We start from the raw sequence: 56687 nt of genomic DNA, 5'->3' as shown, positions 1-56687 counted from the left end.
GGGGATAGCGGCGGGATGGGCATCCGATGCGTTCTGCTATTGACGAGGGGGAGAGGGGGAGCAAATGAGGACGGGGCCGGGTTGCGGGATTCGTCGCAGCCGCGTAATAACTCGGACGCGGAGGCGTCGAATCCTGCGCTGTCGGGGCTCGCTGCCGGGGTCTCGTCGCATCGCCGAGCGCTTGCGGGGCGAGCGCGGCCAGGCAACGGTGGAAGCCGCCTTCGCTCTGCCGGTGCTGTTTCTGCTCGCCCTTCTCCTCCTGCAGCCGGGGATTCTCCTGTACGACCGCATGGTCATGGAGGCGGCGGCAGCCGAGGGGTGTCGGCTGCTTGCCACGCGATCCGATGCGATGGGCGATGCTGAGACGCTTTGCGAGGAGTACGTCTTGCGTCGGCTGGGGTCGGTTCCCTCGGCGGCTTGCTTCCATGTTCATGAGGGCGGTTGTACGTGGCGCGTCGAGATGTCGGGTGACGAGCGTTCCGACCGGGTGGCGGTGAGGGTCTCTACTGAGGTGCGCCCGCTTCCCCTGCTTGACGGCGGAGCGGCGTTGCTGGGGTTGGCGAACGAGCGCGGCAACATCGTGATGTCAGTGGAGCGGTCGATGCCGACGCAGCCGGCGTGGACGGCGGGGGCACAGGTCGGGCGCGACCCGGCCCGCTGGATAGGAGCGTGGATCGATGAGGACGGGTGAGGAGCATCGGCAGGTGACGCGAGGAATTGCCAGGGACGTGTGGGGTCGGCTCATCTGCGATGAGGAGGGGCTTACCACGGCGGGCATGGCCGTGGCGCTGCTGCTGGTTTTGGCGCTCGTGTTCAGCAGCGCTCAGGTCTACCGAGTGAATGCCGCCGCGGCCGATATTCAAGAGGTTGCCGACGCGGCAGCGCTGGCTGCCGAGAACCCTGTGGCGGAGTTTATGGTGGCGGTGCGTCTGTGCGACGCGGTGGTGTTGTCGCTCTCATTGCTGGGGGCGGTGACCTATGGCGCAGGGGTGGTGGCGCTGTGCGTTCCGCCGACCGCGAGCGTGGGCGCACGCTTGGTGGAGCTGGGTTCGAAGATTCTGGACGCGCGCAGCGCCTTCGCCGAGCGCGCAGCGCGGGGGCTCAATCGGCTCCAGGCCGCCTTGCCCTTTCTGGCAGCCGCCAACGCTGCGGCTGTGGGGGCCGCCAACCAGGGCGGCGCTTCGGGTGGCGGTTACCTGACAGCAGCCATGCTCGTCCCCTCCAAGGGAGTCGACATCACGGTGGGGGTCGATGCGGCGGCTGGCGTGCTGCGCGAGTCCATGGAGGGGAATTCCGGCGCCCTCGAGCGCGCGGCTGCCGCGGCGGAGCAGGCGGCACGCGAAGCGCAGGAGGCTAAGGAGCGGGCCTTCGAGCGAGATTGCGGCGCTCACCCTGGCTACTGCCTCTACGAGCGTGCGAACCACCTGGCTGCCTTAGACGAATCGCTCAACCCGCTCTATCGCAGCGTCGATGCCTGGTCGTTTGCGGTGCCGCTCAAGCGGGCTCGCGCCTACTACGTGCAGCGCTTGGCCCAGGAACGCCCTGCGACAGACGATGTGGAGGAGCAGGCTCGGTCGGCTCTGCGCAAGCTGTTCTACCGGTTCGCTGCCGATGAGCTTGCGCGTGGCTATGTGATTGAGACGGATGACTCGTTCGATGCCTTCTTTCCGCGGCTGCCGCGCAACACTGACGAGATGAGGCAAACGGCGCTCTATCGCATGGTCGCGTTTCCCATCACGGAGGGGGAGCAGCGCGCCATGCACGCCTGGAGTGGCTGCCCGGGCGCGGCGGAGGCAGTGGGGATGGGCTCTGCTGCCGACTGGGAGGCGGGCGAGTTCTCGCTTTGCCCTGCGTGCGAATTCACGTCGTCAAGCTTGGGAAGCGTGGCGTCGGCGTCTACGGCCATCGAGAACGGGTTCGAGTACCACTATGCGGCCATAGCCCAGGCGGCTGACGAGTATCGGTCCGCCAAGGAGAGGCTCGCGCCAGAGTTGGAAGCGGCCAAGGGCGCGGCGGGAGACCTCATCGGAAAATGCGCTGAAGCGGCTCGGTCGGCAGGCGCCTATCGCATCAAGGCGGCTCCTCCGGGGTACCGGGGCGCAGTGTCGTTGGTGGTGAGCACGGGCTCCGTGGCGGCAGACAAAGGCTTTGAGTCGTTGTTCGTCGTCGGCGGCATGACGCTGGGCTCGCGGGCAGCCGTCTCGGGCTCAACGTTGCTCGAAGATCCCTCGCCCGAGGGGCAAACGGTCATCACGGCGCTGCTGGACAGCTTCGGTCAGGATGCTGGCGCGGCGGTGGGGGCGGCGCGCATCGTGCTCGATGCCTGGTCGGGGTTGCTACGTGTCTACGGGAAGGGGCAGGAGGCACTTACGGGCGCTGTAGAGGCGACGGCCTCCTCCGTTCCGCTGGTCAGTGCCAGCGGGTTGGGCTCGTGGGCGGCTGGCGCTTTGCAGGGCGCCTTCTCGTCGGCGGGCTTGCAGCCGGCTCGGCTGAACGCCTTAAGGCCGGTGCTCGTGAACAGCGTGCATGTGGTCGCTGAGGGAGAGGGGAGGTTTTCTGCCACATATCGTTCGGTGAGGGAGCAAGCTCTCCGGTTCTCGTCTCCGGCCGCTGATCTGTTCTCGTCGGTGGCTCTGGAGCTAGAGGCTGAGGCGCTTGATGCCGTGGCGGCTGGCGAGCGCGGGATCGAGGTGGCGCGAATCGAGCTGCCGGTCGGAGGTGTGTCCATTCCCGTGATTGTGGCGCTGCCGCCCTCCCTTGGCGAGGGTGCTCGCAGCCTGGTGGAACGTTGCTTCGATGCGGTGGGATCCTTGTACGGCGAGGCGACGGAGGTGATCAGGCCATGGCAGTGAGAGCGGGCATCGCCTTGCTTTGCAGCCGGGTGCAGGCTGACGACCGGGGCCAGATGACCGTGGAGCTGCTAGTCGTGCTGCCGGTGGTGCTCATCGTGGCGGTTGTTGCCGTGAATGCGCTCACGTTCTTCGGAGACTGCGCAGCCTTCGATCGGGTGGCGCGTAACGCGGTGCGTCTCTGTGCGGCGTCGCCGGCGTACGGGCAGGACGCGGGGCGGGGCGCCGAGGAGGTTCGGGCGGTGATCGAGGAGGCGCTCGTGCGCGACAACCTGGCGGTGGGAGTGGAGGTGTCGGGCGGTGTGCTCGGGCATGTCACCTACACGGCCACGCTGGCCTATGCCCCGACCTTGTTCGGGCTGGGGCTGCGTGACGAGGTGCTCGGCGTGCGGCTTCCGCGTCTGGAGCATCGGGTGTCGCTGACGGTGGATCCGTACAAGCCGGGAATGCTGTTCTGAGGAGGGCGAATGGGCGAGAAGAGGCAGCGGAGGCGGGCGCTTGCGGCTGCGGCGCTCGTGGCAGGGATGCTGGGGATGGTGGCGGTACCGGGGCTGTTGCAACGGCTGGAGGAGGGGCCCGCGCCCGAGGTGGCGGGGCCAGCACGTGCGTCCCCTCTGGTGAGAGCTGCGCTTGGTGGCGAGACAGCGTGGGAGGAGGTGCTTCCCGGCTATCGTGCGGGGCCGTCGGCTCCGGCATGGTTCGTCGAGGAGCTGTTTGCTCCCGAGGGTGCTCGGGAGTCATACGCCAGCGAAGATGGGCAGGTGCTGGGCTTCGTCTTCCCCGGCGTTGCGGCCGATAGGGCCGAGATGCTGGCGAAAGCGCTGGTCGACCGAGGCTGGCTGGGGGTTCCCAGCGGCGTGGAGGGCTGCGCGACGTTCGTGAAAGGAGAGGGGCTATGTCGATGGGCAATGGTGTCGTGCACCGATGCAGCAGGATGGACAAGCGTCGTGGTGCGCGTGCGGATGGTGGAATAACGGGCAGGGCGCGAGGCGTCCCAGCGGAGGGGCGGGCGCCACGGCGTCGCGAGCGCTCGCATCGGAGTCTCGCTCGGACGAGGGGCGCGATGCGGTGCCAGGAAGGTTGGCTGAGGCGGCGCGCGCCGGGCCGCATGGTACCGCTGGTTGATCCCGACGACCTGCGTGGCGCCGTTGCCCGTGGCGGCGTGTCGAGATGTGCGACAGTTGGGGAGCGCTCTTTCGAGGGGCGCATGGGAGGGGGCTTGGGATCGCTCTGCCTGGCGACGAGTCTGGCATCGCGCCTGCGTGGGCTTCTTTTCCGCCGCCCTCAGGCGGGGGTGATGCTGCTCGCGCCCTGTCGCGATGTCCACACTTTTGGCATGGGACATGCCGTCGATGTCGCGTTCGTGGATGCTACGGGGCTTGTGGTCGAGGCCCATCGCGCAGTCGCTCCCGGGCGGCGTCTGCGCTGCCGGAGGGCCCGGGCCGTGCTTGAGCGGTTTGCGGGCGAGGGCCCGTGGTTGAGCGCGGGCGACAAGGTTGAGATGGCCGTCATGGGAACGGCGCTGCGATGAGAGGGGGAGCCATGAAGGTGTGCCCGGTGTGCAAGACTACGCTCTTCGAGGATATGGAGGTGTGCTACGGCTGCCTCTATCGCTTTGGGAGCGAGCCGGCGCTGGAGAAGGCGGCAAGCAATTTGGAGGAGGCTGCGCCGCTGCGCGAGGGTGACATGAGGCGCTGGGCGGTAAGGCTTGAGGTTCGCAGCCTCTCTGATCCCGACCAGGTTTGGGCGGCTGAGCTGATACCGCCCTACGAGGACTGTGCATCGATGGGAGCCGAGGCATCGGCGCTGCGCGGTGGCGGGGCGGGTTCTCCTGGCGTCGCGCGGGCGGTGCGGGAGAAGGCTGCGGTGTCGGCGCCTAGGAGGTGAGCTCGGCGAAGAGCTGCTGCGCCTCGGCCTGGAGGCGGTTGTTGATGGCGATGTAGGTGTCGAGGATGCGACCGCCCTCCTCGGTGAGCTCGCTTCCGTGGGCACCGTCTCGGTTCAGCAGCTGGACGTCGAGGGCGGCTTCGGTGTCCTTGATGATGCGCCATGCCTTGCTGTAGGCCATGCCCATGTGCTTCGCGGCGGCGTTGAGCGAGCCGTGGGTGCGCACTCCCAGGCAGAGGTCGGCAACGCCGCGGCCGAAGACGGAGGTGCTCTCGGAAAGGGGGTTTCTTACGGAGAGTCGAACGCTCGTCTCGAGCTTGTCAAGTTGGTCCATGGCGAGTCCCTTCGGTCTGGTGGGTCGTGATGCCCTGTTGGCTGCGCAACACGTTGGCTTGCGTGTGGGCGCGAGCTGGCTATCGACGAGCCCGGGGGCGCTCATGAGTGGCTCCCCGGGCTATTTTCGCACGGAAGGCGTCTTAGCGGCTGAGGAAATCCTCCGCGGCCGACTCGATGGAGGCGACGTCGCCGTCGATCACCTCGGCGAATCGCACGGGCATCTCGTCGAGGGAGGAGAGCCCGGCGGGGATGGCTCGCCCGCCCGTCTCCCGCGAGATGAGCTCGTTGAGCTGGCAGCCAGTGAGGGCCGCCACGTCTGCGGGCAGCGGGGCGCCGGCCGGCAGATCGTGGAGGGCGCGGTACACGTTGTCGCCGAACTTCGCCCAGTGGGCCGTGCTGGCTATGAGCACCGGGTTCTCGCCGCGAACGTTCTGGGCCACGCGGTAGGCGACGGCCGTGTGCGGGTCGAGCAGGTAGCCGTGCTCATCGAGAACCTCTCGGATGACGGCGAGGCACTCGTCGTTTCCTACGGAGTCTGCCACGAAGTCAGCACGCACCTTGGCGAAGGTGTCGGCGTCTACGCGGAAGCGGCGGCTCTCCGACAAATCGCGCATCCAGCCGGCAATGGCCTGGGTGTCGCGACCGGTGAGCTCGAAGAGCTGGCGCTCCAGGTTCGAGGAGACGAGGATGTCCATCGAGGGGGAGGGGGTGGTCACGAAGTCGCGGTCGGAGATGTCGTAGGTGCCGGTGTTGATGAAGTCGGCGAGGACGCGGTTCTCGTTGCTGGCGCACATGAGCGTGCCGAAGGGAACCCCCATGGCCTTCGCGTACCAGGCGGCCAGGATGTTGCCGAAGTTGCCCGTGGGCACGCAGACGTCCACGGGTGCGCCGGCCTCCACCTTGCCCTGGGCTACTAGCTCAGCATAGCTGGAGACGTAGTAGACGATCTGGGGCATGAGACGCCCCCAGTTGATGGAGTTGGCGCTTGAGAGGGCCACGCTGTGCTCGCGGAGAAGCTTCTGGGCGAAGGCATCATCCGAGAAGGCCTTCTTGACACCGGTTTGGCAGTCATCGAAGTTGCCGCGCACGCCCCATACTTGGACGTTGTCGCCAGTGGTGGTGACCATCTGCTTGCGCTGGATGTCGCTCACGCCGGTGTCGGGGAAGAGCACGCCGATGCGCACGCCCTCGGCGTTCTTGAAGCCCTCAAGTGCTGCCTTCCCCGTATCGCCGGAGGTGGCGACCAGGATGAGGAACTCGTGGTCGAGCTGTCCGGACTCGCGCAGGGCGCTTGCGCTGGCGGAGAAGAACTGCGGCAGGCACTGGAGCGCCATGTCCTTGAAGGCGCTGGTGGGCCCATGCCACAGCTCGAGGACGTGCGTATCGTCATCCAGCGAGGTGATGGGGCAGATGGCGTCGTCATCGAAGTTGTCGCCGTAGGAGCGGGCCATCAGACGGTCGATCTCATCGTCGGGAAGGTCGATGGCGAAGGCCTTGTAGATGGCCGCTGCGCGCTGGGCGTAGGGCAGCTTGGCGAGGGCCGTGATCTCCTCAAGGGTGAGCGTGGGGATGCGCTCGGGCACATAGAGGCCGCCACCTTGGGCCAGGCCGTTTACGACGGCCTCGGTGAAGGGAACGGGGGCCTCGCAGCAGCCGCGCGTGTCGACGTAGAGGTTCTGGCCGGCTTCGCCGGATGAGGCGTTTGTCATGGGGTCTCTTCCTTCTCTGGGACGGACGCGGACAAGTATACTATGCTGCGATTCGGGCCGGCTTGCCGCCGCCCCAGGTTTTCATGCAACGCGCAATCGCCCTGCGTGGGCGGCGCGTCGTCTGGTCGCGAGGCGAGGAGGGCCCATGGCGCAGCGCACGTTCTCGGTCTTTGGGGATTCCATTTCTACTTTCGAGGGGGTGACGAGCCCGGCCAACCGCATCTACTATGCGGGTGACCTGCGACGGTCGACCGGCGTGCTCGAGCCGGAGGACACCTGGTGGGCCCGGGTGATCGCACATTTCGACGGCAGGCTGGTGTCGAACGCGGCGTTTTCCGGCTCGATGGTGGATGGCGCGGGATTCCCCGCCGGGCACACGCCTGAGCGCATCGCGGAGATTGCGGGGCCTGACGGCGAGGAGCCCGATGACGTGCTGGTGTTCATCGGCATCAACGACTATGGGTGGGCCGGTCCTTGGGCCCAGGCTGCGGCGCGCAGCGCGGCCATGCCGCAGTGTCCCGAGGCGCTGGCCGTCCCCGAGGGCGAGCCCGGGCCTGCGACTGAGGAGTCGCTGCCGTCATTCGCTCGCGCCTATGATGCCATGCTTGCTCGGATGCGGAAGGCCTGCCCCCATGCGCGCATCTGGTGCCTGACGCTGCTGCCTGGGCGTGAGCTCGGGGCGGGGCGCGCCTCCTTCGCGTACCGGCTGCGTGGGATCGACCTCGATGACTACAACGACGTCATCCGCGCATCGGCAGTTGCCAATGGCTGCCTGGTGGCCGATGTGCGCGCTGCGGGCTTCGACTACGAGGCGAGCGACGGCACCCATCCCACCGGGCGAGGCATGGAGCAGCTCGCCGCCCTTGCCGTGGCGGCAATGGAGGCGGTCGAAGCTGCCGCGGGGCGGGTGGACGCGGAACAGGCCGCCCTGGCTGAGGCGTTCGCGGGCCTTTCCGCAGACCTGCTTCCGGAGGAGATGCGATCGGATCGGCGCTGCGAGAAGGAGAGCTGTTTCGGCTGCGAGTTCGCCCGGGGGACGGGCGCCGTCTGGTCTTGCGTCTGCGATTTGCCCTAGGCGTGCCGCCGCTGGGGGCTCTTCAGCCTTTCGGGCCGGGAGGTTCCTAATTCTGAGCGAAAAAGTTATCCATGGTTCCATTTGGTAAGAGTTTGCTGTATGATACTTTTTGTTTCAGTAAGCTAACACTGATAGGAGTCTGCATGGAAGGCGTGATGACGATGACCGGCGCTGGCTTCGCTGGCGCTGCAGACGGCAGGGTGACCGTCGTCTCCGCTGCCGTTCCGGCGACGATGGACCCGACGACCGCGGCGGGCGCGCTGCCCCAGATGCCGCTCACGTTTCTGCGAAGCGGGGACGCGGCGCGCGTGGCGAAGGTGCGCGGACGCGGCGAGGTGCATCATCATCTGGAGAACCTCGGCTTCGTCGAGGGCGCCGTCGTGCGCGTGGTGAGCGAGCAGGCCGGCAACTACATCGTCGAGGTCAAGGGCGCTCAAGTGGCGCTCGACCGTTCGGTGGCGTCGAAGATCATCACCGCCGCTGCTTAGGGCCGAGCTGCCGGCTGCATTCCGCGCAGTGCCTGGGTCGCATCATGGCGCGTACGAATGTTTCACGTGAAACATTCGCGTGGCATGGGAGTTCGCGAGGCATGGGGCGGGGCGATGCGACTGCGGGGCCGAGCGCGGTGTGGCTGCGGGGGCGAGCTCTAAGCGGTTGCGAGGGCGAACGCGATGCGGCTGCGAGGGCGAACGCGATAGGGTGGGCGTCTTGCGAGCGGTTCGCGAGCGGTTCGCGATGATCTTGCGAGGATCCCGGGAAAGCCCTCGGGGGGCTTCGGAGAGACTTTGGCGGGACTTTGCCGGAGTCTCGGCGGGGATTGCGTCGGAATCTTGCTGGGATTCCGCCGGTATTTCGCGGGAATCGCTTCCGTTGCGGCGTACGAGTGTTTCACGTGAAACATTCCGACGGCGGGCGACGTGTCTTCGGGCAGATGCCTATCAGTGTTAGCGCCACGAGTTTGAAGGGAAGGAAAGGAATGAGCGAGATGGAAGGGACGCGGACGCTGCGCGACGTGCCGGTGGGGCAGTCGGCAGTGGTTCGTCGCCTGACGGGTGAGGGTGCGGTGAAGCGCCGCATCATGGACATGGGCATCACGAAGGGCACCGACGTCTTCGTGCGCAAGGTGGCGCCGCTCGGCGATCCCATCGAGGTGACCGTGCGCGGCTTCGAGCTGTCGCTGCGCAAGGACGAGGCCCAGCAGGTGCTGGTCTCCTAGGGCCCCCAGGTCGCGCCCTCGCGTCACGCCAGATCGGCCGCACCTCCTGGGGTCGTGTCGAGCGGCGGCGTCTGAGGTGTCGCGCTTCCCGCGCCGGCTTGCGTCCAGCGCCCTGCGCTTGGGCTTGGCTCGCGCCCTTCGCTTTGAGTCCGGGCCCCGTGCTTTGTGCCCCGAGCTTCGTGCTCCGAGCTTCGTGTCTTGGGCCGCGTACCCCGAGCCCCGCGCTCTGAGCCATCGCTCTGCGCTTCGCATCCTGCGGCTTGCGCTTGCTCGCTCGCGTGGCGCCGATCATCCGGGCCGCCCTACTGGCTCCGCTGGCGAGGATCTTTCGCAAGCGGCTGGTTCATCGCGAGTGAAAAGCCAGTTCGAGAGCGGAGTTTTGCACTTTTGGCGATGGGGGGCTCCGAGGCGGCCAAGCGGCTGGGGGCCAAGCGGTCAAGCGGTCAAGTGGCCAAGCGGCTGGGGGGGTCAAGTGGCCAAGCGGCTGGGCGGTCACGGTCGCGTTCGCGCAGGGGCGCGATTTTTTTGGCATTGCAGTTAGTAGTGGTTAACTTGAGTTGACGCTAATGAGAGAAACACGAGAGAAACACGAGAGAGACGGAAGGCAGATCATGGGAATCAACATTGCGCTTGCCGGCAATCCCAACTGCGGCAAGACGACCATGTTCAACGAGCTCACGGGGGCCAACCAGTACGTTGGCAACTGGCCCGGCGTGACCGTTGAGAAGAAGGAGGGCAAGTACACCCGCGACAAGGACGTGACCGTCACGGACCTGCCGGGAGTGTACTCGCTTTCCCCCTACACCCCCGAGGAGATCGTCACGCGTGACTACCTGCTGAGCGGGCAGCCCGACGTGGTGGTCAACCTGGTGGACGCCACCAACCTGGAACGCAACCTGTACCTGACCACGCAGATCCTGGACCTGGGCCTGCCGGTGGTCGTCGCGCTCAACATGATGGATCTGGTGCGCAAGAACGGTGATGAGATCAATGTGGAGGGGCTCTCGCAGCGTCTGGGCTGTCCCGTCGTCGAGACCACCGCGCTCAAGGGCCGGGGCGTCGAGGAGCTTATCGCGAAGGCGGTCGAGGCGGCCAAGGCGGGCCAGCCTGCCACTCCCGAGCTGCGCTTCTCCGGCGATGCCGAGGCGGCGCTCGCGCAGGTGTCCGAAATCCTGGGCTCTCGTGTGAAGCCGGCCCAGGCTCGCTGGTTCGCCATCAAGCTGCTGGAGGGCGAGGAGCTGACCATCGACGCGCTCAGCTTGCCGGCGGATGACCTGGCGCGCATCGACGCCATCCGCGAGGCGCTTGAGGAGGCCGAGGACGACGACGCCGAGTCCATCGTCACCAACGAGCGCTACGACAACATCGGCGACGTGTGTGCTGCGTGCGTCAAGAAGTCGCCCAAGGCCATGACCACCACCCAGAAGATCGACCGCGTGGTCACCAACCGCATCCTGGGCATCCCCATCTTCGTCGTCATCATGTTCCTTGTGTACTACATCTCGGTGTCCACGGTGGGCACGCTCGTGACCGACTGGGCCAACGACGGCCTGTTCGGCGACGGCTGGCTCTACACCAACACCGAGTCCTACGAGGCCGACGCCGAGGAGTACGAGGGCTACCAGGCGCAGATCGACGCCTGCCTGGAGGCGGCCGAGGAGGACGGCCTGGACGTGGAGGGCTTCACCGCCGCCCTCGAGGCCGAGGAGCCCAACGCCGAGGACGAGGAAGTCATCGAGAACTTCATGTACGCCGCGGCCAGCGCGGGCGTCGAGGGCGAGATGGAGGTCGAGGACGAGGAGACCGGCGAGGTCGCCATCGAGGCCATCGACTCCGCCGCCTTCGCCAAGGCCCTCGAGGCCGAGGAGCCCGATCCGGCCGACTACGGCTTCTACCACGTGGGCGTGCCCGTGGTGGTGGGCGGCTGGCTCGAGGCCATCGACGCCGCGCCGTGGATCCAGTCCCTCATCCTGGACGGCATCATCGCCGGCGTGGGCGCCGTCATCGGCTTCATCCCGCAGCTGATCGTGCTGTTCATCCTGCTCGGCATCCTGGAGGGCTGCGGCTACATGGCCCGCGTCGCCTTCATCATGGATCGCATCTTCCGCCGCTTCGGCCTGTCCGGCAAGTCCTTCATCCCGATGCTCATCGCCTCCGGCTGCGGCGTGCCCGCGGTCATGGCCACCAAGACCATCGAGAACGAGAAGGACCGCCGCATGACCATCATGACCACCACGATGATCCCCTGCGGCGCCAAGCTGCCCATCATCGCGCTGGTCTTCGGCGCCCTGGCCGGCGGCGACTACGAGGCCACCTGGTGGGTCGCGCCGCTGTTCTACTTCCTGGGCCTGGCCGCCATCATCCTGTCCTGCATCATCCTGAAGAAGTTCAAGGCCTTCGCGGGCGAGGTGGCCCCCTTCATCATGGAGCTGCCCCAGTACCACATCCCCACGGCCAAGAACGTGCTGCTGTCCATGTGGGAGCGCGTGCGCAGCTACGTGGTGAAGGCCGGAACCATCATCTTCCTGTCTTCGATGGTCATCTGGTTTTTGCTCAACTTCGGCTTCTACGAGGGGCAGTTCGGCCTGCTTGACCCCGACATGGACGACTACATCCAGTACAGCCTGATGGCTGGCTTGGGCAACCTGCTGGCGTGGGTCTTCGCGCCGCTGGGCTTCGGCACCTGGGAGTCCACCGTCACCTCCATCACGGGCCTGGTGGCCAAGGAGAACGTCGTGGCCACCGTGGGCGTCATCACCAGCCTCGGCGAGGCGGGCGAGACCGATCCGTCCCTGTGGGCCTCCTTTGCCGCCATGCTGGGCGGCGGCAGCGCGGCCATCATGGCCTTCTGCGCCTTCAACCTGCTGTGTGCTCCCTGCTTCGCGGCCATCGGCACCATCCGCCGCCAGATGATGTCCGCCAAGTGGACCTGGGCGACCATCGGCTACCTGTGCGGGTTCGCCTGGTGCGTGGGCCTCATGATCTACCAGCTGGGCGGCCTGGCCCTGGGTGAGGTGGACTTCAGCCTGTGGACTGTGGTGGCCCTGGCCGTGCTGGCGGGCATGCTGTTCCTGCTGCTGCGCCCCGCGCCGCGTCCCAAGCAGGACAAGGTGGCTGCCGGCACGGCCGCCCAGAACGCCTAGAGCCCGACGTCTGAAGGAGAACGACGATGCTTGAGATGGCCTTCACCCCCTCGACGGTGCTGCTGCTGGCGGTCATCGCCGCCCTCGCTGCCCTGGCGGTACGGCGCCTGACCCATCGTGGCCTCTGCGACTGCCACGATAAGGAGGGAGGCTGTGCCGGATGCGCGGGCTGCGCCGGCGGCAGCTGTCCCTCGGGCGGCTGTCCTTCCCAGGGAGCGTCGTCCCTCGGGCTGTCGGACAAGCCAGCCCTGGCGGCCTCGATCCCGGCCCGTTGCGACGGCGGTTTGGTCGAACGCTGAGCCTTCCGCCTGGCAGCGACGGGCTGTGGTACCATAGCCCGTACCTAAGGAAGGGAGGGGTGCGGTGGAGAAGATGTCCATGTCCCACGAGGACTATCTCGAAGCCATGGTCATGCTGGGGGCCTCGCCGGAGAAGCCCATCCGGTCCGTCGACGTGGCTACCAAGATGGGCGTCTCGAAGGCGTCGGTCAACAAGGCCATGTCGGTTCTGAAGGAGAAGGGCTACGCGGAGCAGCCCTACTACGGCGACATCACCCTGACGAAGCCGGGCTACGATTACGGCTTGTCGGTGCTGGATCGTCATAACCTGCTGTTCCAGTTCCTGCACAAGGCCCTCGGCATCCCCGAGGAGCGAGCTGACCACGAGGCCTGTCTCATGGAGCACGCCATCAGCGACGAGTCGTTCGAGAAGTGGTCGACCTACATCAAGGGGCTCAACCTGTAGGGTCGTCGTCTGAGAAGACGCGAGGCGCCCGGTTCCGCGAAGGCGGGGCCGGGCGTCTTTGCGTTGGGAACAGGTTGCTTTAGGCCATCGAAATGTTGGCCTATGGCGTCGAAGCCGCTCGTTTTCGACCCCTTTTCTGCTCGATAAGGTGTGAGCGGAAGGAGGGGAACGGTCGATCGTCTCTTCCCCGAGGCTGTCTCGGCCTTCTGATCCTCCTTCTGGCCAATCGAGGATAAGGAGGAGCGAATATGGAAATTAGCGAGGCGTGCGTTCGTGTTCCCCACGACAAGCCCTATCGCTATCAGGTGGGAGACCTGACTGTCACGCGGGGAAGCGCCTGGTCGGGCCCTGGATGCCACGACGGCTGCGGGGTGCTCATGTTCACCGACAAGGATGGCAAGCTCGTCCGCGTCGAAGGCGACCCCGATAATCCGTACAACCAGGGACGTCTCTGCTGTCGTTGCCTGGCGCTGACTGAGGCTGTGAACCATGAGGATCGTCTGCGTTATCCTCTCAAGCGAGACCCTCAGTTCCGCGGAGATGCCTCTAAGTGGGAGCGCATCACGTGGGAAGAGGCCTTCGACACCATTGAGGAGAGATTCAAGTACTACCGGGATAACTTCGGCGCGGAGTCGGTCTCGTTCTGGAAGGGCACCGGCCGCGATATCGCCACGTACATCTCGCGCCTGGCCTGGTCGTTCGGAAGTCCTAACCTTACGTCGGGCATCAACGGCATCGCTTGCTATCTCCCCCGTGTGTTTGGCTGCCAATCCACTTGCGGTAATTTCTACGTGGGCGACTACTCCCAGCAATTTGCCGATCGCTACGACAATCCGGCCTGGAAGGTGCCGGAGATTATTCTGATCTGGGGAAACAACCCCATCGCCTCCAACTCTGATGGTTTGTATGGCCCTTGGATCACCGACTGCATGCATCGCGGGAGCGAGTTGGTGGTTATCGATCCGCGCTTGACCTGGCTTGCCTCGCGTGCCAAGTACTGGCTGCAGATTCGCCCTGGCACCGACGCAGCCCTGGCCATGGGCATGGCCAACGTCATCATCAAGGAGGGCCTCTACGATCATGAGTTCGTGGAGCGCTGGTGCTATGGGTTCGACGAGTTTGCCGAGAGGGTGAGCGAGTGGACTCCGGCACGGGTGGCCGAGGTGTGCTGGGTGGACGAGGAGGAGTTCGTCGAAGCCTCTCGCGCCATCGCTGCCGCTGATGGCATGGCGCTGCAATGGGGCGTTGCCATCGACCAGACTAAGGAGGCTCTGCCGGGCAGCCAGGCTATGTTCTCCATCGCGGCCATCACGGGCAATCTGGAGAAGCCGGGTGGCATGATCGTTCCGCCGGAGCTCCTGCAGTACATTGGTGGCTGGGGTAGCGAATTCCTCTCGCCGGAGCAGAAGGAGAAGATGCTCGGCCTTAAGGAGTACCCCTTCTATCGATCGGGTGTCACTAATGCTTCCGACCAGCTGATTCTCCGTGCCTGTGAGACTGGTGAGCCCTATGTCCAGAAGGCGGCTTGGATCCAGACCTCGGATCTGCTGACGGGTACGGGTCCCGATCCGGTGCGTGCGGAGAAGGCGTTGCTGCTCAATGAGTTCAACGTGGGCGTCGACCTGTTCATGACGGTTACGATGAACAAGCTGTGTGACATTGTTCTGCCCGCGGCTACGTATCCGGAGCGCAATGGCATTCGCGTGGGCGATGGCGTGCAGCACGGAGAGACCATCAACAAGGCTGTTGACGGCGGCGAGGTCAAATCGGATATGGAGATCAACCTCGAGCTGGGCAAGCGGTTCAATCCTGAGGCGTGGCCTTGGGAGACGGTGGAAGACATGTACTCCTACATCTTGGAGCCCACCGGCCTTACTTTCGAGCAGATGCAGGAGGAGGCTCCCGTCTATCTGCCTTACGAGTATTACAAGTACGAAAAGGGGCTGCTGCGACCGGATGGCCAGCCAGGCTTCAACACCCCTACGGGTCGTGTGGAGCTCTGGTCGACGTTCTACGCCAATCTGGGGATGGATCCCATGCCCGCTTATCACGAGCCGGCGCCTAGCCCCTATTCCACGCCGGACAAATACGAGGATTATCCCCTGATCATCATCACCGGCTGCCGTGACTTCAATACGTTCCATAGCGAGAACCGACGCCAAGAGCACCTGCGCGCCATCGCTCCCGAGCCTACGCTTGAGATCCATCCTGATACCGCCGCCGCCTATGGCGTGAACGATGGTGAGTGGGTATGGGTGGAGGGCCTTTATGGCCGCGCCAAGCGCATGATCAAGACTACGCCGGCCGTCGATCCTCGCGTGGTGGCTACTACTCATGGTTGGTCGCATCCCGAGGCTGGCTTGGAGAACAACTTCGACGTCGACGATCTCAACATCAACCGCCTGCTCGACTGGGATTCCGTGGGCGAATGCGGCGTAGGGTCGAACTACAAGTCAAGCCTGTGCCGCATCTACAAGGTAACTGACGAGAGCTAGGGGGAGATGGATATGACAAAGGCGTTCCTCATCAATTACGACGACTGCTTTGGCTGCCATGCCTGCGAGGTGGCATGCCAGATGCTTCATGACCTGCCGGTGGGCCAGTACGGCATCAAGGTGGAGTGCGTGGGCCCTTGGGAGTACGGCACGAAGAAGTGGCAATACGACTTCGTGCCTGTGTATACCGCTCAGTGCACCCAGTGTCCCGAACGCACGTCGGCCGGCCTCCTTCCCTCATGCGTGCAGCATTGCGAGGCGCAATGCCTGAGGTACGGCGACGTGGATGATCTGGCTGCCGAGTTGGATGGCCAGCAGAAGCTCATTCTTCAAGTGCCTCCGAAGCCCTGCAGCGGCGCTATTGCGTAGAAAGGAAGGAAAATGAACGAGAAAAAGGAGACAAGGGGTCTTGTCTGGCTCGTTGTCGGCGTTGTGCTGATTGCATTGGCGGCGCTGGTGGTGGATATCCCTGGACTCTCTCACGAAGGCACGCTTTCGTTGGCTATTCTGCTCGTCGGAATCATCTATTGGGCTACGGGCTGTCTGCCGGTGCCGGTGACAGCCATGGCCATGGTGGCCGTTATTCCCCTGTTCGGCATAATGTCGTTCAACGATACCTGGGCTGCTACCATGTCGAGCCTCATTCTCTTTCTGGTGGGTACGTTTGGGTTCACCGTATTCATCAAGCACTCTTCGGTGGCGCAGCGCCTCATTGCCGTCATCCTGCGGTGGTCGGGCACCAATCCGAAGAAACTCATCCTCGGGTTCATGATTGTTTCCGCAGCTATATCCACTGTTATGAGCAATATCGCGCTGGCGGCGGTCATGATGGCGCTGGTTCATTCGCTGCTGCAGGAGAGCGGCTGCGACGAGGGCGAGTCGCGTCTGGGCAAGGCGATGGCCGTCGCAGTGCCTTGGGCCGTGGTCATCGGCTCCATGCTCACTCCCTGCGGTGGCCCCATCAACCTGATGGTTATCGGCATGGTTCAGACGACCTTTGGCATAGAGATTACTTTTGCCCAGTGGGTGATGGTGGCCGCCATTCCCGTTGTGGTGCTGCTTATTGGCACTTGGCTTGCTGCGGTGATGGTGTTTAGGCCCGAGCCTCTGTCCCAGGAGGCTGTGGATTCCGGCATCCGGAGCGCTGGCGAGCTGCCGCCTATGCCGTTCCGCGAGCGTGCCAACGTAGCCATCATCCTCATCACGCTTGTTCTGTGGATCGCCGGTTCTTGGGTCGCCATGCTCAATACCACTTCGGTGGCCCTGCTGGCTCTGTCTGCCATGTTCATTCCGCGGCTGCGCGTCATCAAATTCGACGATTTCGTTAAAGAGAGTCCTTGGGGGCTGCTTCTCATGCTGATGGCCGTGAACGCCATCGTTGCGGCGCTTACCAGCACCGGCACGGTCGACTGGCTCATCAACGTTGTCTTCGGCGATGTGGCTGCGATGCCCTGGCTGCTGACGCTACTTGTTTGCTCGATCGTGACCATGGCTATCCACAACGTCATTCCTGGCGGCCCGGCCGTCGCCGGCCTGGTGACGGTGCCCTTTGTGGGCTTCATGGTGGCCTCGGGCGGCAGCGTGGTCTCCATGGCCATGACGGTTGCCTGGTGGTCTGCCATCGCCTACCTCTTGCCTCTCGATGCAGTGAACCTGGTGTCCTACCAGGGCTACAAGTACCTGAAATTTGGCGACATGGCCAAGTGTGGGTGGGTTCCTACCGTTCTGCAGGTGGCGCTCAACTGCACTGTGATGCCCCTCATGTGTTCAGTTCTGGGGCTTGTGTAAGACGTTTGCCTCGGGGCGAAGGCCCGGAAGAGAGCCTTCGCCCCATCCAGATGAGGTGGCTCGGGGCATGAAGTGAGGGGGCGCGGGGTCAATGGAGGCGCGTGCGGTTCGCGGAAATCTCTTGGGTACGCTTAGAAAGGCGGCGCCTTTCGTCGTGGCGGCTGTCTTGCTGGCGTCGGCGCTTATGGGCCCAGAGGTGCCTGGACTTGGCCATGAGGGCAAGGCCACCGTGGCCATTCTTCTGGTTGCGGTGGTGCTCTGGGTGAGCGAGGCTCTTCCTCTGGCAATTACGGCGCTGCTCATGCTCGTGGCCATGCCGCTTTGTGGCGTATGCTCCTACGAGGATGCGTTTGCCAACTCCATCGGTAGCACGGTTTTCTTTCTGCTTGGCCCTTTCGCGTTTACTGTTGCCCTTGATGCGACTTCGATACCGACGCGCATAGCTGGGGCTGTGTTGGCCTGGTCGGGGACAAGCTCGCGCAAGATGCTTTTCGGACTGATGGCGGCTGTGGCGGCGCTCTCTACTGTCATGTCCGACGTGGCGGCTTGCGGGGTGTTTATCTCTGTGGGCAAGCGCTTGCTGGAATTGAATGGCGAGAAGGCTGGCTCCTCCTCTTTGGGTAAGGCTCTCATGATGGGCATCCCCTGGGCCTCCTATGCCGGGGGTTGCGCGGTGATGACGGGGAATGGATGCAACGTTTTGGCGGTGGATCTTTTCAGGGATCTCTTCGGTGTGGAGGTGACGTTTGCTCAGTGGTTTATCTTGGGAGCTCCGGTGGCTGTTGCCATGCTGGTGGTGGCCTGGGCGGCTTTAACGACGGTTTTCCGAACGGAGCCCCTTAAGGAGGAAGCCCTGGAACTCATCGTTTCCGAGGCTCGTGCATGCGGCCCTTTGATGCGAGCCGAGAAGGCTACGCTTATCGTGATCGGGGCTGCTCTGATCGGATGGGTGGTTAGCTCGTGGGTGCCTTTCGTCAATACGGCTCTTGTGGCTGTCTTGGCTCTGGCCGCCCTGTCGTTGCCGGGTTGCTGCGTGCTGGATTTTCGCACCTTGCTGTCTCGTATGAATTGGGGCGTCATCCTCATGATTATGAGCGTGATGTCGGTGGCTCATTTCATTGTGGTGACAGGGGCTGGCCAATGGTTCGTTGATGGAGTGGTGGCTCTGGTTCCTGCGGGGCTGCATACGGCAACTGGAATGTTGCTGGCTGCTTCGGTGGCGGGCTGCCTCATCCATGGCGTAGTGCCCGTGGGGCCGGCTGTAGCGGCCGTCTTGGCTTTTCCTCTGGGCTCCCTGGCGGGAGATTACGGAATTAGCGTAGCTGCCATGGTCATGGTCGTGGCTTGGCAGGCGTCGATATCGTATCTGTTGCCTTTGGACTGCGTACCTGTGCTCACCTATGGCTACGGCTATTACACCATGGCCGATATGGTGAGGGTGGGGTGGATACCGTCCGTTGTGCTTGTGGCGCTGTCGGTGACGCTTCTGCCGGCCCTATGCGCGTTTCTCGGGATGCCTTAGGCAGTGCGGGCTAGAGCAGGCGGCAGAGCCCATTGGCGGCAAGCGGTCGAAAGTGCGCATTCAAGGTTGTGAGCAGTGAGAGCACGAATGGCTCATCGAATACCTCCGGATGCGCAGCGATGCCCATCTCCACTCCGTAAGGCGTTCGCAGATCCCGCGCTTCGAGGGATTCATCGCTGGCAGCTTGGGAGAAAGGGGGCACGAGGATGCCGCCGCGTCCTTCGCGGATGATCTGGAGACGGGTTCCGATGTCTTCTATGCAGGTGTCTGCGGGAGATCCGAGATAGTGTTCAAGAGCCACCCTTTGCTCTCCGCTTGAGGAAACAACTGGCAGCTTGGTCAAAGCTTGGCGTCCTACGGGGTCTCCTGGAGCCAGTCCGGCAGCAGTAAAGGCCTGAGGCGTTGCCAGGACGACGTCGTGATAGCGAAGGTAGGGCCTATAGGCTATGCCATGAGAGTGGAGCGAGTCTTGTAAGGCTTGGTTCTGCTCAGTCGAGGTGTCAAAGAACAGCAGGAGCCCAACTCGCTGGATGTCGCTGTCGTCCCCCCCCGGGGGGGGGCTGATTGATAAGTGTGCTGACGATGGAGGCGGTATGCATTTGGATGATCTGGGGCTCTGGGGTGGGCAAGCTGAGGCCGCGCAGGCCTTGGCGCAGAAGTGGCAGGAGACCCATGACGAAGAAGAAAGTGCAGCAGTAGGCTTCGATGCGCTTTTGCGCGGTGTCTTGCGGCCGCTGACGATTCTGAGCGAGGAGGAGGTCGTAGTCAGCCACAACGCGACGAGCGTAGGGGAGCAGATCGTGTCCTCGGCGGGTAAGCAAGACGCTATTTGCGTTGCGTACGAAGAGGGGAGCCCCGATAGCCTCCTCGACGTTATGAATAGCGCGACTTATGCCTTGGGGGCTCATGCAGTTTTTCTCAGCGGCAAGCTTGATGGATTGGAGGTCAGCCGCATCTGCGAAGTACCGAAGATGATCGATGCGCATGCACCCTCCTCCCGTCAATGCCTGTTGAACATTATCTCACAAGTGAGGAATGGTAGAGAGGAGGGACGAAGGCGATGTGTGGCCAGTTCTGCACGCTTTGTGGGCGGTGCGCGCTTGTTGCCGGTCGAGACGCGCCGATGAAGATCATCCCGGGCCTGTGCCCTGCCTGTGGCTTCTTGAATGGCCCGACAGCTCATAGCTGCGCTTCATGCGGGGGCGAGCTCCTCTCCTTCGAGGGATTAGCGCTCTCAGAGAGAGGGCGTGAGAGATTAGAAAGGAATGACTATGTGCTTTAGACCTGCAGCTGTTGATGCGGAGCGAACCTGCCCCCATTGCGGAGAGAAGGTCGGCTCGGCGGATTCCGTATGCGCCTCTTGCGGTGCTGAGCTGCCCAAGGGATCGATGGCTCCCGGAGCTCCAGGCGTGCCGGGAGCTCCGGGGATCCCGGCGGCACCGGGTGCGCCGAAGGTGCCCGGCGCTCCGAAGGCGCCCGGAAAGTAAAGAGATGCTGCTTTGCGCGCCCGCTCCGCGAGGAGTGGGCGCCCGGCTGCTTGCACGGAGCGGATAGTGGGCTGCGCCACCTCATGGGCCTTGGCGTTGGGGCCGGGCGCAAAACGAGGTGATTTTCTACGAGAAAGTGCGGATATGCATGACTTTCGCGGTGGTCTTGGCGTCTAAGCGGGGATGGCGTTGGGTGCTGGCGATTGCGACCTGGGCAAACGGGGGATCTGGAAGGAGCGGGCCTTGCGCTTGGCTGGTTCTGTCATGCAAAGCCGCACTTTCTCGCAGGAAAAGGCCGCGAAAGCTGACCGGGTGCGATCGAGTGCGAGGCGGGGCCGGGTGCCTTGACGTTTGGGGGGGGCGGGACGGGGCCGGGCGCCTTGGTGTTTGGGGGGGACGTGCGGGCGGGTCGGACGCTCTCGGAAGGGCGTGGCGGGACGCTCGCGGACGGGGAGGCCCGGCGGGCTTGTCTGTTTCGTGACGGCGTTGAGGCGCGGCGCGGGGCTGTGGTATCCTGCGAGAGGCTTCTCGCATACCCGAACTACCAACGAACCCCATGCCTGAAGGAGCACCTCGGACTTGAACCGGCAGACGCATATCGTTTCCTTCGACGACGCGAAGCGCTCGCGTCGTTCTTTTGTGTCTGAAAGCGGTTCCGAATGGGGGAGTCGTGGGGAATCGGGCCGCGGTGCGCGCACTCGTCAGGGCGCTGGGCGCCGCTCGAGCGACGCCCCTGGCGCTGCGGGCCGCCCGACTGCCGGCACGCGTGCGGGCGCGCGGGACGCAATGCGACCTGGGCGTGAGGCCGGTCGTGGCGCGGCGCGCCCTGCGGACATATCGGGCGTCGGCGCGACGTTGGGCTCCGTCGTGGGGCGGGCCTCTCGCGACGCGTCGTCCGTCGGCGCGGCAGCGGGCCGCTCCTCTCGCGGATCCCTCCCGGGCGGCCGCGAGACCTTCCGCTACGACGGCCTGCGTGACGAGGTACGCGTGCTGGACGGCGGCTCGCCCGCCCGCGGCACTCGCTCGCGCGGTGCGGTGCCGGCCGCCGCTCGTGGCGCAGCCTCCTCGCTGGTCGCCGAGGGGCGCCGACCGCGCGGCGCGTCCGCTGAGGCGCGGGTCGCCCGCCGCGACGCTGGCGAGGCGGCAGCCGAAGACTACCTGGAGCGCACCCGCGCCCGCCGTGACACGCGCGACGAGGGCGTCGAGGACGAGCCGCCTGCCAAGCGCGGCCTGATGGGCCGCCTGTCGAAGGCGCGGCGCAGCGCCTCCAAGGCCAAGGCCGACCGTGAGTTCACCCGCCGCTACGGCGACGACAAGCCCTCGGCCGCCGAGTCGGGCCCTCGCGCCGCTGTCTACGAGACCCAGATGGGCCGCCAGCACAAGCGCGCCGCACGCCTGCAGGACGGCCGGGACGGTGCGCGCCGCTCGTCCGCTCCGTCCCGCCCCTCTGACAAGCGGGAGGCCGGCTCGGCCCGCAACCGCCTGGTCACCCTGGGCGCTGTGGCCGTATGCCTGCTGCTGACCTGCGTGTTTCTCTATCCGCCGGCCCAGCAGTACTACCAGGAGGTGCGCGAGCGCGACCGTCTGCAGGCCGAGTACGACGCCATCCAGCAGCGCAACGACGCCATCCAGCGCGAGGTGGACTACCTGTCAGCCGACGCTGGGGTGCAGGACAAGGCTCGCGCGGAGTTCGGCTGGGTGATGGAGGGCGAGCGCTCTGTGAGCGTCACGGGCATCGACGTGCCGGATGAGTCGAGGTTCACGGCCAACATCGTGGCGGGCGAGATTCCCGCGCCTGAGACCTGGTACTCCTTCCTCGACCCGCTGTTCGGGGTGAGCTAGCGCCGCCCCGCCACCGTGCCGCCGGCTGCGGGCCGACGGCTTTCCCGCAAGCGAAGGGAGCATGTCATGGGGTATCGTCCCGGCCGCTATGCGGCCATCGACATCGGAACCGTCACCTGCCGCATGCTTGTCGCCGATGTGGCGGCTGACGGCGCCATCACCGAGTTGGCCAAGGAATACGCCATCACCAACCTTGGCGAGGGGGTAGACGCCTCGGGCCTGCTCTCGCGCGCTGCCATGGATCGTGTGCTGGCGGCGGTCGACCGCTACCTTGTGGTGCGCGACGCCCTGGCCGAGCCGGGCCGTCCCGTGACGACCATCGCCATGGCCACCTCGGCGACCCGTGACGCGGCCAACGGCGCCGAGTTCGCGGCGCTCCTGGCCGAGCGCGGCGTCACGCTGGCGGTCATCCCCGGCCAGCGCGAGGCCGCGCTCTCGTTCCTCGGCGCGAGCAGCGGGTTCCCCGGCGAGGACGTGGCGGTGGTGGACATCGGCGGCGGCTCCACCGAGGTGGTGGCCGGCCGCGCTGGCGCGGAGCCGGCGATGGCGCGCTCCTTCGACGTGGGCTGCCGGCGCATGACCGAGCGCTTCCTCGCGTCCGACCCGCCTACCGCCGCCGAGCGCGCGGCCGCCCGGGCCTGGGCGCACGACGAGATGGCCCCCTACTTCGCCGATCTGCGCACGGCGGTGGCCGTGGGGCGCATGGTGGCCGTGGCGGGGACGGCCACCACGGTGGTGTCCGTCCGCGAGGCGATGGCCTCCTACGACTCGGCGCGCGTGCACCGCGCCTTCGTCTCCGTCGCCGATCTGCGCGCGGTGGCCGAGCGCCTGGAGGAGCTGCCCCTCACCGAGCGCGAGCGGGTGGTGGGGCTCGACCCGGGGCGTGCGCCGGTCATCGTGGCGGGCATGGTCATCCTGGAGGAGGTGCTCGCCCTCATGGGCCTGCCCGGCTTCACGGTGAGCGAGTCCGACATCCTCGACGGCATGGTGCTCGAGGCCGCCCGCGGGTAGTCTCGCCTGCGGCCCGTGGGCTTCCACCGTCGTGGCGTGAGTGTAAGGTTTTTCCCGGTGCCGCTGTGCTAACATGATGGGCTGTGCTGCGGGGGCGTGGCGGAACTGGCATACGCAGCGGACTTAAAATCCGCCGCCGCAAGGCTTAAGGGTTCGAACCCCTTCGCCCCTACCAATATCTTCCGCCGCACGCTGACCGTCCGACCCTAGGCAAGAAAGCGCTATGGATACCATCAACGAGATCATCGCAGGCGTCGAGAAGCCCCCCACCTCCTTCGAGGAGTACCTGACCTGCTACGCGGACAAGGTGGGCACGCTCGTCAACGAGTACATTCCCCGGGGCACCCATCCTGACATGGACCGCTACCTCTACGAGCCCCTGTTCTCCTACAGCCAGAACGGCGGCAAGCGCCACCGGCCGCTCATCTGCTTCGCGGCCTGTCGAGCTGTGGGTGGCGACATGGAGCGCGCCACCTCGGCGGCTGCGGCCATCGAGCACTTCCACACGGCGGCGCTCATCCACGACGACATCGCCGACGAGGCCGAGCTGCGCCGCGGTGAGCCGTGCCTGCACCTCACCGAGGGGCTCGGCTTGGCCATCAACATGGGCGATCTGGCGCTTTCCCTGGTCAACGGCACGGTGATGAACGATGCCAGCCTCGATGACGCCACCAAGGTGCGCGTGGTGACCGAGCTCATCAACATGACGCGCCGCACCATCGAGGGGCAGGCGCTCGACATCGGCTGGGCGCGAGACGGCCGCTACGACATCACGCCCGAGGACTACCTGGTCATGGCCACGCACAAGACCGCCCACTATTCGGGCGCCGTGCCCCTGGCCATCGGCGCCATCATCGGCGGCGGCACGGACGCCCAGGTGGAGGCCCTGCGCAACTATGGCCTGGACACGGGCCTGGCGTTCCAGATCCAGGATGACCTGCTCAACCTGGTGGGCAGCGAGGAGTCCACGAAGAAGGACTTCCGCAACGACCTGACCGAGGGCAAGCGCACGCTCGTGGTGGTGCACGCGCTGCAGAGCTCGCCGCAGCGCGACCGCCTGATCGAGATCCTCTCCTCGAAGGAGAAGGATCCGGCTGTGCTGGCCGAGGCCGTGGAGATCATGGAGGCGAGCGGCTCGGTGGACTACGCGCGCGCCTACGCGGAGAACCTCACGAGCATCGCGAAGAACCGTCTCATCGACATGGTGGAGCCGTCGCCCTCGCGTGATCTGCTCGTGTCCATGGCCGACTGGTTCGTGAGCAGGTTGAAGTAGCCATGAAGGCCATCGAGATCGGCCAGACGGGCCCTGCCGTCGAAGACGTCCAGCATCGCCTGATGCTCATCGGCCACCTGACGGAAGACCAGGTGACGGGCTCCTACGACGAGGCCACTGCCCAGGCCGTGCGCGCGTTCTGCCGCAACGTGGGCGTGCCCGAGTCGTCGGAGGTGACCGAGAAGGTGTGGGCGGCCCTGGTGGATGCGTCCTATTCGCTCGGCGACCGCACGCTCTACCTGCGTATGCCCTACTTCCACGGCCATGACGTGCTGGAGCTGCAGCAGGCCCTCGGCGCGCTCGGCTTTGCCGTGGGGCATGAGGACGCCATCTTCGGCGCCTACACCGAGATGGCCCTGCGCAAGTTCCAGCTGAACCTGGGCCTGCCCTCGGACGGCATCGCCGGCGCCTACACCTATGCGGCCCTCCGCAACCTCCATCACTCGTGGGAGGGGAAGGGGGCGGCCCACGCGCCGCTGCACCTGGGCTTTGCCCGCGCGGCCGACGTGCTGGAGGCCAACGCGCTGTGCCTGTTCGGCACCGACGGCTTCGCGCGGTCGGTGGCCTCGCGCATGTCGAACCTGGCGCTGGCCACGAACCCGGCCTCTAAGATAGTGAGCGCCGACGCGCTCTCGGTGGCGCCGGACGACCGCATGCTGCTCGTGCACGTGGCGGTGCAGGGCGCTCCGGTGGAAGAGGCCGTGCCCGCCGTGGACTGCACTGACGACGAGGGGCTCTCCCTGCGGCTCAAGACCGCCATCGCGGCGGCCCGCGCCGCGCGGCCGGCCCGCATCACGCTGGCGCTGCCGAGCCAGATGTGGGAGGACGCCGGTGCCGATCGCTCGGCCCAGCACTTCGCCATCACGCTGCTCGACGCGCTCTGCCTGGCGCTTTCGGAGTAGCGCCTCTGCCTGAGGACGGGAAGGCGGCGGGGTTTCGCCGGTGGCCTGCTGGCCGGGTGTCGCGCCGCTTGCGCCGGATGCGGCTCGCGCCCGGTTCTCGCCGCAGAGCGTCCGCGCTCCCGTCACGGAGCCGCCGGCTCCTTCCTCCCGCCGCCTTTGTTTCGCCAGGGTTAACTGTGCCGTTTTCCCGCGGGGGCCGGTGGTACAATGCTGGGGTTTTACGTAAGCATTACCGGAAGGGGAGCGTACATGGCACGTCCCATGACCATGGCGGAGAAGATTCTCGCCGCCCACGCCGGCCTGGACGAGGTGGAGCCGGGGCAGCTCATCGAGTGCGACCTGGACCTGGTGCTGGCCAACGACGTGACGGCGCCTATCGCCATCAAGACCGTCTGCGAGATCACCGACCGCGTGTTTGATCCTGAGCGCGTGATCCTGGTGCCGGACCACTATGTGCCCAACAAGGACATCAAGAGCGCCGAGCAGGCCAAGATCGTGCGTGACTTCGCGCGCGAGCAGGGCGTCACCCACTACTACGAGGTGGGCTGCATGGGCGTGGAGCACGCGCTGCTGCCCGAGCAGGGCGTGGTGGGCGCGGGCGACCTCATCATCGGTGCCGACAGCCACACCTGCACCTACGGCGCGCTCGGCGCGTTCTCCACGGGCGTGGGGTCTACCGACGCCGGCGTGGGCATGGCTACGGGCAAGGCGTGGTTCAAGGTGCCCGAGACCATCAAGTTCGTCATCGACGGCGAGCTGGCCCCCGGTGTGACCGGCAAGGACGTCATCCTGCACATCATCGGCATGATCGGCGTGGACGGCGCGCTGTACAAGGCCATGGAGTTCACCGGCAGCGCCATCGAGGCCCTGCCCATGGACGAGCGCCTCTCCATCTCCAACATGGCCATCGAGGCCGGCGGCAAGGCGGGCCTCATCCCCGTTGACGACGTGACCCGCGCCTATATGGACGGCCGCGTCGAGCGCCCCTACACCGCCTACTATTCCGACGAGGACGCCCAGTTTGCCCAGGTCATTGAGATCGACGCGGCGGACATCGTGCCGACGGTGGCCTTCCCGCACCTGCCGAGCAACACCCGTCCCGTGGCCGAGGCCCGTGACGTGAAGATCGACCAGGCCGTCATCGGCAGCTGCACCAACGGCCGGCTGGACGACATGCGTCAGGCTGCGGCGGTGCTGCGCGGGCGCACGGTGCATCCGGACGTGCGCTGCATCGTCATCCCCGCCACCCAGCAGGTCTACCGCCAGTGCATGGAGGAGGGCCTGATGGACGTGTTCCTCGACGCCAACTGCGCCGTGTCCACGCCTACCTGCGGCCCGTGCCTGGGCGGCTACATGGGCATCCTGGCCGCGGGCGAGCGCGCCATCGCCACCACCAACCGCAACTTCGTCGGCCGCATGGGCGACCCGACGAGCGAGGTGTACCTGTCCTCGCCGGCCGTCGCCGCCGCCAGCGCCGTGCTGGGGCACATCGGCCTGCCGGAAGACCTGGAGCCCGTCGCCTGCGCGGCGGACGCGGAATAGGAGGACGCCATGGAGTTCAAGGGCACCGTCCATCGCTACGGGCGCGACATCGACACCGACGTCATCATCCCGGCGCGCTACCTCAACACCTCTGACCCGGCCGAGCTGGCCCGCCACTGCCTGGAGGACCTGGACACGGCGTTCGTGGACAAGGTGACGCCGGGCGACATCATCGTGGCCGAGGAGAACTTCGGCTGTGGCAGCTCGCGCGAGCACGCGCCCATCGCCATCAAGGCGGCCGGCGTGGACGTGGTCATCGCCAAGTCCTTCGCGCGCATCTTCTACCGCAACGCCATCAACACGGGGCTGGCCATCATGGAGTGCCCCGAGGCGGTGGACGCCATCGCCGACGGCGACGTGGTGAGCGTGGACGCCGACGCGGGCGTCATCACCGACGAGACCACCGGCCAGACCTTCACGGCCCAGCCGTTCCCCCCGTTCATCCGCGAGATCATCGAGGCCGGCGGCCTGGTGAACCGCTGGAAGGCGCGGCTGGGGTAGAGACGCATGGTCAATTGGTGGACGCGCCGCCTCCGGTCAGGGGGAGGCGCGCTCGCCGTTAGAATGACGGCAGCTGGCGAAGTCCGATTGCGGGCGGCGCTCCCCGAAGGGAGTGATCGCCTATGGAGGTATTCCGAGAAATCCTGAACGTCGCTGCGGCCATTGCCACGGTCGCCGGGTTTCTGCTCGAGACGTGGAGGGAATATAAGCAATGCCGGATGACGAAGGGAGAAAAGGAAAAGGCCGGCGGCAACCGGCCTTAACCTAATCAACTGAACCTGCGCCGCCCGTCCATGGGTCACAACCTACGGGCTTCGCCGGCTCCATGAGTATACCAGGAAAGAGGCGTGAAATGAAGACGTACCGCATCTGCTTGCTTCCGGGTGATGGCATCGGCCCGGAGATCATCGCCGAGGGCGTGAAGGTGCTTGACGCCGTGGGCGAGAAGTACGGCGTGGGCTTCACCTACGACGAGGCCCTCATCGGCGGCATCGCCATCGACGAGACGGGCGAGGCGCTGCCTGCGGCCACGCTGGAGACGGCCAAGGCGTCCGACGCCGTGCTGCTCGCGGCCGTCGGCGGCCCGAAGTGGGATACCACCGACCCGACGCGCCCTCGTCCCGAGCAGGGACTGCTGGGCATCCGCAAGGAGCTGGGGCTCTACGCCAACCTGCGCCCGGTGACCATCTTCAACGCCCTGGCCGACGCCTCCACGCTCAAGCCCGAGGTCATCGACGGGGTGGACCTGCTCATCGTGCGCGAGCTCACCGGCGGCCTGTACTTCGGCGAGCGTGAGCGCTTCTACGACGAGGAGGGCGCTGGCGAGAACGGCGGCAACGGCCAGCGCGCCTACGACACGCTGGAGTACCGCGAGTACGAGATTCGCCGCATCGCGCGCCATGCCTTCGAGATGGCTCGCAAGCGCCACTCCAAGGTGTGCTCCATCGACAAGGCCAACGTGCTGGAGACGAGCCGTCTGTGGCGCGAGATCGTCCACGACGTGGCCAAGGACTACCCGGACGTGGAGCTCTCAGACCTGCTGGTGGACAACGCGGCCATGCAGCTGATCTGCCGGCCGTCCCAGTTCGACGTGGTGGTGACCGAGAACATGTTCGGCGACATCCTGTCGGATGAGGCCTCCATGCTCTCCGGCTCGCTCGGGATGCTGGCGAGCGCGAGCCTCGGCGACGGCGTGGCGCTCTACGAGCCGAGCCACGGCAGCGCGCCGGACATCGCCGGGCAGGGCATCGCCAACCCGCTGGCGCAGATCCTCTCGGTAGAGATGATGCTGCGCTACAGCTTCGGCATGCAGGAGGCCGCCGATGACGTGCTGGCCGCCGTGACCGCCGTGCTGGACGCGGGCTTCCGCACCGGCGACATCAAGCAGGCCGACACGCCGGAGGACAAGGTGGTGGGCACCGAGCTGATGGGCTCGCTCGTGGCCGAGCGCATCCAGCCCACGGAGAAGTTCGCCGAACTGTGGGGCCGCCATCCCGACGACTGGAAGGACTACCGCGCGAACTAGGGGGCATGGCGCCGCGTCGCCGCCGGCCTGTCTCATCGTCTTGTCAGGGCCCCGCGCAGCGTCGCGGGGCCCTGCTGCGTGTGCGGGATCGGCGGGCGCGTGGTCGTCGGGTGCGCGTGGCTCTCGGGCCTGTGGCCGCGAAGGCCCGGGCGGCTTTCGGGCGCCCGAGTTGCCCATCGGCTTCTTGGCGGGGCGGTGGGGGCAGCGGCCGGACGGGCAGCGGGGGGGGAGAATGCCGTCCCCGCTGCCCGCCCTTTTATTCCGGGAATAGTTGACGCGGCGGGCGATAACGGCTTGAATGGTGGGGATACCCAGAGCGCGCTCCGAGGGACGGGGCGCCGACGAGAAGGAGACTCCTATGACTGCCATCAAGCTTGCCGTTCCCACCATGGGCGCTGCCGGCCTGGACGCCGAGCGCAGCGGCCACTTCGGCCACTGCGACTGCTTCACCATCGTCACCATCGTCGATGGCGAGATCACCGAGGTGGACGCGCTGGACAACCCGCCTCATGAGGAGGGCGGCTGCCTGCGTCCTGTGAGCCTGCTGCACGATGCCGGCGTGGACGCCATCGTGGCGGCCGGCATGGGCATGCGTCCGATGATGGGCTTTGCCGACGCGGGCATCACCGTGTACTTCGAGAACCAGACCCCCAACGTGGGCAAGGTGGCCGAGATGGTGGCCGCCGGCCAGGTGCCCACCATGGGCCCGGAGAACGCCTGCCACCACTAGGTTGCGTCGCCCGGGGGTCGCGGCATCGTGTGCCGACCCCCCCCCGTGCTGAGGGGCCGTCCTTCGCGGGCGGCCCTTTTTCATGCCTGCAATTCGGCGGCAATGACGGTGCTTGGGGCGGCTCGGCCCTTACGTCGCCTTCTTCATCGTGGAGGGCGCTGCGGTGAAGGAGGATCGCATCCTCTCCTTGCGCCGGGACTTCGGACGGGCGCTGGGCAGGGACGGCTTGCGCTACAATTGAGCGGAACGATGAGCGGCGCCTCGCAGGGGCGCCTTGTCCGCTTGGAGCGAAGAGACGTGGAAACCAACGACGGGGCCCGAGAGCCCCGTGTTTTCAGCATAGGCGGCCTGGCCGGGGTGCTCGGTGGCTCCCGACGGGTGCTTGAGGGCGCGTTGGCGCCGTTTCCCGGGACGGAGGAGCCCTCCGGCGGCCCGTTCTCGGAGCCGCTGCCCGAGGGCGGGGTGCTCCCGGGACCCCATGGCACGGTGCTGCGGCTGCCGACGGCGGCCGAGGCGGCGCCGGCTGGGCGTCCCATCGGCCCGGACGTGGCGGTGGGCTGGGCGTGCGGCGTGCTGCCGGCCCCTTTCAAAGACGACCGCTACCTCGTGGAGTTCACGGGACGCAGCGAGGTGCGTGTCCTGGCGTACCTCGACCGCTTCGGCCGCGCCTTTGCCGCCGACGAGCCGAGCGAAGTGCCGCCGGCTCGCGTCCCCGACCTGGCGTTCGTGCGCGATGACGAGGTGGCTCCGGAGGCCGATGAGGCGGGCTGGGTGGTGGTTGCCGACGCGGGCGGCGAGGAGCGGCGCGTGGCGTCGTACCGGGTGAGCGCCGGGCGCTACGACCTGTTCGGCAGTTGGTACGACTTCGGCGCCGCCGCATCCGGCCTGGCCTATCCCGACGCGTTGGCGCGGGCGTACCTGGCCTGCGTCTACCGACCGTCGCTCACGGGCATCCCCGTGCCGTCGAGCGGGCTGGGGTGCATCTTCGAGCTGCTGGGGACCGCCAACCCGGTGCGCGGGCTGCGTGCCGTGCGCCTGCTGGTGGAGCGCGCCCGGCGCGATCCGGCCTTGCGGCCGCCGGCGCTGGCGTCGCTGCTGGTGGCGTGGCTGGAGGAGGCGGGCTTCACGGATCGCGCGAGTCGCGGCTGGCTCTACGGCGCCGATGAGGAGGGGCCGCTACGGCTCATCCGCACGCGGCGCTACGCGAACACCTTCTACCTGGGCGAGGTCGACGAGGACGCGGGCATTCCGGAGCGGACGATCTGGGCTGTGGAGTCGGCGCTCAATCGCTTTCTGCTGCTGAGCGATGCCCTGGGCGCGCGGGCGGCCCTGGCCGATGAGGCCGCGTGCGCCCAGTGGGATGAGGCCCTGCGCGTGGGCGTTGCCTCCCAGGTGGGCGACGCGGCGCGTTCGAGCGGCGAAGGCGCCGGGTCGGCGGCGGGGGAGTGGGACGCGCGGGTGTCGGTGGCCGAGGCCCTCGAGCGCCTGCGCCTGCCGTATCGCTTCCGCGTGGCGTTCGACGTGGACGTGGCCGCGCCGGGCGTGGCGGCCTTTCTGGTGACGGCGCCCGATGCCTCGCTCATGCCGCGCCACCGCTACGATGAGGCGGCAGCGCGCTGGGTAGAGCTTGCGCCCGTCGAGCGAGACCAGATGGCGCGCGCCTATGCGGCGCAGCTGGGCATCGCCCTGGCGAGCGCGGCTTTCGCGGCATCGGGATCCATCGATGAGGTGATGGTGACCACCCGCCCGCTCGCGGCGGAGGAGGACGGCTCGCCGGATGATGGCGGGGCTGAGGCGCGGTACTCGTGGGATGAGGTCGCCGCCCTCGTGCTGGCTGCCGACGACGAGGCGCTTGCGCCCGATGCTGCCGCCGACCTCTCGGGCGGCCCCCTCTTCTACCAGGTGGTATTCGACCGGGCGCGCTTCGCCCGTCGGGGGGTCGCGGCGGATGACCCAGTGGCGTTCCTCGGCTCCTTCGGCGCGGTGCTGGACCCGTCGCAAGGTGATGCCGCGGCCGTGGGCGATTTGGGCCCGCAGCCGCGCGACCCCTTCTGCTTGCTGGAGGGCCGCCCTGCCCGCGTGGTGCGCGAGGACGCGCCCGAGTGCGCCGACGCCCCGCTCGCCGATGCCTGGCGGCAAGCCCTCGGTGCCCGCTCGGCCCGCGATGTGCGCGTCGTCTACGACGGCGGGCTGCGCCGCGCGGCCGATGAGCTGGCCGAGGCCGTGGTCGGTGCCGCTACCGTGCAGGAGGCCATCCACGAGGTGCTGGCCGTCCAGGGAGTCACGGGCGACCCGCTCGTGTACCAGGGCTGCACGCGGTTGATGACGGCGCTCACGCAGGGCAGCGTGGCCCTGGGCGAGCGCGAGGCCGTGCGTGCGTGCCTCATCGGCGAGAACCCGTTGGCCGAGGCCGTGGCCCGCGCCCGCGCCGCCGTGCCCGCCGATCCGCAGCGGGCGGCCGACATCCTGGGCGAGGCCATCGCCGCCGCGGAGTCGAGCGGCCGCTTCACCGACACCGGCGAGGCCGTGCACCGCTTCTTCGACAGCTACGCGGGGCGCCTGGCCTACAACCTGCGCGGGCTCGACGAGGGGCGTGAGGTGGAGCTCGTTCCGCCGGCGCTGCTGCTGTGCTATTTGGACGCCATCAACCTGCTTGACGAGTCGTTCAGCCAGTCCGAGGCCGCGATGGCCTACGGACAGCGCTGCATCGAGCTGGCGCCGACGTTCTCGCTGGCGTACCGCCGCTGCGCGCGGGCCTCCATGCTGGTGGGTGACTTGGAGGCCGCCGCCGACCTGCTCGTGCGCTGCCTGGCCTTCTCCACGGCCTCCGACGAGATAGCCATGGCGTACTACCAGCTGGCCTACGTGGAATGGAAGGCGGGCCGCGCGCGGGAGGGACTGGCCTGCTACTGCAAGTCCATCATGGCGTCGCCGGTGTACGCACCCCAGGCGTCGGTTGAGCTGCACGAGCTTATGCGCGAGGAGGGGTTGGACCTGCTGCCGCGCGAGCAGGTGGACGACGTGCTCGACGCCGCCGGCATCCCCGTCGCGCCGGTGGATGACCGCCTGGTGGAGCTGTGGGACGCCCTGCGCGCCGCCGTGGACGCCAACCTGTTCGCGGTGGGCCGCTCGCTTCTGGCCACCTACCTCCAGCATCGTCCCGATGACGCCCTGGCCAGCGTTCTGCGATCCCTCTCCAGTCGTCCTCGCGCCTGAGGGGGGCGGGGGCGAGGGGTGCTCCTGCGGGGGTCGTTTGCGCCCTCGGGGTCTGCCGCCTGCCGCCCGTTGCGCGCCCTCGGGGGCTGCCGCCCGCTGCGCCGGGGGACCCGCCGCCCGCCTGCGCGCCTGCCCGCTGCCCCGACGCCCTCTCGTTGCCAGGGCTTCGTGCGGGGCGTCTGCCTAAAATGGCCAAAAATGACGACTTGACGACAAGGCACAGTGGGCGTCCGGCGGTTCGCTTAACGTAATCCCAGGTCACGGATTGTAGGCATCTGTCCGCGCAACGCCGTGCCTCGGAAAGCCGCCTCCAGGTGCCCCCAATACGTCGTCAGGTCGACATTTTTGGCCATTTTGCGGCCGGATTCTACGCGGCGGCCCCGTCCGGGCCGCGACGTCCCTGCGCCCGGCGCCGTGCCGTGCCCGCGTCCCGGCGGGGCGGGTGCCCGCCGCAGCCTTGCCTTGCGCTACAATAGCGCCCGGAAAACCTGACGAAAGAAGGAACCATGGCCATCCAAGCACCCGAGGGAACCCGCGACCTGCTGCCTGACGAGGCGCTGTTCTGGGAGCACTTCAAGGACACGGCCGCCGAGGTGTTCCGCCGCTACGGCTACGTGCTCATCGACACGCCCCTCATCGAGCAGACCGAGCTGTTCGTGCGCGGCATCGGCGTGGCCACCGACGTGGTGTCCAAGGAGATGTTCGCGGCGCTTTCCGGCGAGAACCTCAAGCGTCTGCTGACAGGCGAGAAGGTGAAGTCCAAGAGCCGCCTGTCGCTGCGCCCCGAGGGCACGGCCGGCGTGGTGCGCGCCGTGGTGGAGCACAACCTGGTGCCGCAGGGAGCGGCGCCGGCCAAGCTCATGTACGCGGGTCCGATGTTCCGCGCCGAGCGCCCGCAGAAGGGCCGTCAGCGCCAGTTCAGCCAGATAGGCGTCGAGTGCCTGGGGGCTGAGGCGCCCTCCATCGACGCCGAGGCCATCATCATGCTCATGCGCTTCTACGAGGAGGTGGGCATCCCCGCCGCTTCCATGGAGCTGCTGGTGAACTCCATGGGCTGCGAGAAGTGCCGCCCGGCCTACCGTGATCTGGTGCGCTCCTACCTGGAGGAGCACGCCGACGCGCTGTGCGAGACGTGCATGACCCGCGCGGAGATCAACCCCCTGCGCGCCTTCGACTGCAAGAAGGAGGGATGCGCCGCCGTTATGGAGGGCGCGCCTAAGATCACCGACCACCTGTGCGACGACTGCCGTCAGCACTACGCTGACGTGCTGACGCTGCTCGACGGCGCCGGCGTGGCCTACACCGAGGATCCCACGCTGGTGCGCGGGCTGGACTACTACACCCGCACCGTCTTCGAGGTGCAGGCGAGCGACGGCCTGGGCAGCCAGAACGCCATCGGCGGCGGCGGGCGCTACGACAAGCTGGCCGAGGAGGTGGGCGGCCGTCCCACCCCGGGCCTCGGGTTCGCCCTGGGCTACGAGCGCTGCATGCTGGTGCTGGAGGCTGCGGGCGTGGAGCTGCCCCGCGCCCAGCGCTGCGATCTGTTCGTGGCCTGTGTGGACGACTCGGTGCGTGCCCAGGCCTTCGGGCTGGTGCAGGCGTGTCGCGATGCCGGGGTGGTCTGCGAGATGGATCACCAGGGACGCAGCCTGAAGAGCCAGTTCAAGCTGGCCGACAAGCTGGGCGCCGCCCGCGTGGCCGTCCTGGGTCCCGACGAGCTGGCCGAGGGGGCCTGCACCCTGCGCGACATGGGCACCCACGAGGAGGCCCGCGTCAAGCTCGAGGACGTCCCCGAGGAGATGCACCGGGTGTTTCTGTAGACACCGACGCGCCGTCTTTCCGGCGCCTCGCATGCATTGTCGCCAAGCACGCCGCCCCTCCCCGGGCGGCGTGCTTGGGTTTGGGGCCCGTTGCGGGGGGGGGGTCGGTGGAAAAAAGCGGCGATCTCGCTGGCTTGTTGCGAAGGTGCCGCGTTGTGCGGTAGGGCTCGGCCGTCCTCGGCGCCGTTCTACCGCATCCTCACGTGGCTGCCGACTGGTGCGCGGGGCGGGGTTGAGGCGCTGGGTTGCGTCGGGGCGCCGCGGTGGGGCTTGCGGGGCGGGAGGTCTTCGACGAAGGGGTCGAGCGATGGCGGGCGAGCCCGCATCTGCTGGTCTATCTGTGGACAGGCCTCGAGGAAAGTCGCTCCCTATCAGGGGATAGTCGGCCGTGGCTGCCTGATCGCCTCCCATTATGGCAGCATTCCCGCCTCGTACCATGTACAATGCATGCAATATGCATTCATTGAGGGGAGGACGCCATGCCCGCATTGCAAGTGAGGGACTTTCCGGATGGCCTGTACGCGAGTTTGAAGGCGCTTGCCGCGGCCGAGCATCGCAGCGTGGCCCAGCAGACCATAGCGCTGGTGGAGGAGGGGCTGCGACGCCGCAGCCCTGCCGGCGTCAGCGAGGAACCTGCGCGTCCGGATCTGCTCCCCAGCCCCCTCGTGCTCGACACCGAGGAGGATCGCCAGGCTCGCATCGGGAAGCGAAGGCGCCTGTTCGAGGAGATTCGCCGGCTGCCTTGGAAGGTCGACGTCACCACCGACGAGATCGTGGACATGGTCCGCGAGGGGCGTGAGGAGCGCACGGAACGCATCCTGGAGGCCTGCGGGCTCTGCGAGGAGCCGGCTGCGCGGGAAGTGGGGAGGAGCGCATGATCGTGCTCGACGTGAGCGCCGCGATGGCCATGGCCCACCAGACGGGGGAGGGCCAGGCGCTGGAAGCTCTCATGCTGGAGGGCGAGAAGGTCATCGCGCCCCGCTTCTATCTCATCGAGGGGGCCAACGTGGTCTGGAAGTGCGTGCGGGCTGGTGTGCTTCCGCCGACGGATGCGTCGACCGTGCTGGCGGGCCTTGCCATGCTGGTGGACGAGTTCGTGGAAGACGGGGAGTTGATCGAGGAGGCGCTGGCGGAGTCGATTCGCTGCAACCACCCGATCTACGACATGATGTACCTGGTGCTGACGCGCCGTCGGGGAGCCACCTTGTTCACCCTCGACAAGCGACTCGCCGGCCTCTGCGCCGAATGCCGGGTCAGCTGCGTGGAGGTTTGCTCGATTTAGGGGCGCGGCTCGTCGTGGGCGTGCGGACGCGGTACAATAGGCCAGTTTGCGCGATCAGGCCGCTTGGGCTGTCGTGTCCCGGTTGCGGGGCGCGGCGGCGCGGGCGGCAGGCAAGATACCCGGTCCCAAGGAGAGACGCCGTCATGAACGACCTGAAGAACGAAAACTGCATGCATACCGCCACTTGCGGCGAGCTGCGCCAGGAAAACGTGGGCAGCGAGGTGGTGCTGACCGGTTGGGCGTGGCACAACCGCGACCACGGCGGCCTCATCTTCGTGGACCTGCGCGACCGCGAGGGCTACACCCAGGTCGTCGTCGACCCCGACTGCGTGAGCGCGGAGGACTTCGCCCGCGCCGAGCACCTGGGCCGCGAGTACGTGCTCAAGGTGACCGGCACGGTGCGTGAGCGCGGCGCCGACGCCGTCAACCCCAACATGGACACGGGCGACATTGAGGTGCTCGCCAGCGCCGTGGAGGTGCTCAACGAGTCCGTCACCCCGCCGTTCGCCATCGAGGACGGTATCGAGACCGACGAGACTACCCGCATGAAGTGGCGCTACCTCGACATCCGCCGCCCGGAGATGCTGGCCGCCCTCACCCTGCGCCACCGCGTGGCCCAGGCCATGCGCCAGGCCCTCAACGAGCGCGGCTTCCTGGAGATCGAGACCCCCATCCTCGCCAACTCCACGCCTGAGGGCGCGCGCGACTACATCGTCCCGAGCCGCCCCAACCCGGGCAAGTTCTACGCCTTGCCCCAGAGCCCCCAGCAGTTCAAGCAGATGCTCATGATGGCCGGCGTGGAGCGCTACTACCAGATTGCCCGCTGCTTCCGCGACGAGGACCTGCGCGCCGACCGCCAGCCCGAGTTCACGCAGGTGGACATCGAGATGTCCTTCGTCGAGGGCGATGACGTCATGAACATGATGGAGGGCGTCATGGCCGAGACGCTCGACGCTATCGGCGTGGCGCACGAGTTCCCGCTGCAGCGCATGCCCTACGCCGAGGCCATGGCCAAGTACGGCAACGACCGCCCCGACGTGCGCTTCGGCATGCTCCTGCACGACATCACCGACCTGGTGAAGAACACCGGCTTCAAGGTGTTCGCGAGCGTGGCCCAGTCCGGCGGCGTGGTGAAGGCCATCAACGCCAAGGGCGCGGGCGACTGGAGCCGCGGCGAGGTGGAGAAGCTAGCGTCCATCGCCGAGGCCAACGGCGCCAAGGGCATGGCCTGGGTGGCGTTCACCACCGACGGCCAGGAGAAGAGCCCCATCAAGAAGTTCTTCACCGACGAGGAGTGGGCGGCCCTCAAGGCCGAGATGGAGGTGGAGCCGGGCGACCTGCTGCTGTTCGCGGCCGACAAGCCCGAGGTAGCCAACGCGGTGCTCTCCGCCCTGCGCCTGCATATGGCCGAGGCGCTCGACGTGCCGCGCGAGGGCCACGCGCTTTTGTGGGTAGTGGACTTCCCCATGTTCAAGTACGACGAGGACGAGGGCAAGTACTCCGCCGAGCACCATCCCTTCACCCACATCCTGGAGGAGGATCTGGGCAAGATCGAGGACGCTCCGCTGGAGTGCGGCTCGTACAGCTACGACCTGGTCATGGACGGCTTCGAGGTGGGCGGTGGCACCATCCGTATCCACCAGGTGGAGGAGCAGCGCCGCGTGCTGCGGCGCCTGGGCCTCACCGACGAGGAGATCGACGAGAAGTTCGGCCATCTCATCCACGCGCTTGAGCTGGGCGCCCCGCCGCATGGCGGCATCGCGCTGGGCCTCGACCGCCTGGTGATGCTGCTGGCCGGCAAGGACTCCATCCGCGACGTCATCGCCTTCCCCAAGACCTCGAGCGCGAGCGACCCCATGACCGGCGCCCCCAACGCCGTCACCGGCCGCCAGCTCAAGGAGGTCAACCTGCGCCTGCTGTAGGCGCGGAGGCGCTGCGATTGAGCGAAGGGCCTCTCTCGTCGATGCGGGAGGGGCCCTTCTGCGTGGGGGGCTATCGGGCGGCGCGGGTCACGGCCTTGTCGAGGCTTTCCACCGGGTAGCCGGTCAGGGTGCTGCGCGCGACCAGGAGGCACGCGCGGTAGGGAAGCCGTGCGGTGGGGTAGAGCCGGGAGGCCAGCCGTATGGCGGGGGCGTCGTCGAGGGTCACGTCGTCGATAAGCAGCTCGGCGACGGTGCCGATGAGCGAGCGCGGCACCCGGTAGTCGGTCTCAAGGGCATCGACGAGGGCCACCATGGTCTCCGGGTAGACGCGAGCAGCTCCCGATCCGATGATGCGCCGCGCCTGGGCCGCTGCCCGGGGCTCATCATCGAGCAGGTAGTGCAGCAGCATCGTCTCGTCCACGATGGTGGTCTCATCGCTTTCCGCGCGCGTGACGCGCCGCTGCCGGCGTTCGGCCCGCTCTCCCTGCTCGCGGAGCCAGACGGCTCGCGCCTCGCCGTCGAGGTTCGGCTTGCCGTAGGGGCGTAGCTTGCCAAAGGCGCCGTCGCCGCCCTCGCCCCCGTTGAGCCGGGGCGTGAAGGGGAGTCGCCGCTCGTTCACGCTCTGGGCCATGAAAAGCCGGACGGCCTCAGATAGCGTGAGCCCCAGGGCCGCGAACAGCTTCTCTGCTCGCGCCTTCGTCTCCTCGTCCATCCTCACCTGCAGAGTCGCCTGCTTCGGCATGGCGTCCCCCTCCCAAAAAAATTCCCGGAGCGCCGGGAAGGCTCTCTTGTGGCGAAAACCCAGCAGAATGCCCCATTGTCGTCACTGAATACCCAGGTCAATCTAAATCCATGTAGTACGATTGTAACACGCCTTATGAATCATCCCGCGCAGCCGAGCTGTCCCCTGCAGCGCGGGCGGCGAAAAGAGGGTACTTGCCAACCTTTTCGGCCGGGGTTATAACGTCCACGACGAGATGCTCCGCCAACCCCTGCAGGGCGCCTCGCCGTCCCTGTCCCGTCGAGGAATCCTACAACCCAACCCACCAACGTGACGATCCGCGCGAGGGCGAAGCCATGCCCTCCTGGCTTGTCGCTGCCTTGGCGCCATCGGCCGTGCTGGTCGTGAGATAGGAAGCGCAATCTACGAGAAGGAGGGATCATGGGCTCAAAGTTCGTCGTCGCCGACCCGGGCCTGTGCATCGGCTGCCAGACCTGCATGGCTGGCTGCGTGCTGAAGCACAGCGTCCCCGGGGACGTGCCGCGTCCGCGGCTCAACTTGATCACCACGCTGTCAGTGTCGGCGCCTATCGTGTGCCACCACTGCGCCGATGCCCCCTGTGCCGCAGCATGCCCCCAGGGCGCCTTGTATCAGGACGAGGGGCGCGTGGCCATCCGCCAAGAGCGATGCATCGGCTGTCGCAGCTGCGTGCTGGCATGTCCCTACGGGGCGGTGGAGATAGTGACCGAGGAGGGCTCGGCCCTGCTTGGCGGGCTGCGCCTGGCCACCACCCCCCGAGCCGCCATCATCAAGTGCGACCTGTGCGTCGACCGCGAGGGCGGCCCTGCCTGCGTGGCTGCCTGCCCCACCGGTGGTCTGCTGCTTGTGGATGAGGAGGAGCTTGAACGCCGCCAGCGTGAGAAGCGCCGGGCGGCCGCCGAGGCGCACGCGAGCTTCTCGAGCGTGCCGTTGAACTAGGACGATAACCGAGGAAAGAGAGGAGAGCCTGATGGAGAAGCACATGGCCGTCTGCCCGTACTGCGGGGCAGGCTGCAAGCTGAACCTGCTGGTAGAGAACGACCAGATCGTCGGCTCGGAGGGCCTGGATGGCCTGACCAACCAAGGCGAGCTGTGCCTGAAAGGCATGTGCGGCTATGATTTCGTGAACGACACGAAGATCCTCACGCCGCGCCTGTACCATCCGATGCTGCGTCGCGAGAAGGGCGGGAAGCTCGAGCGCGTCACCTGGGACGAAGCCCTGGACTTCACGGCTTCCAAGCTGATGGAGATCAAGGAGAAGTACGGCCCCGACGCCATCATGACCACGGGGTCTTCCCGCGGCACCGGCAACGAGTCGAACCTGGCCATGCAGCGTTTCACGCGCGCCTGTCTCGGTACGAACAACATAGACAACTGCGCCCGAACTTGACACGGCCCCACTGTCGTCGGTCTGATTGACACCCTCGGAGCTGGTTCCATGAGCTGCGGCGTCCCCGGCATGGAGGACGCAGGCTGCTTGTTCCTGTTCGGGTACAACCCGAGCGCCTCGCACCCCATCGTCTCCCGCCGCATCGTCAAGGCGAAGGAGAAGGGCGCGAAGATCATCGTCGCCGACCCGCGCGTCATCGAGACAGCGCGCATCGCCGACATCTACCTGCCGCTTAAGAACGGCAGCAACATCGCCTTCCTGAACGCGTTTGCCAACGTCATCGTTACCGAAGGCTTGGTGGACGAGGAATTCGTCAAGGAGCACACCCTCGGCTTCGACGAGTGGTGGGACACCATCAAGGAGTACACGCCGGAAAACACTCAGGAGATCACGGGCGTCGACCCGCAGCTGCTCCGCGAGGCTGCCCGCATGTACGCTACCGCCGAGCCGTCCTCCATCCTGTGCTGGGGCATGGGCGTCTGCCAGCACCTCCAGAACGTGGAAGCCGTGCACGCCTGCGCCGCCATCGCCTGCGTCAGCGGCCAGATAGGCAAGCCCAATTCGGGCGTGGCGCCGGTACGCGGCCAGAACAACGTCCAAGGTGCCTGCGACATGGGGGCGCTGCCCAACTACTTCCCCGGCTATCAGAAGGTCACCGACCCGGATATCCGCCAGAAGTTCGCCGACCACTGGAACGTGCCGGTGGAGGCGCTGTCGGATCATGTGGGCTACAAGGTTTCCGATCTGCCGAAGCTCATCGAAGAGGGCAAGATTCGCGCCTTCTATAACTTCGGCGAGGATCCCGTCCAAACCGAGCCGGATGTGCCGCATCTTACCAAGATGCTTGAGAAGCTCGACTTGTTCGTGTGCCAGGACATCTTTATGACCCAGACCGCGGCCATGGCCGACGTGGTGCTGCCGGCCACGAGCTGGGGCGAGCATGAGGGCGTCTTCACGGCCTGCGACCGCACCTTCCAGTACTTCAGCCAGGCGGTGCCGCCGAAGGGCGAGTGCAAGCACGACTGGCAGATATTCAGCGAGCTCGCTGAGCGCATGGGCTACGACATGCACTGGGAGAACGCCCAGCAGATCTGGGACGAGGAGTGCCGCGCCTTGTGGCCGGCTGCCTACGGCGCCACCTACGAGAAGATGGCGGGTACGGGGCACGCCCAGTGGCCCATTCCCACGCTCGACCACCCCGGCACGCCGGATCTGTTCCTCGGCGGGAAGTTCACCACGCCGGAGGGCAAGGCGCACCTGGTGGCCCACGACTACCGCGATCCCACTGAGATGCCCGACGAGGAGTTCCCGCTCATCCTGTGCACGGTGCGCGAGGTGGGCCACTACTCCTGTCGCTCGATGACGGGCAACTGCAAGGTGCTGGCCCTGCTGGCCGACGAGCCGGGTGAGCTGCGCATCCACCCCGATGACGCCAAGGAGCGAGGCATCCGTGACGGCGAGCTCGTGCGGGCCTGGTCGCGTCGCGGCGAGACCATGAGCCGCGCGGTCATCGACGAGCGCGTGAACGCGGGCACGGTCTACATGACCTACCAGTGGTGGATTGGCAAGTGCAACAACCTCACCCTGCATCACGTGGACGACCGCTCCCGCACGCCGGAGGACAAGTTCTCCGCCTGCCAGGTAGAGGCCCTGCCCGACCAGAAGTGGGCGGAGCGCCACCTGCAGGAGCTCTACAGCCAGCTCAAGGAGGATCTGGCCGAGACGGCTGCCGCCCAGCACGTCGAGCCTACCTGCGAGGGCGCCGAGTAAGGGGTATCCGCCAACCGACTACATCATTGATGGGATTGCCAATGAACACCTTCATCGCCATCGAGCCGGATAGGTGCATCGGGTGCGGAACGTGCCAAGCCGCCTGCAGCGAAGGCCACCGAAAGGCCGGGCTGCAGGCGGAGCCCCGCCTCGCGCTGACGTTCACCCCGCAGGTGACCGCTGCGGTCACCTGCCATCAGTGCGAGGGGGCGCCCTGCCTCGCCGTATGCCCCGTTGATGCCATCACGCGCACCGACGTGGCCATCGTCGTGGACGAGCAGACCTGCATAGGCTGCAAGCTCTGCGCGGTGGTGTGCCCCTTCGGGGCCATCCACCCCTCAGGCACGTCCACGGCAGGCGTCGCCGGCTTGTCGTTTCCCACGCCTACCCAGCCGAGGGGCGTCTCGCCCCTTCTTGCGTGGAGCATCGGCGTGTACACGTGCGCCGTCAAGTGCGACCTGTGCTCCACCTACGACCCCGAGGGCGGCCCGCACTGCGTGCGCGCCTGCCCCACCAACGCGCTTTACGTGCGCGACGTCACCGCCCTCACCGGCATCCGCAAGGAGAAGATGAGGGCCGCGGCTGCCGCGAACCAGATCATGATGAACCGCTCGACGAACCTGAGGAGGCCCTAAATGCTTGAACTTATCGTGCTCTCGCTGGGGCTCTCCTGCGTGACCGCCGTGGCCTCCCTCATCCTGGGGAAGGCGCGGGCGGCGTCGAAGACGGTGGCCTGCGTCGGTGGCATGGCCGCAGCCGTGGCCGGCGCCGCTGGCGGCATCATGGCGCTGTTCGGGCCCGCCGTGTACGTGAGCCTGCCGGGCCCTATGCCCTTTACCGACTTCACGCTCCTGCTGAATCCGCTCGCGGGACTGCTGGTGGCCGTCATCGCCGTGCTGGCCTTCGCCGCATGGCTCTACGGCCTGTCCTACTTTGACGAGTACTATGACAAGGGCATTGGCGTCATCGGGTTCTTCATGAACCTGTTCATCGCTTCCATGGACCTTGTCATCCTGGTAGACAATGCGTTTTGGTTTCTCGTGTTCTTCGAGCTGATGTCGCTCACATCCTACGTGCTCGTCATCATCGACCAGACGGAGAAGTCACTACGCGGCGGCTTCCTTTATCTGGTGATGGCCCACATCGGGTTCCTGATGATCGCGCTGTCGTTCTTCACCATGGCCGTGTCTGCCGGCTCGCTTGAGTTCATGGACTACCGCACCTGCGCCTTCGCGCCGGCTACTGCCACCATCGCCTTCGTGCTCGCCTTCTTCGGGTTCGGGGCCAAGGCGGGCATGGTGCCGTTCCACTCCTGGCTGCCCCAGGCCCATCCCGCGGCACCGTCGAACGTGTCGGCCCTCATGTCGGGCGGCATGATCAAGATCGGGATCTTCGGCATGCTCAAGGTGTGCTTCGACCTGCTGGGCGCCACGGGCGGCCAGGTGGGCTGGGGCGTGCTCGTCATCGTCATCGGCGCGGCGTCGTCGGTGCTTGGCGTGGTGTACGCCTTGGGCGAGCATGACCTGAAGAGCCTGCTGGCTTACCACTCGGTGGAGAACATCGGCATCATCCTGCTCGGCGTGGGCACCGGCATCTACGGTTGGGCCGCGGGGCTTCCCTGGGTGGCGGGCATCGGACTGTTGGCCGGACTTTACCACCTGGTCAACCACGCTATGTTCAAAGGCCTGCTGTTCCTTGGCGCTGGCAGCGTGCTGCACGCCACCGGCACTCGCAACATGGAGGTGCTCGGCGGCCTGGCGCGGCTCATGCCGTGGACGGCTGCGTGCTTCCTGGTAGGCTCGCTTGCCATCTCGGCCATTCCGCCGCTCAACGGCTTCGTGTCCGAGTGGTTCACCTACCAGGGGCTCATCGGGGCGGCCATGGAGGGCGACCTGTTCCTGCGCATCGTCTTCGCCTTCGCCGTGGTGGCCTTGGCCATCACCGGCGCGCTGGCGGTGACCTGCTTCGTGAAGGCCTTCGGTGTTACGTTCCTCGCTGCGCCCCGCTCCCAGGCGGCGGCCGACGCCCATGAGTCGCCGGCTCCCATGACCGCCGCCATGGTGCTGCTCACCATTGCCTGCGTGGCGCTGGGCCTGGGGGCTGTTGCCGTGACCCCGGTGGTGAGCGCCATTGGCGCGTCCCTTACCCTGGCGCCGGAGCTGCCGGCGACCGCGGGGCTCGAGCTTGTGTCCCTCGGCACCGCATCGGTGGTGTCGCCCCTCATCCTGGCGGTGCTCATGGCCGCGGTCATTGGCGCGTGCGCCCTCGTGCGCAACGCGGCCAACCGCCGCGCCGGCTTCAAGGAGGACCCGGCGCCTTGGCAGTGCGGCTACGAGCCCGATCTGTCGATGGAGGTGCTCGCCTCTACGGTGGGTGCCAACGTGCGCGCCTTCATGGGGCCGCTCTACGGCATTCGACATGCGGTCAACCGCGCGGGTCAGGCGGTGGCGCGCCTCTTGGAGCGCGCTCTCAGCTCGCCTGAGGACGCCCCCGCGTCTGCCGCGCCGGCCGCGGCCGGCGCTGGCGCCGAGGGCTCCTCGCGCTACGAGCGCGATCTGCGCCATGGCATAGCCCCGGCCGAGGAGGCGCCTTCGGCGCTGTCGACCTCGGTGCTCTCGGCCGTCGCGTCGGTCGGCCGCTGGTTCAGCCGGCTGGAGAGCGGGGACTTCCGCACCTACATCGTCTATATCGTCGGAGCGCTCGTGTTCTTCCTCGCGCTCATCATCCTGGTTCGATAGGGGGACGCCATGACTGTCATCATCGCTGTGCTCCAGGCCGTCCTCCTCGTAGCCCTCGCGCCTCTCGTGTCGGGTATCGCCCGCAAGATTCGCGCGCGGATGCACTCCCGGACGGGCGCGAGCGTCCTGCAAGACTACTACGACCTGGCTAAGCTCTGGCGCCGCTGCGAGGTGCGCGAGGGGCCGAGCGGGCTTGTGTCTCGCGCCATGCCGGCTGTGTACCTGGGCACTATGGCCCTCCTTGCCGCGGGGCTGCCCCTCATCATGCAGGCCTGCCCCGTTCCGCTGCTCGGAGACATCATCACCATCCTCTACCTCATGGCGTTGCCGCGCTTCCTGTTCAGCCTGGCGTCCATCGACTCCGGTGCCGCCTACCCCTCCATCGGCGGCATTCGCGAGCTGCTCGTCGGCGTGCTGGTGGAGCCCTCTCTCATGCTCGTGCTGTTCGTGATGGCGCTGGCGGTGGGCTCGACTAATGTGGGCGTCATGGCGGAAGCCGTGGGAACCCTGAGCGCATACCCGGCGGTGGCCGTGGTGGTGGCTGGCGTGGCGTGCGCCATGGCCTGCTACATCGAGATGGGCAAGCTGCCCTTCGACCTGGCCGAGGCCGAGCAGGAGATCCAGGAAGGGCCGCTGGCGGCCTACTCGGGGCCGTCTCTGGCCATGCTGAAGCTGGGCGTGTCCGTGAAGCAGCTCGTGGTGGCCAGCCTGTTCGTGGCCATCTTCCTGCCCTTCGGCGCCGCTGCCTCGCTCGCTCCGGCCGATCTTCTGCTGGGCCTGGTGACCTACCTGGTCAAGCTGGCTGCCGTGCTGTTGGTGGCGGCGGTCATCGAGAACTCGGTCATGCGCGTGCGCTACAAGCTGCTCGGCCGCTACACCTGGTTCGTCGTGGGGATAGCGTCGCTGTCTCTCGTGTTCCTCGTCATCGGAATCTAAGGTGGTGATGTCATGTTCGGTTACCCGCTCGTCAACGTCCTCGGGGCCTGCCTCATCATCACGTCGATGATGGTGGTGCTCGCCCGCGCGGGGCGCACCGCGGCCTGGCTCTACTCCCTTCAGTCCCTCGTGCTCGTGGGCGTGCTCGCGTCCCTTGGTTTTGTCACGGGGTCGGGGGAGCTGTTCACCTGGTCGGCCACGGCCTTCGCGACTAAGGTGGTGCTCGTGCCCGCCATCCTCCTGTATGCCCTCAAGAAGATCGGCGACGACGCCCAGGCCGACCTGCCGCCCAAGCTCAACCCCATGAAGTCGGTGGCGCTGGTGGCTGTGGAGGTGTTCGTCTGCTTCGTGGCCGTGTCGGGCATCGACCTGCTCACGGCTGCTGAGGTCAAGCCCACCTTGGCCGTGTCGCTGGCGCATTTCTTCATCGGGCTCACCTGCATCGTCACCCAGCGCTCCATCTTCAAGCAGATCTTCGGGTACTGCCTGATGGAGAACGGCTCGCACGTCTCTCTGGCGCTTCTGGCGCCTGAGGCTCCCGAGCTGGTGGAGATCGGGGTGGCCACCGACGCCATCTTCGCGGTGATCATCCTGGCGGTGCTCGTGGTTCGCATGGCGCGCTATGCCCACACCCTTGACGCCGATGACCTCTGCGAGCTGAAGGGATAAGCCATGGACTACTCAACATTGCTCATCATCATGCTGGGATGCCCCCTGGCGGCGGCGCTTCTCATCGCGGTGCTGCCGTCCCGCAGCGTTCCGCAGGGCATCTACGCGGCCATCCACCTGGTCTCCCTGGCCGGGGTCGCCGTGGCGGGCCTTGCCCTGGTGGCGTCGGTCTTTTTCGGGGCGGACGTGTTCGCCTTGGGGGGATGGTTTCACCTCGACGGCCTGTCGGCCCTGTTCCTCGGGCTCATCGCCGTTATCGCTCCGTGCACCGGCGTCTACTCGCTGCCCTACGTGGCCCACGACGTGGCCGACGGCAGGCTCGGGCCCTCTCAGGTGAAGCAGTACTACGCCTTCTTCAGCCTCTTCGTGTTTTCGATGATCTTGGCTGTTACGTCGAACAACATCATCATGATGTGGGTGTCGGTGGAGGCTACCACCCTCTCCACGGTGTTCCTCGTGGGGGTCTATCGCACCAAGCTGGCCCTGGAGGCGGCTTGGAAGTACGTCATCGTGTGTACGGCGGGCGTGGCCTTCGGTCTGTTCGGCACGTTGCTCGTCTACGCCAACGCCGCCGACGTCATGGCCGATGCGCATCAGGCCGTGTTCTGGACGGCCATCCTGCCCAACGCGTCTCTGCTCGATCCTTCGCTCATGATGATCGCCTTCGTGTTCGCGGCCATCGGCTTTGGCACCAAGGCGGGCCTGTTCCCCATGCACACCTGGTTGCCCGACGCTCACTCCGAGGCCCCGAGCCCCGTCTCGGCGCTGCTTTCGGGCGTGCTGCTCAAGTGCGCCATCCTCATTGTGCTGCGCTTCTATATCCTGACGGCAGCCAATGTGGGGCCGGACTTTCCCCAGATGGTGATGATGATCCTCGGCGTGCTGTCGGTGGCCTACGCTGCCTTCGAGGTGTACCGTCAGGGCGACCTCAAGCGCAAGCTGGCCTACAGCTCGTGCGAGAACGTCGGGCTCATCGCGGTGTGCCTGGGCCTTGGCGGCCCGCTCGGCATCATCGCCGCGCTTGTGCATTGCGTGGCCCACGGCCTCACCAAGGCGCTTATGTTCTGCCTGGCCGGCAATGTCATGATGAAGTACCACACGCGTGACCTGGGACGCATCGGCGGCCTGCTCAAGGCGGCTCCGGTCACGGGCGTGCTGTTCGTGGCTGGCTGCCTGGCGTTGGCGGGGTTTCCGCCCTTCGCCCTGTTCGTGAGCGAGATGGCCATGATCCTGGCCGGCGTGGCGGCGGACTGCTGGTGGGCCGTGGTGCTCGTGCTGGCGGCGCTCGTCGTGGTCATCATGGCGCTCGTGCGCATGATAGCCGGCTCGTGCCTGGGCCGGGTTCCCGAGGGCGTCTCCCGCGGAGATGTGGGCGTGCTTGCGCTCGTGCCCGAAGCGGTGCTGCTGGCGCTCGTGGTCATGCTCGGCGTGGCGCTGCCTGGCCCGCTGGCGAGCAGCATCGAGGACGCTACCGCCATCGTGATGAACTGCGAGTCTGCCTGCGAAGGCGCCAGCCTGTTTGACGACGCCCTCGCAGCGCTGGCCGATGATCCCGCGAAGCCCGAGGAGGTGCTTCTGTGATGACTAAGAAGAACGCGGCCCTGCGCTCGGGCGAGACCCATGTGCAGGCGGTGAGGGACGCCTTCCCCGGTGCCGTGCTGGATGCCGCGTGGCAGGCGTCCGACCAGGTGACCATCACGGTTCCCAAGGACATGCTGCCCGATGTGGTGGAGTTTCTCTACTATGGTCGCGGCGGCTGGCTGCCCAATATGGTTGCCAATGACGAGCGCCCCCTCAACGGCCGCTATGCCCTGTACTACCTGCTGTCGATGGAAGAGGCCGATCCGGGCTTCGTCACCGTCCGCACCGAGATAGACCCCCACTCCATGGAATACCCCTCGGTTACCCCGCGCGTGCCCGCCTGCGTGTGGAGCGAGCGTGAGGCCTACGACTTGTTCGGCCTGCGGGCCCAGGGCCTGCCTGACGAGCGGCGCCTCGTTCTGCCTGACGACTGGCCGAGCGGGTTGTTCCCCCTGCGCAAGGATTCCATGGACTACCGGCGACGCCCGGAGCCCGTCACTGACGTGGAGAACTACGAGTTTCTCTATGAGGGGCAGGCCGAGGAGGTCACGGGGGTCCCCATGGGTCCGCTCCACATTACCTCCGACGAGCCAGGGCATTTCCGCCTATTCGTTGAGGGCGAGGAGATCGTCGATGCCGACTACCGGCTGTTCTACGTGCACCGGGGCATGGAGAAGGTGGCCGAGAGCCGCCTGAACTACGATGCGGTCACCTTCCTGGCCGATCGCATCTGCGGCATCTGCGGCAACGCTCACTCGGTGGCCTATGCCGAGGCGGTGGAGAACGCCCAGGGCATCGAGGTGCCCGTGCGCGCCCAGTACATCCGCACCATCCTGCTGGAGGTGGAGCGCCTTCACTCCCACCTGCTCAACCTCGGGCTCGTGTGCCACTACTGCGGCTTCGACACCGGCTTCCAGCACTTCTTCCGCGTGCGCGAGAAGGCCATGGACCTAGCGGTGCTGCTGACCGGCGCCCGCAAGACCTACGGGCTCAACCTCATCGGCGGCGTGCGTCGTGACATCCTCGATGAGCAGAAGCTCGCCACCATCGCTTTTGTGCGGGAGCTCCGCTCGGATGTGGAGGCGCTCGTGGACATGCTCATGTCCACGGCGAACTTCGAGTCGCGCACGGCCGGCGTTGGACGGCTTGATCCGGCTATCGCCCGCGACTACAGCCCCGTGGGGCCGTGCGTGCGCGGTAGCGGCTTTGCCCGTGACGTGCGCTTCGACCACCCCTTCGACGGCTACCGGTACCTCACGGGCCTCAAGGCCCGCAGCCACGACGGCTGTGACGTGCAGAGCCGCACCCTCGTGCGCGTGGAGGAGTTCATGGACTCGCTCACCATGATCGAGCAGCTGCTCGACGGTGCCCCCGGCGGTCCCATCCAGGCCACGGGCTGGCGCTACACGCCGCACAAGTACGCCCTCGGCTACACGGAGGCCCCGCGCGGCGAGGACATGCACTGGGCCCAGGTGGGCGACAACCAGAAGTGCTACCGCTGGCGGGCCAAGGCGGCCACCTACTCCAACTGGCCCATCCTGCGCTACATGTTCCGCGGGAACACCGTGGCCGATGCCGCCATCATCGTGGGGTCGATGGACCCGTGCTACTCGTGCACCGACCGCGTGACCGTGGTGGACGTGAAGAAGAAGACGGAGACGGTGCTCACCAAGCAGCAGCTTGAGTCGTACTGCTGGCGCCGCACCCACTCCCCGCTGGCGGGAAAGGGGGCCTAGGCCATGTTCGAGCTGTTCAAGGAGATACGGAAGGCAGGGGACGCCACCATCGGCTACCCCTTCCAGCCGCTTGAGATGCCGGCGGGGTTCCGCGGCAAGCCCGAGCACAAGGAGCGGCTGTGCATCGCCTGCGGCGCCTGCGCCATCGCGTGTCCGGCCAACGCCATCACCATGGACCTCGATGACGAGCAGGAGTACATCACCTGGGACATCAGCTACGGCCGCTGCATCTTCTGCGGCCGCTGCCAGGAGGTGTGCCCCCTCTACGCCATCGTGCTGACCACCGAGTTCGAGCTGGCCGTGCGTGACAAGGCCGATCTGCGCGAGTCCTGCGCCTACCCGGTAGCCCGCTGCAGCTGCTGCGGGAAGCCCTACGCCGCGGCCAAGGAGGTCGACTATGCGCGGCGGGTGCTCGAGTCGGTGGGCGGCCCGGCCGCAGCCGACGCCGATGCGGTGTCGCTGTGCCTGGCCTGCCGCCGACGCGACGACGCCCTCGCGTTTCAGCGCCAGGCCCGCGTGGCCTCGGAGGAAGGAGGAGCCCGATGATCGAGAACGACTTCCCGGCTCGGCTGCAGTGGCAGCCCGACCCCGTCCAGCTGGACGCCTCGGTGGCCGAGGCCAAGAAGAGGCTCCTCGAGTCCATCAAGCGCTCGGTCTACGTCTACCGCGTGGACTGCGGCGGCTGCAACGGCTGCGAGATCGAGATTTTCTCCACTATCACCGCAGTGTTCGACGCTGAGCGCTTCGGCATCAAGGTAGTGCCGTCGCCTCGCCACGCTGATGTGCTGCTCTACACCGGGGCCATGACCCGCGCGATGCGCGAGCCGGCGCTGCGGGCCTACCATGCCGCTCCTGATCCGAAGATCGTCATGTCGTACGGGGCCTGTGGGTGCACCGGCGGCATCTTCCATGACAACTACTGCGTGTGGGGCGGTACCGACCCCATTCTGCCGGTGGACGTGTACGTGCCCGGCTGCCCGCCGTCGCCGCCGGCTACCATCTACGGCTTCGCCGTGACCCTGGGTCTGCTCGACCAGAAGCTTCACGCGAGCCATCACGTAGCGCCCGCAGGCGAGCAGGCGCCGGTAGCCTTCCCGCTCATACCCTACAAGGTGCGCACCGCCTTCGAGCGCGAGGCGCGGCTCATGAGCGGCTACTACTACGGCAAGCAGATCGTGGACGAGTTCATGATGGCCCTCATGAAGGATCGCTCCGACGCCCTGGCGGCGGCCGACCGGCTGATCGAGGGCGAGGCCGACCTGCGCAAGAAGGCGGTTTACATGGATCTGAAGGCCCTGCTTCTCAGTAAGGTCGTGCAGGAATGACGGCGGGGGAGAGCGGGGACGCTGCCATGAGCGCCTCGGCGGCCGTCCGTCCGACGGCGGCCCACGCCACTGACAGGCGAACGGCCCGAGACGTGGTGTTCTACCGGCTGGGGCGTAAGTTCGTCGATGATGAGCGCTCTATTCCCGAGGAGGCGCGCTCGGTGCTGTACTACACCCTGGCCATCGGGCACCACACGGGCGTCATCGACTGCTTGGAGCCGCGGCTGGCCTCCTCGTGCGAGGTGTTCGACGCCGTTCTCGAGGCTTTAGAGCCCGGAGAGGCCCGCGATAAGTTGGCAGGCATCAAGCGATTCGGCGAGATTGAGCTGAAGAAGGAGCACGTGGGCTTGTTGAAGCCGGCCGTGCTCGCGGCGCTCGCGACTGCGGGCGGCGCGGGGGTCGAGGCCGCGGTGGGCGCTGGGGGCGCCGAGGGGTCGACGCGCGCGGTGACGGCGCTCGATGCGCCAGCGTGGCTCGATGAGTTCCTGCGCCTGCTCGACGAGGTGCAGTGCGAGCCCCAAGTCTACGCCATGGGTCGGAGGGTCTCGTGAGCGCCCCGGGGTGGGAGCCCTCGCCACCGAGCTCGAGCGCCGCGGCCATCCTGGCGGCTGCCGAGGAGGGGGGTCGTGGCCGTTGCGTCGCGTTCTGCGTGGGCAGCGTTTTGCGGGGCGATGACGCTGCCGGCCCGCTGCTGGCCCGCCGGCTTGAGGAGGAGCCGGTGGATGGCTGGATAGCGGTGGACGGGGGCCAGACCCCCGAGAACGACCTGGGCTATCTGCGTCGCCTGGCGCCTCGGCGCCTGCTTCTGGTAGATGCGGCGGCCATGGGCCTCGAGCCCGGTGCCGTCCGTCGCCTCAGCGCCCAGGACGTTGCCGTCCAGTCGCTCATCACCACCCACACGCTGCCCATCACCTACCTTCTGGGGCAGTTGGAGGAGATGAGCGACGAGGTGACGTTCCTCGGCATTCAGCCGGCGGGCACCGCGTTCTTCGACCCGGTGAGCGAGCCGGTGCTGGCCGCTGTCGATGAGCTCCATGCCGTCATAGCCGCCGGAGCAGACTTCGGCTGCTATCCCCTGATGAGCCTGTAATCAAATGGAGAGGAGAGATAACCAATGCCAATCGAGAAAGAGGATCTGATCACCGTGAGCCCGGAGGCCCTGGCCCCGGCAGCCATTGAGGCCAAGGCCGAGGCCGTCGGCGTCACCAAGGCATCGATGCCTCCGGCGCGTTGCTTCGTGGCAGCTATGCTGGCCGGCGCCTTCATCGGCTTCGGCGGTATGCTCTTCTGCACCTTCCTGGGCGATCCCACCATTCCCTTTGCCGTCCAGCGCCTGGTGGGAGGCGTCTGCTTTTGCCTCGGTCTCACCCTGGTGCTCTGCTGTGGCGCCGAGCTGTTCACGGGTAACGTGCTCATGCTGTGCGCCAAGGCCTCTGGCCGCATCCCGTGGTCGGGCGTCTTTCGCAACTGGGGTGTTGTGTGGGTGGGCAATCTGGTCGGCTCGCTGCTGGCTATGGCCGTCATCTACCTGAGCAATCTCCAGGGGATGAACGGCGGTGCCGTGGGCGAGACCTTCGTGTCGGTGGCGGCGGGGAAGGTGGCGCTCGATCCGGTCGCGCTGTTCTTCAAGGCCATCCTGTGCAACGTGCTCGTGTGCCTGGCTGTGTGGATTGGCTTTGGCGGCAAGTCGGTGGCCGACAAGGTCATCGGGCTGCTGCTGCCCATTTCCGCCTTCGTGGCCTGCGGTTTCGAGCACTGCGTGGCGAATATGTTCTTCCTGCCCATGGGGCTGGTGCTCAACACCCTGGGTGGCGTGGGGGCCGCTGGGGCCATCACCTTGGGCGGCATCGCCTACAACCTGGTGCTGGCGACGCTCGGCAATATCGTCGGCGGCCTGGTGGTGGGCATGGCCTACTGGTTCGCCTACCGCAAGCGCGACTAGCGCGACGGATGGGACGCGGCGCCGGCGGGTGCTGCGGGCGGTGCGGCGCCTGTCTGGGCGAGCGCGCTCGGCGAGTGACGTACGAGCCCTGCGGGCGTCGCGGTGCTTTTCTTGCGGGTCCGGCGGGCAGGATCGGCTGCTGCGGGGATTGAGGCGCCGCCCCTCGTGGGCGGCAGGGGAGGAGCAAGGCCATGAGGGTGATCGATCGCTACCGAGGGGGCGAGGTGGTAGCAGAGAGCTCGGCTGCGCTGCTGCGCCCTGACGGTCGGGCAACGGCGGCGGAGAGGGTCGTGCTGGTGGAGCACGCCCTGGACGTGGCGGTCAACACGGTGCCCACCCTGCGACTCGTCTGCACCCCCGCGCACCTAACCGACCTCGTCATCGGGCGGCTCTATACCGAGGGCATCATCGCCGGCATCGACGAGGTGGATGAGGTGTACCTGTGCGAGCAGGGCACTCGCGCACGGGTGACCCTCGGCTGCTGTCGCGGCGACTTCTCGCGACGCGGCGTGGAGACGGTGCCCTCATGCTGCACGGGCAACCGGGTCTACAACCGCTACTTCACCACCGACGCCCCGCCGCGGCCGGTGGAGCCCATCGAGTGGAATCCGTCCTGGGTGTTCGGCGCGGCTCGGGTGTTCGCGGATGATTCCCCCCTGCACCGGGCCACCACCGGCACCCACAGCTGCTATCTCATGGTGGGCGGCGATCTTCTGGTCTGCCGGGAGGATCTCGGACGTCACAACGCCTTTGACAAAGTGGTGGGCGCGGCCCTGCGCCAGGAGATCGACCTGCGGCAGGCTCTCGTGTTCTCGAGCGGTCGTTTGCCGGTGGACATGGTGATGAAGGCCATTCGCGCTGGCATTCCGCTGCTGGCCACCAAGGCGGTTCCCACCGACGAGACCGTCCGGTTGGCTCGCGAGTTCGGCCTTACTCTCGTGTGTCAGGCGCGCCCGGACTCGGCCGTGGTCTACCACGACCCCCTCGGCTGCGCCGCCGTTTGATTCTGGGTCGCGTTGCTTCCGAGGGCGGCGCGTGCTCTCCGCAGCCGCAAAGTGGCCAAAAAAGACGACTTGACGACGGCATTCCTGGCACCCCTGGCCGGTGGACGGGCAAAACCCCAGGTCGCTGTTGGCCGGGAGCGTTTCATGCGGCGCCCGAGGGCCTCCCGGGCGTGGGGATCTCCCGATTTCTGTCGTCAACTCGTCTTTTTTGGCCACTTTGCGTGAAAAGACTGCACGAGTGTTCTCGGCGCGTGTAGTTGCGGGGCGGACGACTCAGCGTCCGCCCCTTGCCGGACGCCGCGTGGGCGGCCTCGTGGCGACGCAGGCTGTGGACTTTTGGTTCGTGCCCGGCGGCGCAGGTGCGCAGCGCGGCGGGTTCCCCTATACTTGGACGTTACAAGTTCGAGTGCCTCGAATGGGTATGGGCGGCGCCATGTTCCGAACCTGGTCAGGTCCGGAAGGAAGCAGCCATAAGGGACCGCTGACGAGCGCCCATGCCTATTCGGGGCACTTTTCTATGAAAGGCGCCTCCATGGGAATCATCGAGTTCTTCGTCAACCTGCTGAAAGACCCGCGCGGGTTCATCGCCGCCTGGATCATCGCGTTGGGGCCGGTGTGGGTGTACACGCCGCTGTTCCTCATCGTGTTCATCGAGACGGGGCTCGTGTTCTTCCCGTTTCTGCCGGGCGACTCGCTGCTGTTCGCGGCGGGCGTGTTCTCGGCTGACGGCGGCGGGCTCAACCTGTGGGCGACGCTCGTCGTGTTCTGGGTGGCGGCCATCTTGGGCAACACCTCCAACTACTGGATCGCGCGGTTCTTCGGCACGCGCATCATCGACTCGGGCAAGGTGAAGGCGCTCACGCCCGAGCGCATGGCCAAGCTCGACCACTTCTTCGACCGCTACGGCGGTCTGACCATCGTCATCACGCGCTTCATGCCGTTCTTCCGCACGTTCGCTCCCTTTATCGCTGGCACCGGGCACATGAACTTCGGGAAGTTCACGCTGTTTAACTGTTTGGGCGGCATCTCGTGGGTGAGCCTGTTCGTGCTGGTGGGGTACTTCTTCGGCGGCGTGCCGCTCGTGCAGGAGCACTTCGAGGTGATCGTGCTGGGCATCGTGGCCGTGTCCGTGGCGCCGGCGGTGATCGGCGCCGTGAAGGCTGCTCTGAGCGCGCGTCGGGCGAAGGCGGGCGATCCGGTGGCCGCAGCCGAGGAGCGCGTGAGCGACGCGGAGTACGAGCGCGAGCTGGTGCGTGAGAAGGTGCGCCGGGCCGAGGCCGAGGCCAAGGAGCAGGCGCGCGAGGCGGTGGCGGCCGAGCGCCGGGCTGCCGAGGAGGCGGAGCGAGCGGCTCGCGCCGAGGCCGGTGGCGCGCGTGACGACGCTTCTGAGCTGGCGGCAGGGGAGGGCTTCCTTGGCGAGGCGAGCGCTGCGGCGGGGGTTACGCGCCTCGCTGACGTGCCGGACGATGACACGGCCGCCGAGCCGGCGCGCCGCGAGGACAAGGAGGCGTAGGCCATGGCCGAGGCGCTGTATCGCAAGTACCGCCCGCAGATCTTCGAGGACGTCGTCGGGCAGGAGCACATCGAGCGCACCATCAAGAACGCCATCGACCAGGACAAGGTGAGTCACGCGTACCTGTTCACGGGGCCGCGTGGCACGGGCAAGACCACCACTGCGCGCCTGCTGGCCAAGGCGCTTCTCTGCGAGCACGGCCCCACGGCGGAGCCGGACGGCACCTGCGCCGACTGCGAGATGATCGCCGCTGGCGAGCATCCCGATGTCTACGAGCTTGACGCCGCGTCGCGCACCGGCGTCGAGAACGTGCGCGAGGAGATCATCGGGCGCGTGTCGTTCGCTCCCACTCGCGGGCGCTATAAGATCTATATCATCGACGAGGTTCACATGCTCTCGACGGCGGCGTTCAACGCGCTGCTGAAGACGCTCGAGGAGCCGCCGAGCCACGTGGTGTTCATCCTGGCGACCACCGATCCCCAGAAGGTTCCCGAGACCATTCACTCGCGTTGCCAGCGCTTCGACTTCCGCCGCATCTCGAGCGAGTCCATCGTGTCGCGTCTTGGTGCCATCTGCGTGGCCGAGGGCGTGGAATTCGAGGGCGAGGCGCTCGACCTCATCGCGCATCGGGCGGAAGGCGGGATGCGTAACGCGCTTACCTCACTTGAGCAGCTCATCGCGTTCGGCGAGGGGAAGGTCACCATGGAGGTGGCTGAGCGCATGCTGGGGTCGCTCGACGTGAGCGACCTGGCCGAGATCGTGCGTTTCGTAGGCACGCGCGATGTGGCCGCGTGCTTCCGCTGGACGGCCGAGTACGTGGAGACGGGTGCTGACCTGGCGCAGTTCACGCGCGACTTTGCCGAGCACATCCGCAACATGTACGTGATGAGCCTGGCCGGCGCGGACGTGGCGCTCGATGTGAGCGAGAGCACGCGTCGCGAGCTGACTGAGGAGCTGCCGCTGTTCGGGCCTGACCGCCTGGCGCGCCTGCTCTCGGTGCTGGGCGACCTGTCGGCGGATCTGAAGACGTCGACGAACCCGCGGCTGTCCTTCGAGATCGCGCTCACGCGCATGGTGCGCCCGGATTCCGACCTGACCCTGGCTGCTCTGGCCGAGCGCGTGGAAGCGCTCGAGTCGGGGTACTCGGCGGTGGCCCATGTGGTGAGCGTGCCGGCTGCGGCGGGCGTGTCGAGTGCGGCTGGCGTGCAGGTTGCGGGGGCCCCGGTGGCGGGTGGCGCCACGGGTGCGGGAGCCGCCCAGGTCGTGGGGGCCGCGGTGGCTGGTGCCACGGGCCCGGGCGTGCAGGGCGGGGCCGGGGAAGGGGCCGCTGCGTGTGTTTCACGTGAAGCGCACGCGGATGGCGCTCCAGCCGCCCAGGGCGCGTCGGGTGCGGAGGCGGCCGGAGCGGGCGCGCAGGCCGCGGTGGCGGGCGTGGCGGGCGCTGCCAATGGCGTGCCGACCGCAGGTGCGGGTGCTGCGGCTGGCACGCAGGTCGCGGGTCAGGCT

Annotated in this window: 53 protein-coding genes, 1 tRNA gene and 1 other RNA gene (1 of these 55 running past the window's edge); 50 read left to right on the top strand and 5 right to left on the bottom strand. The window is 66.9% G+C overall.

Going from position 1 to position 56687, the window contains the following annotated elements; genetic code table 11:
- The 7 genes from D1643_RS01105 to D1643_RS01075 all read left to right on the top strand — a co-directional run.
- A protein-coding gene (locus D1643_RS01105; protein ID WP_201750892.1) for a hypothetical protein crosses the window boundary here: on the top strand, positions 1–43 show its end. The gene continues 110 nt to the left of window position 1, outside the view; the window shows 43 of its 153 coding nt (coding positions 111–153); its start codon lies beyond the left edge, outside the window; its stop codon occupies positions 41–43.
- Positions 44–208: 165 nt separating this feature from the next.
- Positions 209–691, top strand: a complete 483-nt coding sequence (locus D1643_RS01100; protein WP_370520241.1) for a TadE/TadG family type IV pilus assembly protein — start codon at positions 209–211, stop codon at positions 689–691.
- A gap of 13 nt (positions 692–704) precedes the next feature.
- The gene (locus tag D1643_RS01095) at positions 705–2852 is read left to right on the top strand and encodes a molybdenum cofactor biosynthesis enzyme (RefSeq protein ID WP_370520240.1); all 2148 of its coding nucleotides are present in this window, start codon (positions 705–707) and stop codon (positions 2850–2852) included.
- Positions 2843–3307: a hypothetical protein gene (locus D1643_RS01090; RefSeq protein ID WP_236643276.1), complete on the top strand. Its 465-nt coding sequence runs from the start codon at positions 2843–2845 to the stop codon at positions 3305–3307. The genes D1643_RS01095 and D1643_RS01090 overlap by 10 nt, the downstream gene beginning before the upstream one ends.
- 9 nt (positions 3308–3316) lie before the next feature.
- Entirely contained in the window at positions 3317–3823 is a 507-nt protein-coding gene (locus D1643_RS01085; protein WP_160707772.1) for a hypothetical protein, read from the top strand.
- Positions 3745–4380: a DUF192 domain-containing protein gene (locus tag D1643_RS12185; protein ID WP_370520239.1), complete on the top strand. Its 636-nt coding sequence runs from the start codon at positions 3745–3747 to the stop codon at positions 4378–4380. The genes D1643_RS01085 and D1643_RS12185 overlap by 79 nt, the downstream gene beginning before the upstream one ends.
- Before the next feature lie 11 nt (positions 4381–4391).
- Complete coding sequence (locus D1643_RS01075; protein ID WP_160707768.1) at positions 4392–4736, top strand: hypothetical protein; 345 nt, start codon at positions 4392–4394, stop codon at positions 4734–4736.
- Here D1643_RS01075 and D1643_RS01070 read toward each other — a convergent pair.
- The gene (locus D1643_RS01070; RefSeq protein WP_160707766.1) at positions 4726–5070 is read right to left on the bottom strand and encodes a winged helix-turn-helix domain-containing protein; all 345 of its coding nucleotides are present in this window, start codon (positions 5068–5070) and stop codon (positions 4726–4728) included. The two genes, D1643_RS01075 and D1643_RS01070, sit on opposite strands and share 11 nt — an antisense overlap.
- A gap of 142 nt (positions 5071–5212) precedes the next feature.
- Complete coding sequence (thrC, locus tag D1643_RS01065) at positions 5213–6781, bottom strand: threonine synthase (protein ID WP_160707764.1); 1569 nt, start codon at positions 6779–6781, stop codon at positions 5213–5215.
- 145 nt (positions 6782–6926) lie between these two features.
- Between thrC and D1643_RS01060 the strand changes: the two genes are divergently transcribed.
- The 10 genes from D1643_RS01060 to D1643_RS01015 all read left to right on the top strand — a co-directional run bounded on the left by D1643_RS01060 (position 6927) and on the right by D1643_RS01015 (position 18764).
- Positions 6927–7856: an SGNH/GDSL hydrolase family protein gene (locus D1643_RS01060; RefSeq protein WP_160707762.1), complete on the top strand. Its 930-nt coding sequence runs from the start codon at positions 6927–6929 to the stop codon at positions 7854–7856.
- 143 nt (positions 7857–7999) lie between these two features.
- Entirely contained in the window at positions 8000–8344 is a 345-nt protein-coding gene (locus D1643_RS11710) for a FeoA family protein (protein ID WP_236643275.1), read from the top strand.
- A 488-nt stretch (positions 8345–8832) separates the two neighbouring features.
- A complete protein-coding gene (locus tag D1643_RS01050; RefSeq protein WP_160707760.1) occupies positions 8833–9072 on the top strand; it encodes a FeoA family protein in 240 nt (79 codons plus the stop codon).
- A gap of 611 nt (positions 9073–9683) precedes the next feature.
- Positions 9684–12215, top strand: a complete 2532-nt coding sequence (locus tag D1643_RS01045; protein ID WP_160707758.1) for a ferrous iron transporter B — start codon at positions 9684–9686, stop codon at positions 12213–12215.
- A 26-nt stretch (positions 12216–12241) separates the two neighbouring features.
- Positions 12242–12514: a hypothetical protein gene (locus D1643_RS01040; protein WP_160707756.1), complete on the top strand. Its 273-nt coding sequence runs from the start codon at positions 12242–12244 to the stop codon at positions 12512–12514.
- Between the two features lie 64 nt (positions 12515–12578).
- The gene (locus D1643_RS01035) at positions 12579–12959 is read left to right on the top strand and encodes a metal-dependent transcriptional regulator (RefSeq protein ID WP_160707754.1); all 381 of its coding nucleotides are present in this window, start codon (positions 12579–12581) and stop codon (positions 12957–12959) included.
- Between the two features lie 248 nt (positions 12960–13207).
- Positions 13208–15454 carry a molybdopterin-dependent oxidoreductase gene (locus tag D1643_RS01030; RefSeq protein WP_160707752.1) on the top strand — a complete coding sequence of 749 codons (2247 nt, stop codon included), beginning with the start codon at positions 13208–13210 and terminating at the stop codon, positions 15452–15454.
- A 6-nt stretch (positions 15455–15460) separates the two neighbouring features.
- Entirely contained in the window at positions 15461–15823 is a 363-nt protein-coding gene (locus tag D1643_RS01025; RefSeq protein WP_160707750.1) for an oxidoreductase, read from the top strand.
- A 12-nt stretch (positions 15824–15835) separates the two neighbouring features.
- Positions 15836–17242: an SLC13 family permease gene (locus D1643_RS01020; RefSeq protein ID WP_160707748.1), complete on the top strand. Its 1407-nt coding sequence runs from the start codon at positions 15836–15838 to the stop codon at positions 17240–17242.
- Positions 17243–17333: 91 nt separating this feature from the next.
- Positions 17334–18764 (top strand): SLC13 family permease, encoded by a 1431-nt coding sequence (locus tag D1643_RS01015; RefSeq protein WP_160707746.1) that lies wholly within the window; start codon positions 17334–17336, stop codon positions 18762–18764.
- A gap of 10 nt (positions 18765–18774) precedes the next feature.
- Here D1643_RS01015 and D1643_RS01010 read toward each other — a convergent pair whose 3' ends face one another.
- Positions 18775–19107, bottom strand: coding sequence for a hypothetical protein (locus tag D1643_RS01010; protein ID WP_160707744.1), 333 nt, complete (start codon positions 19105–19107; stop codon positions 18775–18777).
- Positions 19108–19264: 157 nt separating this feature from the next.
- A complete protein-coding gene (locus tag D1643_RS12180; RefSeq protein WP_160707742.1) occupies positions 19265–19750 on the bottom strand; it encodes a LysR family transcriptional regulator in 486 nt (161 codons plus the stop codon).
- Between the two features lie 279 nt (positions 19751–20029).
- Between D1643_RS12180 and D1643_RS12175 the strand changes: the two genes are divergently transcribed.
- From D1643_RS12175 to aspS, 16 genes are all read left to right on the top strand, one after another.
- Positions 20030–20251 (top strand): zinc ribbon domain-containing protein, encoded by a 222-nt coding sequence (locus tag D1643_RS12175; protein ID WP_160707740.1) that lies wholly within the window; start codon positions 20030–20032, stop codon positions 20249–20251.
- Positions 20252–21037: 786 nt separating this feature from the next.
- The gene (locus tag D1643_RS00995; protein ID WP_160707738.1) at positions 21038–22093 is read left to right on the top strand and encodes a septum formation initiator family protein; all 1056 of its coding nucleotides are present in this window, start codon (positions 21038–21040) and stop codon (positions 22091–22093) included.
- Positions 22094–22159: 66 nt separating this feature from the next.
- Positions 22160–23104, top strand: coding sequence for a Ppx/GppA family phosphatase (locus D1643_RS00990; protein WP_160707736.1), 945 nt, complete (start codon positions 22160–22162; stop codon positions 23102–23104).
- Positions 23105–23194: 90 nt separating this feature from the next.
- A tRNA-Leu gene (locus D1643_RS00985) sits at positions 23195–23279 on the top strand.
- Between the two features lie 48 nt (positions 23280–23327).
- The gene (locus tag D1643_RS00980) at positions 23328–24377 is read left to right on the top strand and encodes a polyprenyl synthetase family protein (RefSeq protein ID WP_160707734.1); all 1050 of its coding nucleotides are present in this window, start codon (positions 23328–23330) and stop codon (positions 24375–24377) included.
- A 2-nt stretch (positions 24378–24379) separates the two neighbouring features.
- Positions 24380–25279: a peptidoglycan-binding protein gene (locus D1643_RS00975; RefSeq protein ID WP_160707732.1), complete on the top strand. Its 900-nt coding sequence runs from the start codon at positions 24380–24382 to the stop codon at positions 25277–25279.
- Between the two features lie 249 nt (positions 25280–25528).
- Positions 25529–26821, top strand: a complete 1293-nt coding sequence (leuC, locus tag D1643_RS00970) for a 3-isopropylmalate dehydratase large subunit (RefSeq protein WP_160707730.1) — start codon at positions 25529–25531, stop codon at positions 26819–26821.
- A gap of 9 nt (positions 26822–26830) precedes the next feature.
- Positions 26831–27322, top strand: a complete 492-nt coding sequence (locus D1643_RS00965; protein WP_160707728.1) for a 3-isopropylmalate dehydratase small subunit — start codon at positions 26831–26833, stop codon at positions 27320–27322.
- A 122-nt stretch (positions 27323–27444) separates the two neighbouring features.
- The gene (locus D1643_RS00960) at positions 27445–27585 is read left to right on the top strand and encodes a hypothetical protein (RefSeq protein ID WP_160707726.1); all 141 of its coding nucleotides are present in this window, start codon (positions 27445–27447) and stop codon (positions 27583–27585) included.
- Positions 27586–27674: 89 nt separating this feature from the next.
- Entirely contained in the window at positions 27675–28847 is a 1173-nt protein-coding gene (gene leuB, locus D1643_RS00955; RefSeq protein ID WP_160707724.1) for a 3-isopropylmalate dehydrogenase, read from the top strand.
- A 358-nt stretch (positions 28848–29205) separates the two neighbouring features.
- On the top strand, positions 29206–29577 hold the full coding sequence (locus D1643_RS00950; RefSeq protein WP_160707722.1) for a NifB/NifX family molybdenum-iron cluster-binding protein: 372 nt from the start codon (positions 29206–29208) through the stop codon (positions 29575–29577).
- 297 nt (positions 29578–29874) lie between these two features.
- Complete coding sequence (locus D1643_RS00945; protein ID WP_160707720.1) at positions 29875–32793, top strand: hypothetical protein; 2919 nt, start codon at positions 29875–29877, stop codon at positions 32791–32793.
- A gap of 506 nt (positions 32794–33299) precedes the next feature.
- Entirely contained in the window at positions 33300–34613 is a 1314-nt protein-coding gene (gene hisS, locus D1643_RS00940; RefSeq protein ID WP_160707718.1) for a histidine--tRNA ligase, read from the top strand.
- A gap of 479 nt (positions 34614–35092) precedes the next feature.
- On the top strand, positions 35093–35491 hold the full coding sequence (locus D1643_RS00935; protein ID WP_160707716.1) for an argininosuccinate lyase: 399 nt from the start codon (positions 35093–35095) through the stop codon (positions 35489–35491).
- Positions 35488–35895, top strand: coding sequence for a type II toxin-antitoxin system VapC family toxin (locus D1643_RS00930; protein ID WP_160707714.1), 408 nt, complete (start codon positions 35488–35490; stop codon positions 35893–35895). Before D1643_RS00935 ends, D1643_RS00930 begins: the two co-directional genes overlap by 4 nt.
- Positions 35896–36038: 143 nt before the next feature.
- On the top strand, positions 36039–37817 hold the full coding sequence (aspS, locus tag D1643_RS00925) for an aspartate--tRNA ligase (RefSeq protein ID WP_160707712.1): 1779 nt from the start codon (positions 36039–36041) through the stop codon (positions 37815–37817).
- Positions 37818–37887: 70 nt separating this feature from the next.
- Here the strand turns inward: aspS and D1643_RS00920 are convergent, their stop codons facing one another.
- Positions 37888–38559, bottom strand: a complete 672-nt coding sequence (locus D1643_RS00920) for a type II toxin-antitoxin system RelB/DinJ family antitoxin (protein ID WP_160707710.1) — start codon at positions 38557–38559, stop codon at positions 37888–37890.
- A 420-nt stretch (positions 38560–38979) separates the two neighbouring features.
- On the opposite strand from D1643_RS00920, the gene D1643_RS00915 reads away from it, so the two are divergent.
- The 17 genes from D1643_RS00915 to dnaX all read left to right on the top strand — a co-directional run.
- Positions 38980–39516: a 4Fe-4S dicluster domain-containing protein gene (locus tag D1643_RS00915; protein ID WP_160707708.1), complete on the top strand. Its 537-nt coding sequence runs from the start codon at positions 38980–38982 to the stop codon at positions 39514–39516.
- Between the two features lie 31 nt (positions 39517–39547).
- Complete coding sequence (fdhF, locus tag D1643_RS00910) at positions 39548–41737, top strand: formate dehydrogenase subunit alpha (RefSeq protein ID WP_160707706.1); 2190 nt, start codon at positions 39548–39550, stop codon at positions 41735–41737.
- 41 nt (positions 41738–41778) lie between these two features.
- Positions 41779–42372 (top strand): 4Fe-4S dicluster domain-containing protein, encoded by a 594-nt coding sequence (locus D1643_RS00905; protein WP_160707704.1) that lies wholly within the window; start codon positions 41779–41781, stop codon positions 42370–42372.
- Positions 42373–44475, top strand: a complete 2103-nt coding sequence (gene hyfB, locus D1643_RS00900; RefSeq protein ID WP_160707702.1) for a hydrogenase 4 subunit B — start codon at positions 42373–42375, stop codon at positions 44473–44475. It abuts the gene before it with no gap.
- A 9-nt stretch (positions 44476–44484) separates the two neighbouring features.
- Complete coding sequence (locus D1643_RS00895) at positions 44485–45411, top strand: respiratory chain complex I subunit 1 family protein (RefSeq protein WP_160707700.1); 927 nt, start codon at positions 44485–44487, stop codon at positions 45409–45411.
- A gap of 12 nt (positions 45412–45423) precedes the next feature.
- Positions 45424–46080 carry a hydrogenase 4 membrane subunit gene (gene hyfE / locus D1643_RS00890; RefSeq protein ID WP_160707698.1) on the top strand — a complete coding sequence of 219 codons (657 nt, stop codon included), beginning with the start codon at positions 45424–45426 and terminating at the stop codon, positions 46078–46080.
- Positions 46081–46083: 3 nt separating this feature from the next.
- Positions 46084–47661, top strand: coding sequence for a hydrogenase 4 subunit F (locus tag D1643_RS00885; RefSeq protein WP_160707696.1), 1578 nt, complete (start codon positions 46084–46086; stop codon positions 47659–47661).
- Positions 47661–49397, top strand: coding sequence for an NADH-quinone oxidoreductase subunit C (locus tag D1643_RS00880; RefSeq protein ID WP_160707694.1), 1737 nt, complete (start codon positions 47661–47663; stop codon positions 49395–49397). The genes D1643_RS00885 and D1643_RS00880 overlap by 1 nt, the downstream gene beginning before the upstream one ends.
- 3 nt (positions 49398–49400) lie before the next feature.
- Positions 49401–49943: a formate hydrogenlyase complex iron-sulfur subunit gene (locus tag D1643_RS00875; RefSeq protein WP_160707692.1), complete on the top strand. Its 543-nt coding sequence runs from the start codon at positions 49401–49403 to the stop codon at positions 49941–49943.
- Positions 49940–50722 carry an NADH-quinone oxidoreductase subunit B family protein gene (locus tag D1643_RS00870; protein ID WP_160707690.1) on the top strand — a complete coding sequence of 261 codons (783 nt, stop codon included), beginning with the start codon at positions 49940–49942 and terminating at the stop codon, positions 50720–50722. The genes D1643_RS00875 and D1643_RS00870 overlap by 4 nt, the downstream gene beginning before the upstream one ends.
- Positions 50719–51273 carry a formate hydrogenlyase maturation HycH family protein gene (locus D1643_RS00865; protein WP_160707689.1) on the top strand — a complete coding sequence of 185 codons (555 nt, stop codon included), beginning with the start codon at positions 50719–50721 and terminating at the stop codon, positions 51271–51273. The genes D1643_RS00870 and D1643_RS00865 overlap by 4 nt, the downstream gene beginning before the upstream one ends.
- A complete protein-coding gene (gene hycI, locus D1643_RS00860) occupies positions 51270–51812 on the top strand; it encodes a hydrogenase maturation peptidase HycI (protein ID WP_370520237.1) in 543 nt (180 codons plus the stop codon). The genes D1643_RS00865 and hycI overlap by 4 nt, the downstream gene beginning before the upstream one ends.
- A 24-nt stretch (positions 51813–51836) precedes the next feature.
- The gene (locus D1643_RS00855) at positions 51837–52664 is read left to right on the top strand and encodes a formate/nitrite transporter family protein (protein WP_201750890.1); all 828 of its coding nucleotides are present in this window, start codon (positions 51837–51839) and stop codon (positions 52662–52664) included.
- Between the two features lie 191 nt (positions 52665–52855).
- Entirely contained in the window at positions 52856–53668 is an 813-nt protein-coding gene (gene fdhD, locus D1643_RS00850) for a formate dehydrogenase accessory sulfurtransferase FdhD (RefSeq protein ID WP_160707688.1), read from the top strand.
- A gap of 413 nt (positions 53669–54081) precedes the next feature.
- Positions 54082–54175, top strand: an RNA gene (gene ffs, locus D1643_RS00845) — signal recognition particle sRNA small type.
- A 25-nt stretch (positions 54176–54200) separates the two neighbouring features.
- Positions 54201–55181 (top strand): VTT domain-containing protein, encoded by a 981-nt coding sequence (locus D1643_RS00840; protein ID WP_236643273.1) that lies wholly within the window; start codon positions 54201–54203, stop codon positions 55179–55181.
- 3 nt (positions 55182–55184) lie between these two features.
- A partial coding sequence (gene dnaX, locus D1643_RS00835; RefSeq protein ID WP_236643272.1) for a DNA polymerase III subunit gamma/tau occupies positions 55185–56687 on the top strand: 1503 nt, incomplete at its 3' end.

The sequence above is a fragment of the Enterorhabdus sp. P55 genome (genome assembly GCF_009911695.1).
GTDB lineage: Bacteria > Actinomycetota > Coriobacteriia > Coriobacteriales > Eggerthellaceae > Enterorhabdus.
This window is presented reverse-complemented; position numbering and strand designations above follow the sequence as displayed.

Excerpts from the sequence above, each read along its gene's own strand:
- D1643_RS00895 (WP_160707700.1), top strand. The coding sequence starts at position 44,485 with ATGACTGTCATCATCGCTGTGCTCCAGGCCGTCCTCCTCGTAGCCCTC.
- D1643_RS00885 (WP_160707696.1), top strand. The coding sequence starts at position 46,084 with ATGGACTACTCAACATTGCTCATCATCATGCTGGGATGCCCCCTGGCG.
- fdhD (WP_160707688.1), top strand. The coding sequence starts at position 52,856 with ATGAGGGTGATCGATCGCTACCGAGGGGGCGAGGTGGTAGCAGAGAGC.
- D1643_RS12175 (WP_160707740.1), top strand. The coding sequence starts at position 20,030 with ATGACTATGTGCTTTAGACCTGCAGCTGTTGATGCGGAGCGAACCTGC.
- D1643_RS12185 (WP_370520239.1), top strand. The coding sequence starts at position 3,745 with ATGTCGATGGGCAATGGTGTCGTGCACCGATGCAGCAGGATGGACAAG.
- D1643_RS00915 (WP_160707708.1), top strand. The coding sequence starts at position 38,980 with ATGGGCTCAAAGTTCGTCGTCGCCGACCCGGGCCTGTGCATCGGCTGC.
- D1643_RS00855 (WP_201750890.1), top strand. The coding sequence starts at position 51,837 with ATGCCAATCGAGAAAGAGGATCTGATCACCGTGAGCCCGGAGGCCCTG.
- D1643_RS00920 (WP_160707710.1), bottom strand. The coding sequence starts at position 38,559 with ATGCCGAAGCAGGCGACTCTGCAGGTGAGGATGGACGAGGAGACGAAG.
- aspS (WP_160707712.1), top strand. The coding sequence starts at position 36,039 with ATGAACGACCTGAAGAACGAAAACTGCATGCATACCGCCACTTGCGGC.
- D1643_RS11710 (WP_236643275.1), top strand. The coding sequence starts at position 8,000 with ATGGAAGGCGTGATGACGATGACCGGCGCTGGCTTCGCTGGCGCTGCA.
- D1643_RS00950 (WP_160707722.1), top strand. The coding sequence starts at position 29,206 with ATGACTGCCATCAAGCTTGCCGTTCCCACCATGGGCGCTGCCGGCCTG.
- hyfB (WP_160707702.1), top strand. The coding sequence starts at position 42,373 with ATGCTTGAACTTATCGTGCTCTCGCTGGGGCTCTCCTGCGTGACCGCC.
- D1643_RS00875 (WP_160707692.1), top strand. The coding sequence starts at position 49,401 with ATGTTCGAGCTGTTCAAGGAGATACGGAAGGCAGGGGACGCCACCATC.
- D1643_RS00965 (WP_160707728.1), top strand. The coding sequence starts at position 26,831 with ATGGAGTTCAAGGGCACCGTCCATCGCTACGGGCGCGACATCGACACC.
- leuB (WP_160707724.1), top strand. The coding sequence starts at position 27,675 with ATGAAGACGTACCGCATCTGCTTGCTTCCGGGTGATGGCATCGGCCCG.
- D1643_RS00865 (WP_160707689.1), top strand. The coding sequence starts at position 50,719 with ATGACGGCGGGGGAGAGCGGGGACGCTGCCATGAGCGCCTCGGCGGCC.
- D1643_RS00880 (WP_160707694.1), top strand. The coding sequence starts at position 47,661 with ATGACTAAGAAGAACGCGGCCCTGCGCTCGGGCGAGACCCATGTGCAG.
- D1643_RS12180 (WP_160707742.1), bottom strand. The coding sequence starts at position 19,750 with ATGCGCATCGATCATCTTCGGTACTTCGCAGATGCGGCTGACCTCCAA.
- D1643_RS01025 (WP_160707750.1), top strand. The coding sequence starts at position 15,461 with ATGGATATGACAAAGGCGTTCCTCATCAATTACGACGACTGCTTTGGC.
- D1643_RS01085 (WP_160707772.1), top strand. The coding sequence starts at position 3,317 with ATGGGCGAGAAGAGGCAGCGGAGGCGGGCGCTTGCGGCTGCGGCGCTC.
- D1643_RS01050 (WP_160707760.1), top strand. The coding sequence starts at position 8,833 with ATGAGCGAGATGGAAGGGACGCGGACGCTGCGCGACGTGCCGGTGGGG.
- thrC (WP_160707764.1), bottom strand. The coding sequence starts at position 6,781 with ATGACAAACGCCTCATCCGGCGAAGCCGGCCAGAACCTCTACGTCGAC.
- D1643_RS00990 (WP_160707736.1), top strand. The coding sequence starts at position 22,160 with ATGGGGTATCGTCCCGGCCGCTATGCGGCCATCGACATCGGAACCGTC.
- D1643_RS00840 (WP_236643273.1), top strand. The coding sequence starts at position 54,201 with ATGGGAATCATCGAGTTCTTCGTCAACCTGCTGAAAGACCCGCGCGGG.
- D1643_RS01030 (WP_160707752.1), top strand. The coding sequence starts at position 13,208 with ATGGAAATTAGCGAGGCGTGCGTTCGTGTTCCCCACGACAAGCCCTAT.
- hyfE (WP_160707698.1), top strand. The coding sequence starts at position 45,424 with ATGTTCGGTTACCCGCTCGTCAACGTCCTCGGGGCCTGCCTCATCATC.
- D1643_RS00975 (WP_160707732.1), top strand. The coding sequence starts at position 24,380 with ATGAAGGCCATCGAGATCGGCCAGACGGGCCCTGCCGTCGAAGACGTC.
- D1643_RS00905 (WP_160707704.1), top strand. The coding sequence starts at position 41,779 with ATGAACACCTTCATCGCCATCGAGCCGGATAGGTGCATCGGGTGCGGA.
- D1643_RS00870 (WP_160707690.1), top strand. The coding sequence starts at position 49,940 with ATGATCGAGAACGACTTCCCGGCTCGGCTGCAGTGGCAGCCCGACCCC.
- D1643_RS01045 (WP_160707758.1), top strand. The coding sequence starts at position 9,684 with ATGGGAATCAACATTGCGCTTGCCGGCAATCCCAACTGCGGCAAGACG.
- D1643_RS01020 (WP_160707748.1), top strand. The coding sequence starts at position 15,836 with ATGAACGAGAAAAAGGAGACAAGGGGTCTTGTCTGGCTCGTTGTCGGC.
- D1643_RS01015 (WP_160707746.1), top strand. The coding sequence starts at position 17,334 with ATGGAGGCGCGTGCGGTTCGCGGAAATCTCTTGGGTACGCTTAGAAAG.
- D1643_RS01060 (WP_160707762.1), top strand. The coding sequence starts at position 6,927 with ATGGCGCAGCGCACGTTCTCGGTCTTTGGGGATTCCATTTCTACTTTC.
- D1643_RS00960 (WP_160707726.1), top strand. The coding sequence starts at position 27,445 with ATGGAGGTATTCCGAGAAATCCTGAACGTCGCTGCGGCCATTGCCACG.
- D1643_RS01090 (WP_236643276.1), top strand. The coding sequence starts at position 2,843 with ATGGCAGTGAGAGCGGGCATCGCCTTGCTTTGCAGCCGGGTGCAGGCT.
- D1643_RS00995 (WP_160707738.1), top strand. The coding sequence starts at position 21,038 with ATGCGACCTGGGCGTGAGGCCGGTCGTGGCGCGGCGCGCCCTGCGGAC.
- leuC (WP_160707730.1), top strand. The coding sequence starts at position 25,529 with ATGGCACGTCCCATGACCATGGCGGAGAAGATTCTCGCCGCCCACGCC.
- D1643_RS01040 (WP_160707756.1), top strand. The coding sequence starts at position 12,242 with ATGCTTGAGATGGCCTTCACCCCCTCGACGGTGCTGCTGCTGGCGGTC.
- D1643_RS01070 (WP_160707766.1), bottom strand. The coding sequence starts at position 5,070 with ATGGACCAACTTGACAAGCTCGAGACGAGCGTTCGACTCTCCGTAAGA.
- D1643_RS01075 (WP_160707768.1), top strand. The coding sequence starts at position 4,392 with ATGAAGGTGTGCCCGGTGTGCAAGACTACGCTCTTCGAGGATATGGAG.
- D1643_RS00935 (WP_160707716.1), top strand. The coding sequence starts at position 35,093 with ATGCCCGCATTGCAAGTGAGGGACTTTCCGGATGGCCTGTACGCGAGT.
- D1643_RS00930 (WP_160707714.1), top strand. The coding sequence starts at position 35,488 with ATGATCGTGCTCGACGTGAGCGCCGCGATGGCCATGGCCCACCAGACG.
- D1643_RS00980 (WP_160707734.1), top strand. The coding sequence starts at position 23,328 with ATGGATACCATCAACGAGATCATCGCAGGCGTCGAGAAGCCCCCCACC.
- hisS (WP_160707718.1), top strand. The coding sequence starts at position 33,300 with ATGGCCATCCAAGCACCCGAGGGAACCCGCGACCTGCTGCCTGACGAG.